Source organism: Acinetobacter sp. YH12211, from assembly GCF_013418015.1.
GTDB lineage: Bacteria > Pseudomonadota > Gammaproteobacteria > Pseudomonadales > Moraxellaceae > Acinetobacter > Acinetobacter towneri.
This window is the reverse complement of sequence record NZ_VPCW01000004.1, coordinates 57,672-115,342: the sequence shown is the minus strand read 5'-3', so window position 1 is coordinate 115,342 and position 57,671 is coordinate 57,672. Positions and strand designations below refer to the sequence as shown.

57 protein-coding genes (2 of these 57 cut by a window edge) are annotated in these 57,671 nt (G+C 41.8%); 25 read left to right on the top strand and 32 right to left on the bottom strand.

Annotated elements, in window-relative coordinates; all coding sequences use genetic code 11:
* Positions 1 to 812, top strand: the 3' portion of a protein-coding gene (locus tag FTU98_RS03595) for a trypsin-like peptidase domain-containing protein (protein WP_179991123.1). The gene continues 367 nt to the left of window position 1, outside the view; 812 of the gene's 1,179 nt are visible here — the last part of the coding sequence; its start codon lies off the left edge, out of view; the stop codon is at positions 810 to 812.
* 350 nt (positions 813 to 1,162) lie between these two features.
* On the opposite strand, the gene FTU98_RS03590 is transcribed toward FTU98_RS03595, so the two are convergent.
* The 3 genes from FTU98_RS03590 to FTU98_RS03580 all read right to left on the bottom strand — a co-directional run bounded on the left by FTU98_RS03590 (position 1,163) and on the right by FTU98_RS03580 (position 5,168).
* Positions 1,163 to 2,149, bottom strand: a complete 987-nt coding sequence (locus tag FTU98_RS03590) for a Tim44 domain-containing protein (protein WP_004971891.1) — start codon at positions 2,147 to 2,149, stop codon at positions 1,163 to 1,165.
* 115 nt (positions 2,150 to 2,264) lie between these two features.
* Positions 2,265 to 3,656, bottom strand: a complete 1,392-nt coding sequence (gene radA / locus FTU98_RS03585) for a DNA repair protein RadA (RefSeq protein ID WP_104853204.1) — start codon at positions 3,654 to 3,656, stop codon at positions 2,265 to 2,267.
* A 156-nt stretch (positions 3,657 to 3,812) separates the two neighbouring features.
* Positions 3,813 to 5,168: a sodium:alanine symporter family protein gene (locus FTU98_RS03580; RefSeq protein WP_180050434.1), complete on the bottom strand. Its 1,356-nt coding sequence runs from the start codon at positions 5,166 to 5,168 to the stop codon at positions 3,813 to 3,815.
* A 359-nt stretch (positions 5,169 to 5,527) separates the two neighbouring features.
* On the opposite strand from FTU98_RS03580, the gene FTU98_RS03575 reads away from it, so the two are divergent.
* The 10 genes from FTU98_RS03575 to FTU98_RS03530 all read left to right on the top strand — a co-directional run bounded on the left by FTU98_RS03575 (position 5,528) and on the right by FTU98_RS03530 (position 16,354).
* Entirely contained in the window at positions 5,528 to 5,767 is a 240-nt protein-coding gene (locus tag FTU98_RS03575; protein ID WP_004971884.1) for a lipoprotein, read from the top strand.
* Positions 5,768 to 5,792: 25 nt separating this feature from the next.
* Positions 5,793 to 7,037, top strand: coding sequence for a diaminopimelate decarboxylase (gene lysA / locus FTU98_RS03570; RefSeq protein ID WP_004971882.1), 1,245 nt, complete (start codon positions 5,793 to 5,795; stop codon positions 7,035 to 7,037).
* 12 nt (positions 7,038 to 7,049) lie between these two features.
* Positions 7,050 to 7,895 (top strand): diaminopimelate epimerase, encoded by an 846-nt coding sequence (gene dapF, locus FTU98_RS03565; protein WP_180050431.1) that lies wholly within the window; start codon positions 7,050 to 7,052, stop codon positions 7,893 to 7,895.
* A gap of 131 nt (positions 7,896 to 8,026) precedes the next feature.
* Complete coding sequence (locus FTU98_RS03560) at positions 8,027 to 8,665, top strand: alpha/beta fold hydrolase (RefSeq protein WP_096900946.1); 639 nt, start codon at positions 8,027 to 8,029, stop codon at positions 8,663 to 8,665.
* A complete protein-coding gene (gene xerA / locus FTU98_RS03555) occupies positions 8,665 to 9,579 on the top strand; it encodes a site-specific tyrosine recombinase/integron integrase (protein WP_004971874.1) in 915 nt (304 codons plus the stop codon). The genes FTU98_RS03560 and xerA overlap by 1 nt, the downstream gene beginning before the upstream one ends.
* 282 nt (positions 9,580 to 9,861) lie before the next feature.
* Positions 9,862 to 10,233, top strand: coding sequence for a hypothetical protein (locus FTU98_RS03550; protein WP_004971871.1), 372 nt, complete (start codon positions 9,862 to 9,864; stop codon positions 10,231 to 10,233).
* Positions 10,234 to 10,780: 547 nt separating this feature from the next.
* Positions 10,781 to 11,530 carry an electron transfer flavoprotein subunit beta/FixA family protein gene (locus FTU98_RS03545; protein ID WP_096901145.1) on the top strand — a complete coding sequence of 250 codons (750 nt, stop codon included), beginning with the start codon at positions 10,781 to 10,783 and terminating at the stop codon, positions 11,528 to 11,530.
* An 18-nt stretch (positions 11,531 to 11,548) separates the two neighbouring features.
* Positions 11,549 to 12,481 (top strand): electron transfer flavoprotein subunit alpha/FixB family protein, encoded by a 933-nt coding sequence (locus FTU98_RS03540; RefSeq protein ID WP_179991119.1) that lies wholly within the window; start codon positions 11,549 to 11,551, stop codon positions 12,479 to 12,481.
* A 403-nt stretch (positions 12,482 to 12,884) separates the two neighbouring features.
* Positions 12,885 to 15,860 (top strand): DNA gyrase subunit A, encoded by a 2,976-nt coding sequence (gyrA, locus tag FTU98_RS03535; protein ID WP_154320915.1) that lies wholly within the window; start codon positions 12,885 to 12,887, stop codon positions 15,858 to 15,860.
* A 68-nt stretch (positions 15,861 to 15,928) separates the two neighbouring features.
* Positions 15,929 to 16,354: a DUF3887 domain-containing protein gene (locus tag FTU98_RS03530; RefSeq protein WP_096901142.1), complete on the top strand. Its 426-nt coding sequence runs from the start codon at positions 15,929 to 15,931 to the stop codon at positions 16,352 to 16,354.
* Positions 16,355 to 16,381: 27 nt separating this feature from the next.
* Here FTU98_RS03530 and FTU98_RS03525 read toward each other — a convergent pair whose 3' ends face one another.
* The 7 genes from FTU98_RS03525 to FTU98_RS03495 all read right to left on the bottom strand — a co-directional run bounded on the left by FTU98_RS03525 (position 16,382) and on the right by FTU98_RS03495 (position 23,433).
* Positions 16,382 to 17,482 (bottom strand): ABC transporter permease, encoded by a 1,101-nt coding sequence (locus FTU98_RS03525; protein WP_096901141.1) that lies wholly within the window; start codon positions 17,480 to 17,482, stop codon positions 16,382 to 16,384.
* Positions 17,479 to 18,609: an ABC transporter permease gene (locus FTU98_RS03520; RefSeq protein WP_179991117.1), complete on the bottom strand. Its 1,131-nt coding sequence runs from the start codon at positions 18,607 to 18,609 to the stop codon at positions 17,479 to 17,481. The genes FTU98_RS03525 and FTU98_RS03520 overlap by 4 nt, the downstream gene beginning before the upstream one ends.
* Positions 18,609 to 19,739, bottom strand: coding sequence for an HlyD family secretion protein (locus FTU98_RS03515; protein WP_005177920.1), 1,131 nt, complete (start codon positions 19,737 to 19,739; stop codon positions 18,609 to 18,611). The genes FTU98_RS03520 and FTU98_RS03515 overlap by 1 nt, the downstream gene beginning before the upstream one ends.
* A gap of 11 nt (positions 19,740 to 19,750) precedes the next feature.
* Positions 19,751 to 21,232, bottom strand: a complete 1,482-nt coding sequence (locus FTU98_RS03510; protein WP_168370507.1) for a TolC family protein — start codon at positions 21,230 to 21,232, stop codon at positions 19,751 to 19,753.
* Between the two features lie 398 nt (positions 21,233 to 21,630).
* A protein-coding gene (locus tag FTU98_RS03505) for an IS5 family transposase (RefSeq protein WP_179991116.1) occupies positions 21,631 to 22,444 on the bottom strand; the annotation gives its coding sequence in 2 pieces (ribosomal slippage) (positions 21,631 to 22,056 and positions 22,058 to 22,444; 813 coding nt in all).
* The gene (locus FTU98_RS03500) at positions 22,434 to 22,748 is read right to left on the bottom strand and encodes a hypothetical protein (RefSeq protein ID WP_035310653.1); all 315 of its coding nucleotides are present in this window, start codon (positions 22,746 to 22,748) and stop codon (positions 22,434 to 22,436) included. The genes FTU98_RS03505 and FTU98_RS03500 overlap by 11 nt, the downstream gene beginning before the upstream one ends.
* A gap of 241 nt (positions 22,749 to 22,989) precedes the next feature.
* Positions 22,990 to 23,433 (bottom strand): hypothetical protein, encoded by a 444-nt coding sequence (locus FTU98_RS03495; RefSeq protein ID WP_004971845.1) that lies wholly within the window; start codon positions 23,431 to 23,433, stop codon positions 22,990 to 22,992.
* A 255-nt stretch (positions 23,434 to 23,688) separates the two neighbouring features.
* Between FTU98_RS03495 and serC the strand changes: the two genes are divergently transcribed.
* Positions 23,689 to 24,768, top strand: a complete 1,080-nt coding sequence (gene serC, locus FTU98_RS03490; RefSeq protein ID WP_004971842.1) for a 3-phosphoserine/phosphohydroxythreonine transaminase — start codon at positions 23,689 to 23,691, stop codon at positions 24,766 to 24,768.
* Between the two features lie 96 nt (positions 24,769 to 24,864).
* On the opposite strand, the gene FTU98_RS03485 is transcribed toward serC, so the two are convergent.
* Complete coding sequence (locus tag FTU98_RS03485; protein WP_004971840.1) at positions 24,865 to 25,005, bottom strand: hypothetical protein; 141 nt, start codon at positions 25,003 to 25,005, stop codon at positions 24,865 to 24,867.
* Positions 25,006 to 25,494: 489 nt separating this feature from the next.
* Entirely contained in the window at positions 25,495 to 26,427 is a 933-nt protein-coding gene (locus FTU98_RS03480) for a hypothetical protein (protein WP_019837949.1), read from the bottom strand.
* Positions 26,428 to 26,666: 239 nt separating this feature from the next.
* Between FTU98_RS03480 and FTU98_RS03475 the strand changes: the two genes are divergently transcribed.
* Entirely contained in the window at positions 26,667 to 27,134 is a 468-nt protein-coding gene (locus FTU98_RS03475; protein WP_004971836.1) for a YaiI/YqxD family protein, read from the top strand.
* A gap of 12 nt (positions 27,135 to 27,146) precedes the next feature.
* Positions 27,147 to 28,058: a DMT family transporter gene (locus tag FTU98_RS03470; protein WP_104853213.1), complete on the top strand. Its 912-nt coding sequence runs from the start codon at positions 27,147 to 27,149 to the stop codon at positions 28,056 to 28,058.
* Between the two features lie 80 nt (positions 28,059 to 28,138).
* Here FTU98_RS03470 and FTU98_RS03465 read toward each other — a convergent pair whose 3' ends face one another.
* Positions 28,139 to 28,426, bottom strand: a complete 288-nt coding sequence (locus tag FTU98_RS03465) for a hypothetical protein (protein ID WP_136144316.1) — start codon at positions 28,424 to 28,426, stop codon at positions 28,139 to 28,141.
* Positions 28,427 to 28,455: 29 nt separating this feature from the next.
* Positions 28,456 to 29,019 carry a PilZ domain-containing protein gene (locus tag FTU98_RS03460; protein ID WP_004971830.1) on the bottom strand — a complete coding sequence of 188 codons (564 nt, stop codon included), beginning with the start codon at positions 29,017 to 29,019 and terminating at the stop codon, positions 28,456 to 28,458.
* A 25-nt stretch (positions 29,020 to 29,044) separates the two neighbouring features.
* Between FTU98_RS03460 and FTU98_RS03455 the strand changes: the two genes are divergently transcribed.
* Positions 29,045 to 30,280 (top strand): lipoprotein-releasing ABC transporter permease subunit, encoded by a 1,236-nt coding sequence (locus FTU98_RS03455; RefSeq protein ID WP_004971828.1) that lies wholly within the window; start codon positions 29,045 to 29,047, stop codon positions 30,278 to 30,280.
* Positions 30,273 to 30,956 (top strand): lipoprotein-releasing ABC transporter ATP-binding protein LolD, encoded by a 684-nt coding sequence (lolD, locus tag FTU98_RS03450; RefSeq protein WP_180050428.1) that lies wholly within the window; start codon positions 30,273 to 30,275, stop codon positions 30,954 to 30,956. Before FTU98_RS03455 ends, lolD begins: the two co-directional genes overlap by 8 nt.
* Here lolD and FTU98_RS03445 read toward each other — a convergent pair.
* Entirely contained in the window at positions 30,953 to 31,180 is a 228-nt protein-coding gene (locus tag FTU98_RS03445; protein WP_154648271.1) for a hypothetical protein, read from the bottom strand. The two genes, lolD and FTU98_RS03445, sit on opposite strands and share 4 nt — an antisense overlap.
* Between FTU98_RS03445 and FTU98_RS03440 the strand changes: the two genes are divergently transcribed.
* Positions 31,089 to 33,524, top strand: a complete 2,436-nt coding sequence (locus FTU98_RS03440; RefSeq protein ID WP_104853215.1) for a DNA internalization-related competence protein ComEC/Rec2 — start codon at positions 31,089 to 31,091, stop codon at positions 33,522 to 33,524. The genes FTU98_RS03445 and FTU98_RS03440 overlap by 92 nt on opposite strands.
* On the opposite strand, the gene FTU98_RS03435 is transcribed toward FTU98_RS03440, so the two are convergent.
* Positions 33,481 to 34,470: a lysophospholipid acyltransferase family protein gene (locus FTU98_RS03435; protein WP_004971822.1), complete on the bottom strand. Its 990-nt coding sequence runs from the start codon at positions 34,468 to 34,470 to the stop codon at positions 33,481 to 33,483. The genes FTU98_RS03440 and FTU98_RS03435 overlap by 44 nt on opposite strands.
* Before the next feature lie 127 nt (positions 34,471 to 34,597).
* Here FTU98_RS03435 and sppA point away from each other — a divergent pair, with 127 nt between their 5' ends.
* Positions 34,598 to 35,620: a signal peptide peptidase SppA gene (gene sppA / locus FTU98_RS03430; protein WP_004971820.1), complete on the top strand. Its 1,023-nt coding sequence runs from the start codon at positions 34,598 to 34,600 to the stop codon at positions 35,618 to 35,620.
* A complete protein-coding gene (locus FTU98_RS03425; protein ID WP_004971819.1) occupies positions 35,617 to 36,435 on the top strand; it encodes an alpha/beta fold hydrolase in 819 nt (272 codons plus the stop codon). The genes sppA and FTU98_RS03425 overlap by 4 nt, the downstream gene beginning before the upstream one ends.
* Before the next feature lie 89 nt (positions 36,436 to 36,524).
* Here the strand turns inward: FTU98_RS03425 and purN are convergent, their stop codons facing one another.
* Positions 36,525 to 37,154: a phosphoribosylglycinamide formyltransferase gene (gene purN / locus FTU98_RS03420; RefSeq protein WP_104853305.1), complete on the bottom strand. Its 630-nt coding sequence runs from the start codon at positions 37,152 to 37,154 to the stop codon at positions 36,525 to 36,527.
* A 10-nt stretch (positions 37,155 to 37,164) separates the two neighbouring features.
* Positions 37,165 to 38,235 carry a phosphoribosylformylglycinamidine cyclo-ligase gene (gene purM / locus FTU98_RS03415; protein WP_004971815.1) on the bottom strand — a complete coding sequence of 357 codons (1,071 nt, stop codon included), beginning with the start codon at positions 38,233 to 38,235 and terminating at the stop codon, positions 37,165 to 37,167.
* 134 nt (positions 38,236 to 38,369) lie between these two features.
* On the opposite strand from purM, the gene cxpE reads away from it, so the two are divergent.
* The 4 genes from cxpE (at position 38,370) to FTU98_RS03395 (ending at position 44,721) form a co-directional block, all read left to right on the top strand.
* Entirely contained in the window at positions 38,370 to 39,590 is a 1,221-nt protein-coding gene (gene cxpE / locus FTU98_RS03410) for a chloramphenicol efflux transporter CxpE (RefSeq protein ID WP_180050426.1), read from the top strand.
* 14 nt (positions 39,591 to 39,604) lie between these two features.
* The gene (gene hda, locus FTU98_RS03405) at positions 39,605 to 40,309 is read left to right on the top strand and encodes a DnaA regulatory inactivator Hda (RefSeq protein WP_004971812.1); all 705 of its coding nucleotides are present in this window, start codon (positions 39,605 to 39,607) and stop codon (positions 40,307 to 40,309) included.
* A 122-nt stretch (positions 40,310 to 40,431) separates the two neighbouring features.
* Positions 40,432 to 42,249 carry a rhombotarget A gene (gene rbtA / locus FTU98_RS03400; RefSeq protein ID WP_179991110.1) on the top strand — a complete coding sequence of 606 codons (1,818 nt, stop codon included), beginning with the start codon at positions 40,432 to 40,434 and terminating at the stop codon, positions 42,247 to 42,249.
* Between the two features lie 57 nt (positions 42,250 to 42,306).
* Positions 42,307 to 44,721 (top strand): CSLREA domain-containing protein, encoded by a 2,415-nt coding sequence (locus tag FTU98_RS03395; protein ID WP_257220005.1) that lies wholly within the window; start codon positions 42,307 to 42,309, stop codon positions 44,719 to 44,721.
* A gap of 100 nt (positions 44,722 to 44,821) precedes the next feature.
* On the opposite strand, the gene FTU98_RS03390 is transcribed toward FTU98_RS03395, so the two are convergent.
* From FTU98_RS03390 to FTU98_RS03370, 5 genes are all read right to left on the bottom strand, one after another.
* Positions 44,822 to 45,223, bottom strand: coding sequence for a DUF3106 domain-containing protein (locus FTU98_RS03390; protein ID WP_004971806.1), 402 nt, complete (start codon positions 45,221 to 45,223; stop codon positions 44,822 to 44,824).
* Positions 45,213 to 45,533 carry a hypothetical protein gene (locus FTU98_RS03385; RefSeq protein WP_004971804.1) on the bottom strand — a complete coding sequence of 107 codons (321 nt, stop codon included), beginning with the start codon at positions 45,531 to 45,533 and terminating at the stop codon, positions 45,213 to 45,215. Before FTU98_RS03385 ends, FTU98_RS03390 begins: the two co-directional genes overlap by 11 nt.
* Entirely contained in the window at positions 45,530 to 46,144 is a 615-nt protein-coding gene (locus FTU98_RS03380; RefSeq protein ID WP_004971803.1) for an RNA polymerase sigma factor, read from the bottom strand. The genes FTU98_RS03385 and FTU98_RS03380 overlap by 4 nt, the downstream gene beginning before the upstream one ends.
* 156 nt (positions 46,145 to 46,300) lie before the next feature.
* Positions 46,301 to 47,077, bottom strand: coding sequence for an RNA methyltransferase (locus tag FTU98_RS03375; protein WP_180050424.1), 777 nt, complete (start codon positions 47,075 to 47,077; stop codon positions 46,301 to 46,303).
* Positions 47,078 to 47,127: 50 nt separating this feature from the next.
* A complete protein-coding gene (locus FTU98_RS03370) occupies positions 47,128 to 48,102 on the bottom strand; it encodes a class 1 fructose-bisphosphatase (protein ID WP_096901127.1) in 975 nt (324 codons plus the stop codon).
* Positions 48,103 to 48,279: 177 nt separating this feature from the next.
* Here FTU98_RS03370 and FTU98_RS03365 point away from each other — a divergent pair, with 177 nt between their 5' ends.
* Positions 48,280 to 48,465: an NF038105 family protein gene (locus FTU98_RS03365; RefSeq protein ID WP_004971800.1), complete on the top strand. Its 186-nt coding sequence runs from the start codon at positions 48,280 to 48,282 to the stop codon at positions 48,463 to 48,465.
* Between the two features lie 156 nt (positions 48,466 to 48,621).
* Here the strand turns inward: FTU98_RS03365 and pal are convergent, their stop codons facing one another.
* The 6 genes from pal to ybgC all read right to left on the bottom strand — a co-directional run bounded on the left by pal (position 48,622) and on the right by ybgC (position 53,513).
* A complete protein-coding gene (gene pal / locus FTU98_RS03360) occupies positions 48,622 to 49,191 on the bottom strand; it encodes a peptidoglycan-associated lipoprotein Pal (RefSeq protein ID WP_004971799.1) in 570 nt (189 codons plus the stop codon).
* Between the two features lie 71 nt (positions 49,192 to 49,262).
* A complete protein-coding gene (gene tolB, locus FTU98_RS03355) occupies positions 49,263 to 50,546 on the bottom strand; it encodes a Tol-Pal system beta propeller repeat protein TolB (RefSeq protein ID WP_026438303.1) in 1,284 nt (427 codons plus the stop codon).
* A 193-nt stretch (positions 50,547 to 50,739) separates the two neighbouring features.
* Entirely contained in the window at positions 50,740 to 51,927 is a 1,188-nt protein-coding gene (gene tolA, locus FTU98_RS03350) for a cell envelope integrity protein TolA (RefSeq protein WP_179991107.1), read from the bottom strand.
* 3 nt (positions 51,928 to 51,930) lie between these two features.
* Positions 51,931 to 52,380: a protein TolR gene (gene tolR, locus FTU98_RS03345; RefSeq protein ID WP_070154130.1), complete on the bottom strand. Its 450-nt coding sequence runs from the start codon at positions 52,378 to 52,380 to the stop codon at positions 51,931 to 51,933.
* Positions 52,380 to 53,078, bottom strand: coding sequence for a protein TolQ (gene tolQ, locus FTU98_RS03340; RefSeq protein WP_096901122.1), 699 nt, complete (start codon positions 53,076 to 53,078; stop codon positions 52,380 to 52,382). Before tolQ ends, tolR begins: the two co-directional genes overlap by 1 nt.
* Positions 53,079 to 53,105: 27 nt before the next feature.
* Positions 53,106 to 53,513 (bottom strand): tol-pal system-associated acyl-CoA thioesterase, encoded by a 408-nt coding sequence (gene ybgC, locus FTU98_RS03335; RefSeq protein WP_179991106.1) that lies wholly within the window; start codon positions 53,511 to 53,513, stop codon positions 53,106 to 53,108.
* A gap of 228 nt (positions 53,514 to 53,741) precedes the next feature.
* Here ybgC and FTU98_RS03330 point away from each other — a divergent pair, with 228 nt between their 5' ends.
* Positions 53,742 to 54,320, top strand: a complete 579-nt coding sequence (locus FTU98_RS03330; RefSeq protein WP_179991105.1) for a hypothetical protein — start codon at positions 53,742 to 53,744, stop codon at positions 54,318 to 54,320.
* An 82-nt stretch (positions 54,321 to 54,402) separates the two neighbouring features.
* On the opposite strand, the gene ruvB is transcribed toward FTU98_RS03330, so the two are convergent.
* From ruvB to FTU98_RS03315, 3 genes are all read right to left on the bottom strand, one after another.
* Positions 54,403 to 55,410, bottom strand: a complete 1,008-nt coding sequence (gene ruvB, locus FTU98_RS03325) for a Holliday junction branch migration DNA helicase RuvB (RefSeq protein ID WP_004971787.1) — start codon at positions 55,408 to 55,410, stop codon at positions 54,403 to 54,405.
* 242 nt (positions 55,411 to 55,652) lie between these two features.
* Positions 55,653 to 56,255: a Holliday junction branch migration protein RuvA gene (ruvA, locus tag FTU98_RS03320; protein ID WP_178865673.1), complete on the bottom strand. Its 603-nt coding sequence runs from the start codon at positions 56,253 to 56,255 to the stop codon at positions 55,653 to 55,655.
* Between the two features lie 129 nt (positions 56,256 to 56,384).
* A protein-coding gene (locus tag FTU98_RS03315) for a deoxyguanosinetriphosphate triphosphohydrolase (protein ID WP_180050421.1) crosses the window boundary here: on the bottom strand, positions 56,385 to 57,671 show its 3' portion. Its footprint extends 54 nt past the window's final position; the window shows 1,287 of its 1,341 coding nt (coding positions 55–1,341); the start codon falls outside the window, past its right edge — the gene reads right to left on this strand; the stop codon is at positions 56,385 to 56,387.

Genomic DNA, 57,671 nt, shown 5'->3' with positions numbered 1-57,671 from the left:
ATGGTTATATTTTAACGAATAATCATGTGATCGCGCAGGCTGAACAAATTGTCGTGGCTTTGCACGATGGACGCCGTGCGGTTGCAAAAGTTGTTGGAACTGACCCAGATACGGACTTGGCGGTAATTAAAATTGAGTTAGAAAAATTGCCAGTCTTGCCATTTAAACTCAGTGGTAATGAAGTTGGCGATGTAGTTCTTGCGATTGGTAACCCATTTGGTGTGGGACAAACCGTGACTCAAGGGATTATTTCTGCGACAGGACGTTCTGACTTGGGTATTAATACCTATGAAGATTTCATTCAAACCGATGCAGCAATTAATCCAGGTAACTCAGGTGGTGCATTGATTGATGTGGCAGGGAATTTGATTGGGGTAAATACGGCAATTTTCTCGCAATCAGGTGGTTCATTGGGCATCGGCTTTGCAATTCCTGCACAAGTCTGTCAGCAGGTTTTAAACTCGATTTTAAAAGATGGACGTGTGGTTCGTGGTTGGTTAGGTATTAGTTTGTTGCCTGTGCAACAAGACAACATTTTAGAACCTGCACAAGGCGGTGTAGTGGTTGCTGATGTACTGCGCGGTGGCCCTGCAGCAGAAGCAGGTTTAAAACGTGGTGACAAAATTTTAAAAGTGAATGATGAAGCGATTACTTCAACCTCGCATTTAATTAATTATGTTGCTGCACAAGCACCGCATACGACGGTGACTGTTTCAGTTGAACGTGGTGAAGAAGCCTTAGATTTGGAAGTCGCAGTCGGTGAGCGCAAAGTTCAAAATACCGATAAGCAATTTATTCCATTGCCTGAATAATAGATTTAACAGTAACAATTTAGCCTTGCCCGTTTGCAGGGCTTTTTTGTTGGCTAAGTAAATGAAGATCGACTGGAAATAACCAAAGTGATACGGATAACGTGATTTGATTTATCTCTGGGTAGATACAAAGAGAAGGTGGGCTAAATAAACTGTATTGATGAATGATGATACTTTTTGATAGATCTAATCAATCGAGGGTTTGGTTTTGTGTGGCAAGTGTGGATGTATTCGGTGTTGATGTCTTAGAAGATTTAAACGTGCTGTTTAAACATGATGGGTCTCAACTTAGATAAAGAAAGGCATAAAAAACAGCAACCGAAGTCGCTGTTTTTCTAGATCCATTGAAATTATTGCTCTTGCTGAATACCTGCCACTAACCAGTCTTGATTAGAGCCTGCAGGTTTTACAAAGTGCCAAATTTCTGTAAATGGTTGCGGTAAACTGTTCAGGTCTTCGCTGACTGTACCTGTAAAGCGTACACTTATGACATATTGACCATTTTCAGTTGCAGAATCGACCACCATGGCATTCAAGTTAGAAAACTCTGCTACATCTTGGTCTTGGTTTGCCATAATGTCCTGATACATCGACTGATATAAATCAGGAGTTAAATAACGCTGAATTTCTGCGATATTACTGGCTGTGTTCATAGACTGAATATGGTTAAAACGCTGACGCGCTACACGTAAAAAGGTTGCAGGCTCTGAACCATCAGGCAATTGATTGCCACTGTTGGTATAAGCTGCACCAAATGGCGCGTTATTATTGGCAGCTTGACCAAAAGGCGCTTGGGTAGAAGCGGCAGACCCCCCAACAGATTGACCAAAAATATTGGTATTGTCGTTACGTGGCGCTGCAGCAGGTGGTGTTTGCGCAAACGGTGCCTGATTGGCACCGCTATTTGGCGCATACGGATTAGGCGTTAGTTTTTTTTTTGCGCCCATCTTACGGAAAATGAAGAAGGCAACAGCAGCAGCGAGTAAAATCCAAATCCAGCTTGGAATACCGCCTTTTTCCTCTTGCGCTTCGGCAGCACTTGCAGCTTGATCATCGGCCAAGGCATTGGCAGCAACCGCACCAATTGCCGCACCTGCAACACCTGCAGCAACCATACCACCTACGCCTGGACCAGATTTTTGCTGTGCTGGTGCAGTTGTTGGTTGTTGTGCTGGCGTTGTTTGACGAGGTTGTTGGTAAGACTGAGTTGGAGCAGCCGAACGACTCATGCCATGGCTTTTACCGCCACCTGCACGTTTTGCTTCTGCTGCTAACGGAGCTACCAATAAAGTCGCTGTGAGCATTGCTGCGATCAAACCACGCTGTCGAACTTCCATCAAATTTTCCTATATTAAAATAAAGTTAAGCTGTGTATTTATGCAGGCATTTGCTGCGAATTTCAATATAAATATGATATTTTTTCTTGAAACTGAAAAAATATCATCCAAGGATTTAACCTAAGTTTTCACTTAAATTCATGGCTTCAGTTAAGGCTTCATGCAAACGCGCCACCGCAATAATTTGCACACCTGCAATGGCTTTTTGTGGGGCATTGCCACGCGGCACAATAATATATTTAAATCCGTGTTTAATAGCTTCTTTTAAGCGTTCCTGACCATTTGGTACTGGGCGGATTTCACCCGATAAACCGACCTCACCAAATACTGCCAATTGTTGTGGCAGGGCTTTGCCACGCAAGCTAGAAGCACAGGCAAGTAGTACAGCAAGGTCTGAACCTGTTTCGGTAATTTTTAAGCCGCCGACCACATTCACATACACATCTTGCCCTGAAGTTTGTACGCCGCCATGCCGATGCATCACCGCCAATAGCATATTCAGACGGTTTTGTTCCAGACCTAAAGCCACACGTCTAGGCTGACCATGTGCATCATCCACCAAAGCTTGTACTTCAACTAAAAGTGGTCGCGTTCCTTCGCGGCTAATCATGACAATAGAACCTGGAATTGCCTCATCATAACGGCTCAAAAATATCGCAGATGGATTGGCAACCTCGCGTAAGCCTTTATCGGTCATGCCAAAAACGCCCAGTTCATTCACTGCACCGAAACGGTTTTTGACTGCTCGAATCATACGGTAGCGTGAGTCTGACTGTCCTTCAAAATACAAGACGCAATCGACCATGTGTTCAAGGACGCGCGGCCCCGCTAAAGCCCCTTCTTTGGTCACATGACCGACAATAAACAGCGCAGTGCCACTATTTTTAGCAAAACGAGTCAGCAAGGCAGCTGATTCACGAATTTGTGAAACACCACCTGGAGCAGACTGCAACGTTTCGGTATATAAAGTTTGAATCGAGTCCAGAATGGCTACCGCAGGGCGTTCATGCGCCAAAACTTCACAAATCCGTTCGACACAGGTTTCTGCCATGACTTTCAGTTGATCGGTGGGTAAGTCTAAGCGTTGAGCGCGTAACGCCACTTGCGAAAGAGATTCCTCACCTGTGATATATAAAGCGGTGTTATTGGCAGCCGCCATGTGAGTCGCAGTTTGTAGCAAAATGGTCGATTTCCCGATACCAGGATCTCCACCAATCAGTACCACAGAGCCCGTAACCAAACCGCCACCCAAAACACGGTCAAATTCCCCAATGCCTGTTGTTAAACGGGTTTCGTGCGATACAGACACTTTATTAAGCGTGGTAATGGCGGCCGCTTGTCCTGCATAGCCACCGCCCATTTTAGGTTGGGCACGATGCGTGACTGCAGGGGCAATACTGACCTCATGAAGTGAGTTCCATTCCCCACATTCTGAACATTGACCTGCCCATTTAGGATGATCTGCACCACATTGTTCACAGCGATAGACACTTTTTACTTTTGCCATAACCCAGTCATTGCATCAATTAAAAACTGACTACAGCATACAGAGGAATGTTCGCGAAATGAATGTTATCTGGATTTTTCATGGAAAATCATACAACCACGTGGGTGATTGTATGGTTTATGATTTGAACGGAATAATTCAATGAATTGGGCTTATTTAATACAACTCGCCAGATTTGCGCTTCGCAATAAAGTCTTTGGATTCTTTGGCAATCACACCAGACAGTAACAACAAGGCAATTAAGTTTGGTACAGCCATTAAACCATTAAAGGTATCGGCAAATAACCAGACTAAATCTAGGGTGGCGATGGTGCCAATGAACACTGAAGCAATATAAATTAAGCGGTAAATCAACACGTATTTTTCGCCGAATAAATAAGTACAGCATTTTTCACCATAATAGCTCCAACCGAGAATGGTGGAATAGGCGAAGAAGATGATCCCGAAAGTGACGACCCAACCACCAAAGCCTGGCAATAACTGGTCAAAAACCTGTGTGGTGAGTACAGCACCTGTTGCACCACCAAAGCTATTACCTGCCATAATGAAGCCCATTACCAAAACAATCCCCGTGATGCTACAGACAATAATGGTATCAATGAAGGTACCTGTCATAGACACTAAACCTTGACGCGCAGGGTGGTCGGTTTTTGCAGCCGCAGCAGCAATTGGGGCAGAACCCATCCCTGCTTCGTTGGAGAATACGCCACGTGCAACCCCGTAACGAATTACTGCACCAATTGCACCGCCCGCAACTGCTTCACCAGTAAAGGCATCACGGAAAATTAGCTCAAATGCAGGCACGACAAGGTGTAAATTTTTCAGGATAATAATTAAACCGCCTGTAACATACAGAATGGCCATAATCGGAACAATCACCGAAGATGCTTTGGAAATCGAGCTAATTCCGCCCAAAATCACCAATGCAGAAAATACGGTAATTACCACGCCAGTAATCCAAGTTTCTACACCTAAGCTATTTTCAACTGCTAAAGCTACGGTGTTGGATTGTACTGAACTACCAATTCCAAACGAGGCGACTGTGCCAAAAAAGGCAAAGATAATCGCCAGCCATTTCCATTTTAGTCCGCGTTCAATGTAGTACATTGGGCCGCCTGACATTTGCCCTTTTTCGTTTTTAATACGGTATTTAACCGCCAAAACACCTTCACCATATTTGGTCGCCATACCAAACAGGGCAGTCATCCACATCCAAAACACTGCACCCGGGCCACCGAGGACGCAAGCCGTTGCAACACCTGCAATATTTCCCGTACCAATGGTGGCAGAGAGTGCAGTCATCAGTGATGCGAAATGTGAAATATCGCCCGGTTCTTTTTGCGCTTTGTCGTGTTTGCAAAAGACTTGTTTAAAAGCCAGTGGCAGCATGCGGAATTGCCAGAACAATAAGCGGAAGGTGAGGAAGACGCCCGTTCCCACAATGAGAACCAGCATGTATGGACCCCAGACCCAACCGCTTAGGGTTTCCATCATCGATTGTAAATTTTGCATAAATTTCTTCTTATAAACGCAGTGTATAAATGCTTAGTTTGTGACTGTAGTTGAACAGTTGTAAAAATTAAGCAAGTGATATGCCAGTCTTTAAAACTTCCTGTTAAAAGAACTTGGTTTTAAGCACGTTATATTTTTTGCATAGTTTTTAGATTTTGACAATTGATGCCTTGAAATAAAATTGACTTTATCTGTGTCAGAAGTCGCAATTTTTCAGACCTGATAAGGTCAATCTATGCCAGCAGAATAGTAAGTAAGCTAGAATTTTTACTAAGCTCAATATAATCTCTCTGCATTAGCACTTTGGTCGCGGCAGTGATCGCGTTATACTTCATCGAAAATATTTTATAGGTGGTCAGATGCGTACCGTCATTTGCTGCATGAGTGTTTTGCTTACAACAGTGGTTTTGGTCGGTTGTGGTCAGTCAGGTACATTACAGTTACCCAATGACCCAAATTACGACAAACGCGCAAAATATTTGTTATATCCAGATGCTGCGCCTAAACGTGCAACGCAATCGGCAACATCGTCAGACACAGCCGTACCTGTGCAACAGCAGTTTGCTGCACCTGCTGCATCTACATCGACTACACCTTAACGCTTTCTAGATAAAGGATACATTCATGAGTTTTACCCGCATTCAAGGGGTTTTGCACGCCGAGCAATGTTCGCTACAACAACTCGCACAGCAATTTGGCACACCACTCTATGTTTATTCAAAAGCGACTTTTGAAAAGCATTATTTAGATATGGATCGTGCTTTCCACTTTATCGATCATCAAATTTGTTTTGCGGTAAAGTCAAACTCGAATCTTGCGGTATTGAATGTATTGGCTAAGTTGGGTGCAGGTTTTGATATTGTGACAGGCGGTGAATTGGCGCGTGTTCTCAAAGCAGGTGGTGATGCATCGAAAATTGTTTTTTCAGGTTTAGGTAAAACTGAAGCCGATATTCAAAAAGCGTTGGAAGTTGGGATTGCCTGCTTTAACGTAGAATCGCATGCAGAATTAGACCGTATTCAAAAAGTTGCGGCAAGCATGAATGTCAAAGCACCAATTTCATTACGGGTTAACCCAGATGTCGATGCCAAAACCCATCCTTATATTTCTACAGGCTTAAAAGAAAACAAGTTCGGGATTCCGTCTGATTCGGTATATAGCACTTATGAATATGCGGCTTCTTTAGCAAACTTAGATATCGTTGGAATTGACTGTCACATCGGTTCACAATTGACCGAAACACAACCGTTTGTCGATGCTTTAGATCGCGTGATTGTGATGATTGATACCTTAAAAGAAATGGGTATTCAGCTCAAACACATTGATATTGGCGGTGGTTTAGGGGTGACTTATAAAGATGAAACTCCACCAACGGTTGAAGAATATGCCAATGCTTTACGTCCCGCTTTAGAAAAGTTAGGTCTTAAAGTGTATATGGAACCGGGTCGTAGTATCTCTGCCAATGCGGGCGTGCTGCTAACAAAAGTTGATTTACTCAAACCGACCAATCATCGTAACTTTGCGATTATTGACGCTGCCATGAATGACTTAATCCGTCCTGCGTTATATGAAGCATGGATGGACATTCAGCCCGTAACCCCACGTACTGATGTTGAAACGCTAGAGTGGGATGTGGTTGGTGCAATTTGTGAAACAGGTGATTTCTTGGGTAAAGAACGTCAGCTTGCGATCAAAGAAAATGATGTTTTAGCTGTAATGGGTGCGGGCGCATACGGTTTTGTGATGAGTTCTAACTACAACAGCCGTGGTCGTGCAGCTGAAGTCATGGTCGATGCAGATCAAGCACATTTAATTCGTGAACGTGAAAGCATTGAATCGCTGTGGGAAAGAGAGCGTTTATTGCCATAAGGGGAATTCGAGATGTTATTAGAATTTACCAAAATGCATGGTCTGGGCAATGACTTCATGGTGGTTGATCTCATCAGCCAGCGTGCGTATTTGGATGCGCTGACTATTCAACGCCTTGCAGACCGCCACTTCGGGATTGGCTTTGACCAACTCCTGATTGTGGAACCGCCCGATTTACCAAATGTCGATTTTAAATATCGCATTTTCAATGCCGATGGTTCTGAAGTGGAGCAGTGCGGCAATGGTGTGCGTTGTTTTGCACGTTTTGTGCATGAACGTCAGCTTACGACCAAAACCAAAATCAAGGTGCAAACCAAGGCAGGCATTGTAGAGCCTGAATTGGGGCAAAACGGTTGGGTGCGGGTGAATATGGGCTATCCAAAATTCTTGCCGCATGCGATTCCATTCATTGCCGATGAGCCTGATAACTTATATGACATTGCGCTGAAAGATGGTGCTGCATTGACCATTGATGTGGTGAACATAGGCAATCCTCATGCTGTGACCATTGTGCCTGATGTATTGACTGCCGATGTTGCAGGTATTGGCCCACAAGTGGAATCACACGAGCGTTTTCCACAGCGCGTCAATGCAGGTTTTATGCAAATCATTGACGAAAAACATGCGCGTTTGCGTGTGTTTGAACGTGGCGTAGGTGAAACCTTGGCTTGTGGTACAGGTGCATGTGCTGCAGCCGTTTCGGGTATGCGCCGTGGCTTATTGTCTAATTCAGTTGAAATTGAACTGGCAGGTGGTAAGTTGCAAATCGAATGGCGTGAAGGCGATGTGGTGTGGATGACAGGGCCAACTGCTAATGTCTATCACGGTCGTTTGGATTTAAATTATTTTCAGGGCTGATGTTTCGTTCTAACATGAACAGCTCTTATCTTACTTAAAAGCACTTTTCAAAACGAATAGTGCTTTTTTGTATCTTGCAGCACGGATCAGGTATGCTGTACTGAATGTCACTCTAAAAACTTCTACTCATTATGCCGCAACTGATTTTTTTACCTGGCGCTTCAGGCAATACCGCATTTTTTCATCCGCTAATCGAAAAAATTGAAAAATTGCCGTGGCAGAATGCTGTAAAAATTGTGGCTTATCCTGAATTTAATCATCAACCTGCACATTCACAGGTACATGATTTTGCAAGTTTGCAGGCTTATGTGTTGGCGAATATCCCAGATGATTGCATTATCATTGCACAGTCGATGGGTGGTATTTTTGCAGTTGCTGCCGCGTTGCAATATCCAGAAAAAGTCAAAGGATTAGTATTGGTTGCAACATCTGGTGGCATGGATTTAAGCAGTTTTCAGGTGCAAGATTGGCGACAAGACTATCAAGCAAGTGATTTAAATTATCCTGACTGGTTTGTAGAGGCAAAGGCCGATTACACGGTAGACTTTGCTAAAATCAACATGCCTATTTTGTTGTTATGGGGTGATCAAGACCCGATAAGTCCACTGGCGGTAGGTGAGTTTTTACAACAACAATTTCCACAAGCCGTATTAAAAATTGTGCATGATGGTGATCATTTGTTTTTAGAAACACATGCAGATCAGGCGGCTGAACACATTGCTGCTTATTTATCTCAGTTTGCCGCAGTTCAGCAATCGGAGCGTGACTAATGTACGATCCGCAGCAACTATTAAAGATGTGGCTCAAAGAACGAGAAATACAACAGCAGTCACCGCATACGTTAAAAGCCTACGCACGCGATTTAAACGATTTTTTTAGCTTTTGTGAGCAACAACAACTTGCCTTATATGATGTAGAGGCTGCAGATTTGCGCCATTATTTAGCGCAAAAAGTAGAACAGCAACAGTTAAATAGCAGCAGTTTACAGCGCATGTTGTCAGCGATTCGTCAGTTTATGAAATGGGCCGAGCAAGGGCAGTATTTACAATTTAATCCAATTGATAATTTTCAGCTAAAACGTCAGCCACGACCTTTGCCGGGTTTGATTGATATTGAAACGATTCATCAAATTTTGGATCAGCCTGAACCTGAAACTGAAGTACAACAACAAATGTGGCGACGCGATAAAGCGATTTTAGAATTGCTCTATTCGAGTGGTTTGCGCCTAGCAGAGGTACAAAGTTTACGTATCCGCGATTTAGATTTTAACCGTCAATTGCTGCGCATTACGGGTAAAGGCAATAAAACCCGTATAGTGCCTTTTGGTCGCAAAGCCAAAGATGCGGTGATGCAATGGCTGCAGATTTACCCTTTATGGCAGGGCGATTTTGTACCCGATGCAGCATTGTTTATTACTCAAAAAGGTGAACCTTTAAAAGCACGCCAAATTGAAAATCGGGTGAAGTTTCAGGCGCAGCGTGCGGGCGTTAATGTCGATTTGCATCCGCACTTATTGCGACATTGTTTTGCAAGTCACATGCTGTCGAATAGTGGGGATATACGTGCAGTCCAAGAAATGCTTGGGCATAGCAATTTAAGCACCACGCAAATTTATACCCATGTCGATTTTGATCAGTTAGCGCGAGTTTATGATCAGGCACATCCACGTGCGAGTAAAAAGTAAAGCTTTACCTAAAGTCGGCATTATTTTTGCAAGTTAAAATATAGCTATTTCATACTGCAAATATTTTTCTCACAGTCAGTTGTAAAGCCTTTGTGCTGTACTTAATACTTTAAGTAAAAGCGCTTTCACCAAGATGTCATTGCAACTATTGTAGAATAATAAAAAAGTGCGTTATGCAGTATAAAGAAGCAGAAAGAGTGGGTCACACGAATAATAGACATGGATGACATTATTTTTTGTTCCACTGCATAACACTTTGGATATCAAATGATAGGCAAAACCATGATTTCGAATCTTCAAGAAAAATATGAACAATTAAGCCCAAGCCAAAAAGAAATTTTTGCAGGTTATGGCTTGCGTCAAGTGAAACATTTTGTCGAAATAAGCTTGCCGATGATCGAGCAAGAACTACCTGCCGATTGTTTAGTGCAGGGTATTAATGCCGAAGGTAAAATGCAGGCGATTCATCCGCAAACGCAACAAAGCTATTTATGGATTTCAGATCAGCAGTGGCAAGCACGCTCATCCGCTGGTAGTAAAATAGATGTAAAAGAAGATTTTATTGCAGTTTGGGAAATTTTTAATTTACAGGCCTATGAGTTGATAGATTTAAGTCATATCCACCGTGACTTTTTAGAAACTCAGCAAGTTTGAGCTGAGTTTTTTTTATGCCCTTTATCAGGGAGGTGGCGTGGTGAAAGCGCATAAATATCCATCAAAATAAAACAGATTGTTTATTTCATACCCAATAAACTGCTGAATACAGTTTTGTGAACCAGCAGTCATATTTTAAAAGAGCATTTATATCTGAAAAAATACTGCAAAAAATAAAGTTTTCTATCTTTAATGACAGTCAGATTATGGGGTTTTATGTAAGGAACTTTGCTTAAATTGTAGGCGGAACTCAATTTGAATTGCATTTCAATCAATCTTGTTGATGAGGGAAATAAATAAAAAACATAATATAAATCAAAGCTTAAAATTGCTTATATAATCGTCGCTTGGTTTGTTAATTTTTAGAAATAAAAAAGTATGAACGCATCGTTCAGTTAATTTTCGGCATTTTTAGCCTTGTTTAGACAATTCTGACTTGACCGAAATGCCGATCACATAGCAAGATAGGACACCTAAAAAATTTAAAGCGAAGAGTTATTATTAACTTTTCTCAATATTTACTTTTGCTAAAACAGCCGAGGATTACATGAAGGCTCTTGTTGCTGTAAAACGTGTGGTAGATGCCAACGTTAAAGTTCGCGTTAAGCCAGATAATAGTGGAGTTGACCTAACTAACGTTAAGATGTCAATTAACCCATTCTGTGAAATCGCAGTGGAAGAAGCGGTTCGTTTAAAAGAAAAAGGAACTGTTTCAGAAATCGTAGTGGTATCCATTGGTCCTAAAGAAGCGCAGGAACAAATTCGTTCTGCAATGGCGCTTGGTGCAGACCGTGGTATTTTGGTTGAAACAGCCGATGAGATTGGTGCACTTGAAGTGGCTAAAATCTTAAAAGGTGTTGTTGAACAAGAACAACCACAACTTATTTTATTGGGTAAGCAAGCTATTGATGACGACTCTAACCAAGTTGGTCAAATGCTAGGCGCTTTACTTGGTGCAGGTCAGGGTACTTTTGCTTCAGAAGTAAAAGTAGATGGCGACAAAGTTCAGGTAACACGTGAAATTGACGGTGGTTTACAAACTGTTGAGCTTGCACTTCCTGCAATCATCACCACTGACTTACGTTTGAATGAGCCACGTTATGCGGCACTTCCAAACATCATGAAGGCACGTAAAAAACCGCTAGACACCAAATCTCCTGCAGATTATGGCGTTGCAACAGGTACTAAGCTGAAAACTGTAAAAGTTGAAGCACCTGCTGAGCGTAAAGCGGGCGTACAAGTGAAATCTGTAGATGAGCTTGTAGAAAAATTGAAAAACGAAGCGAAAGTGATCTAATACAGAAGGATAAAAATCATGAGTATTTTAGTTATCGCTGAGCACGACAATAAAGCACTAAATGGTGCAACATTAAACGTTGTTGCTGCAGCTCAAAAAATCGGTGGTGATATCACTGTATTGGTTGCGGGTTCTGGTGCACAAACAGTTGCAGACCAAGCAGCTAAAGTTGCAGGCGTAAGTAAAGTATTACTTGCTGACGATGCGGCTTATGCAAACCAATTGGCTGAAAACGTAGCAAAACTTGTTGCAGAATTAGGCAAAGGTTATAGCCATATCCTTGCTGCTTCTACAACAACAGGTAAGAACATTTTGCCGCGTGCGGCTGCACTTCTTGATGTTAGCATGATCACAGACATCGTCGCTGTAGATTCTGCAAAGACATTCAAACGTCCAATTTATGCAGGTAACGCAATTGCGACTGTAGAATCTTCAGAAGCGATTGTGGTGGGTACTGTACGTGGTACAGCATTTGACCCTGTTGCTGCAGAAGGTGGTTCAGCAGCAGTTGAAGCTGCTGCTTCACAAGGTGATGCGGGTATTTCTAAGTTCGTATCTGAAGAAATTGTGAAATCAGAGCGTCCAGAGTTAACAGCAGCGCGTATTGTGGTTTCTGGTGGTCGTGGTGTAGGTTCTGGTGAGAACTATCACAAAGTGCTTGATCCATTAGCGGATAAACTTGGTGCAGCACAAGGTGCATCTCGTGCAGCAGTAGATGCAGGCTTCGTACCGAACGACATGCAAGTTGGTCAAACAGGTAAAATCGTTGCACCTGATTTGTATATCGCTGTAGGTATCTCTGGTGCGATTCAGCACTTGGCAGGTATGAAAGACTCTAAAGTGATCGTTGCGATCAACAAAGACGAAGAAGCGCCAATCAACGCAGTAGCTGACTACTGGTTAGTGGGTGACTTGAACACTGTTGTTCCAGAGTTAGTATCTAAAATCTAATTACTGAACACAGTCAAAAACGCCTCTATGTGAATAGCATAGGGGCGTTTTTTATTGTCTTTTTTAATTTAGATGCAGTGATTGGTTTTAAGTACATTATGTGAACTTAGCGTATATGTGGGTACATATCGAGCAAGTATATGTTGAAGATATTTTGACGTGACTCTTAAAAATATGAAGCACTTTTGTTTCTTGGGTGTGAATATTTTTTTGCCTAAAAAATCACCGTTAAATTTAAGTAAATTAACAAGATTAAGATCATCTCTAAAGCACAAAAACACAGGCGTATATGCTATAATTTTTCGCTAGTTTTTATTTTTAGCCTGCATTTCAGGCTAATCATTTGCAAGTTTTACGACATATAAAATGCAAGCAAAATTTGTTTGCAGAATAAGGAGTATGCATGAGCGTATCGGAAATTAGACCGATTGCCATTGAGGATGAACTCAAGCACTCGTATTTAGACTATGCGATGAGCGTGATTGTGTCACGTGCGCTGCCAGATGTACGAGATGGTCTAAAACCTGTGCATCGTCGTGTGCTATTCGCAATGCACGAATTGGGCAATGACTACAACAAAGCTTACAAAAAGTCTGCCCGTGTAGTCGGTGACGTCATCGGTAAATATCACCCTCACGGTGATTTTGCAGTTTACGAAACAATTGTTCGTATGGCGCAAGATTTCAGTTTGCGTTATCAATTGGTCGATGGTCAGGGTAACTTCGGTTCGATTGATGGCGATAGTGCCGCAGCCATGCGTTATACCGAAGTCCGTATGCGCAAACTTACTCATGAACTGTTGGCCGATTTAGAAAAGGACACTGTCGATTGGGAAGATAACTACGACGGCTCTGAGCGTATTCCTCAAGTGATGCCTACTCGTATTCCAAACCTATTGGTCAATGGTGCTGCAGGTATTGCTGTAGGTATGGCGACCAATATGGCACCGCACAACATGACTGAAGTGGTGCATGCATGTTTGGCTTATGCAGACAACCCAAATATTTCAATTGAAGGGTTGATGGAACATATCACAGGTCCAGACTTCCCTACAGGCGGTATTATTTACGGTAAATCAGGCATTGTTGATGCTTACCGTACAGGTAAAGGCCGTTTGCATATTCGTGGTAAGTACCATTTTGAAGAAGATCAAAAATCTGGTCGTACCACCATCGTCTTTACTGAAATCCCTTATCAGGTCAACAAAGCCAAAACCATTGAGCGTATTGCTGAACTGGTGAAAGAGAAGAAACTCGAAGGTATTTCAGAACTACGTGATGAGTCTGATAAAGAAGGGATGCGTATTGCAATTGATCTGAAGCGTGGTGAAAACGCTGAAGTGATTGTGAATAACCTATTCTTGAATACACAATTAGAAAACTCATTCAGCATCAACATGGTCTGCCTAGACAATGGTCAGCCAAAGTTGATGAACTTAAAAGATATTATTGCGGCATTTATTCGTCACCGACAAGAAGTAGTGACTCGCCGTACCATGTTTGAATTGCGTAAAGCACGTGAACGTGGCCATATTTTAGAAGGCTTAACCGTTGCGTTGGCCAATATTGATGCCATCATCGAAACGATTAAATCTTCTGCCAACCCAGCCGAAGCGCGTGAGCGTTTACAGGCAGGCGAGTGGGCAGCAGGTGGTGTAGTTGCGTTATTGGAAAAAGCAGGTTCAGTTTCTGTACGTCCAGATGAAATTGAAGGCGAAGACCCTAACCGCCCGTTTGGTTTAGATGGTCAGGTCTATCGTTTATCACCTGCGCAAGTGACCGCAATTTTAGAATTACGTTTGCATCGTTTAACAGGTCTAGAACAAGACAAGTTACATGCAGAATATTCTGAAATTTTGGCACAAATTGCTGAATTAACTGCAATTTTGAATGACTTTAATTTGTTGATGGGCGTGATTCGTGAAGAGTTGGCGCAAGTTTTACAGCAATATGGCGATGCACGTCGTACTGAAATTGTAGAATCTCGCATTGATTTCTCGCGTGAAGATTTAATCCCAGAAGAACAAGTGGTACTGACAGTATCACAAACAGGTTATGCAAAAACTCAACCATTGTCAGATTACGCAGCGCAGCGTCGTGGTGGTCGTGGTAAATCTGCAACGTCGATGAAAGAAGATGATTATGTGCAGCATTTAATCGTGACATCTAACCATGCAACGGTGCTGTGCTTTACCGATGTGGGTAAAGTTTACCGTCTGAAAGTGTTTGAAGTGCCACAGGCATCGCGTGGTGCGAAAGGTCGTCCAATGGTGAACTTATTGCCATTAGATGCCAATGAAACCATCACCGCGATTTTACCAGTCATTGATGCACCGAAGAAATTTACCGAGCGTTTGGCAGACTTCCGTAGCTATGTAAAAGCCAATGCTACACATATACAAACCAACGCAATCATTGCTGCACATTATGCAGAATTAGAAGCTGCCTTTGCTGAATTAGCAGATGGTGATGATTTATCTGATGCATTGCGTGTGCAATTGAAACAATTGGGTGTAGAGCTTTCTGCAACCGATTTAGACGATGAGATCATTGCAGAATTTGCATCACAAGCAGAAGCCTTGCGTAAAAACTTTTATGTCTTTATGGCAACGGCATCAGGTACAGTGAAACGTGTTGAATTGGAACAATTCAGTAACGTACGTTCGAATGGTTTACGTGCCATTGAATTGAATGAAGAAGACACTTTAATTGGTGTTGCAATTACCGATGGCGAACAGCAAATTATGTTGTTCTCCAATGAAGGTAAAGCGATTCGTTTTGCTGAAACCGATGTACGTTCAATGGGTCGTGCGGCCAAAGGCGTACGTGGTATGCGTGTCAGCTTCGGTTCAGCACAAGTTGAAGATGTCGAAGATGTAGAAGTCGATGGCGATGATGAAGACAGTTCAGATTCAGCACTCATCAGCCGTATCGTATCGCTAGTCGTAGTACCAGAAACAGGCGAAGTTTTGTGTGCTTCGGCGAATGGTTATGGTAAGCGTACACCTGTAGACGACTTCCCAACCAAAAAACGTGGTGGTAAAGGTGTGATTGCCATTAAGACCTCTGAACGTAATGGTGAATTGGTCGGTGCAGTTGCTATTGATGAAAGCAAAGAACTGATGCTGATTTCTGATGGCGGTACATTAGTGCGTACTCGCGCTTCTGAAGTGGCGCAAACAGGTCGTAATGCACAAGGTGTACGTTTAATCCGCTTGGGTGAAAACGAAACACTGGTGGGTGTAGAAGCGATTGAAGCTGTTGAAGAAGACGAGTTTGTTGAAGCGATTGAAGGTGCAGAATCTTTAGTGGCTGAAACGGATGCAGTTGCTGAAACTGAGCAAGTGGAAAAAGACGGTGAAAATTCAGTAGAAGAATAAGTTTTTTACTGATAAAAAGGGCGCTTCGGCGTCCTTTTTTATAAACGTTGACTGCATAAGGGTAAGCGATGAAAACCAAATTAATGTTGTTGGCAGCAGCGGTTGCATTGAGTGGCTGTAATTCAATGGACAATATTCCAGATCCGAGTCCTGAACAGGAAAAGGCGGCACAGCTAGCCTATGAGGATTTGCGTGATGGGAAGTATGACGAGTTTTTGGATCAGTTAGAGCCGCAGTTGCAAACCCAGTTTAAGGACAATGAAAAGCTGATGAAACGCTTTTCACGTTCAATTCCTCAAGGTGAATACAAGTCTAAGACTTTAATGACCAAAGAGATTGAAGAAGCAACCAATCAGCTTGGGCAATATAAGGTCAGCTATGAAATTGCCTATCCGGAAAATCTGGTTCAGTATGATGTTAGTTTTGACAAGCCGAATGGTAGCAACAAGATTCGTAATTTCAATATTCAAGTCTTTGGCGAATCGGGTAAATAAGTGGAATAGGAGCATTGCTATAATGCTCTATCTGCTTTGATGACCAGAAATTAAACGTCGATAAGCCAAAAAAAAGCACAAGCTACCGATCATTCCAAGATAGAGCAATTTAGGCAAGATCAGTGTTGTAGGCACACCCATCTGATTGAGTTGAATAAACATCTGCACAATTTGGGTAGAGGGCAGGATTTCGCCAACGACTTGCATCCAGGTGGGCATGGCAGCATGCGGCCAGGCCGCACCAGATAAAAAGAACAGTGGAATAGAAGTGAATACAATGACATGCCCCGCACGTTCCGGCAGATCCAGAAAACTAGCAAATAAGCAGGTCATGCCAATTATCGTGTAGATAAAAACCGCAACAGCCAGCAGCATCCCGAGCAGGTTGCCACCGCGCGGATAATCAAATAGCCAGAAGCTAAAGCCGAATAAATAGAAACATCCCAGACAACCAATGGTGAAGACCGCTAAACACATCCCAATCAATGCATTTGTGTTTAATTCTATTTTTCTTTCCCGATATACCAAAATCAGCATACTCAAACCCAAAAGAATGGTTTGGTGGATAATTAAAGGTGCAACCGCAGGAAAGACATAGCTGCCATAGCCGGACAGCGGATTAAATAAAGGAATTTGATGCACAGAAAGGGCAGGTGAAAAATCCGAGACCTTGCCAAAGCGTTCAGTATAATCTGCCAAAGTTTGCTCAACTGATGTGGCTAAGCCCAGACCAATTTGTTTGGTTACTAAAAAGTTGGCTGTACTTAAATACAGGCCAATGCCACCTGTTTCACCATGCCTTAAGCTTTGCGATAAATTGTCCGGCAGAAGTAAAATACCATCGGCTTTTTGTGATTCCACCCATTGTTTGGCCTCGGAAAAATTGCCGGTAATCGCCTCAATCTCCACATTGGGGCTTTGTGCCACTTGACCAATAATACGGGTGCTTAAGTTACTTTGTTCTTCATCGACAATAATAATCGGTAAGGCTTCAGCCTGCTGTGCCTGATAAGCGGTTGGATAAAAAAAGCTGTAAAACAAGACGGATAGAATAAGCGTGGTAAAGATCGTGCCGTGACTGACAATATCCTTAAAGCTTTGCAGATAGTAAAACCAGAGGGATTTCATTGGACTGCTCCTTTAACTATTTTTTTAAGAAACAGATAAGCCAGCAGAGCGTAAACTAGGGCATAGATCAGCAGCATGAATCCAGCTTGCAGTGAAATATGCAATGGACTACCAATCACCCATTGTTCAGTTTGTAATTTGGCATAGGGCGTAAACGGAATAATATTGGACCAGAGCTGGGTGAATAGGGGCGCATTATTTAAAGGTAAAGTCACACCGGCAAAACTTAAAGATGAACCACCATAGACCGCAATGATGCCAAAAGATTTACTTAAATCTTTGGTTGCCAGAACCACTGCACTGCTTAAAAATGCATAAGCGCTATATAGCAGAAATTGTGCCGATAGAATCAGAGCGAGCGAGCCGGCAACAAACCAGCCGCGAATTTCAATCAGCCAGAACATCCAGATCCAGGTCCATAGACTAAAAATAGCCACATAGATCAGGTTCTTAGACAGCAATGCCATCCAGATGGATGAGTTGCTAATCCAGCTTGTTAAGGTCTGCCGCTTCAGTTCCTGACCGACGGAAAATGCCACACAACAACACAGCAGTAAATGCAGAATTGCCGGAATGACATAGGGTTCCAGATAGAATTCATAATTCAGCTGCGGATTATACAGCGGAGATATTTTAATATGCGGTGACGGTGCTTCGAGAGAAGGCAGCCGGTTGCCCAGATATTGCTGTCCGCTAAATTCAGCGAGTGCTTGTAGGGTACTGACCAGCATGGCAGAGGAAATGGTATTTCCGATGCTGAAATAACTCTGGTTAAAGGCAATACTGATGTCAGCATCCCGGGCACGAACCAGACGTTGCTCGGCACCGCTGGGAATATGGATATAACCCCAAATTTTATTTTGATTTAACAGGCGCTCAATTTCAGCTGTTTGTTCCGACACTGTAGCAATTTTAAGAGTATGATTCAGCGCCACATGCTGATAAATGCTTTGACTCAGCGCACTCTGGTCTTGATCAATAATCGCAATCGGTAAATGATCCGGTTTCCCTTGAGCAAACATGCTGCTGAATAAAATAATCACCAGTGCAGGTGCGAGCGTGACCAGACACAGATCCCATTTTTCGCGGAGCAGATAGCGCAGTTCGCGCCATATACCCGTCCACATTATCGGGTCTCTTTCAGTTTAAATAACACGCTCATTCCAACTTTCAGTTCAGGAATCGCTGGTGTGGGCACAAGATGCAGCTTAAAACTTCGCACATCATAACCGCCGGTTTGGCGTGTGGTCTTAATGGTGGCAAATTCACCTTCAGCACTGATCTGCTTGATTTTAAAAGTGGCGGTTTTATCTAGGGCGGGAATATAACCTTCAATACTGCTCATTTTCTGAAACGGGGCATATTGGTCTTCACGAATATTCAGGCTCACCCACATTTGATCTTCAATCAGGCTGACCACAGGGACTGCGGTGGCTACCAGCTCCGAGACTTTGCCATAGGTTTTAGACACCGTTCCGTTTACTGGTGCTACTAATTGGGTTTCTGCCTCTAATGCATTGGCTTCATCCAGCGCAGCCTGGGCAATATCTACTTGTGCATCGGCAGAACTCTTTTGCTGCGAGGTGCTGCCACGTTTGGCACGTGCGTATTGCTGATACGCTGCTTCTGTCATTTGTGCCGCTGATTGACTGGCTGCATACAATTCATCACGGCGCTGGCGTGAAATCACACCTTCCTTAAATAAATTTGCACCACGCTCATAAGAAACTTTGGCTAAATTTTGCTGTGCTTTCAGCGATTGCCAGTTGGCATACAGGCTGGCGATATTTTCTTCTTGCGAGCCACGTTCAGCAGTCGATTGTAAGGCCAGCGCAGATTGTAAAGCCGCTGCGGCTTGCTGTTTTTTGGCCTGAATTTCCGGGCTGTTTAAGCGCACCAGCACATCGCCTTTTTTGACTCGCTGACCTTCTTCTACATAAATTTCTTCAATACGGCTTGGCACTTTGGTCGCCACCTGAACTGTTTCAGCTTCTACACGACCCTGCAATTCAAGCGGAGCCGGTTGGTAGCTTTTCCATAATCCAAATGCGATGACTGCCAGCAGAACTGGAATCAGGGCCAGCAATAAATATTTTTTCTTTTTAGCGATTTCAGGAGCTTGTTGTTGCTCGGTCGAAGTCGTCGCGTTGTTTTCTATTTCAGTTTTTGTTTCTACCTGTTGCGCAGGCGATTTTTCTGTATCGCTGGATGAAGCCGCTTCATTCACAGGATCATTGGGTTTTTGATCTTCGTTCATGTTCGGCTCCATTAGCGAATATAGTGAGTGTTGGTATGTTGGATGTAGTTCGGAAATTCTGCAATCGAGCCATGGCTTTGTAATAGTGTGGCCAGTGACATCACATATTTGTAAGCATTCAAGGCAGTTTCGGCTCGTAGTCCGCTCAGCATATTTTGTGCATCGATGACCTGTATGGCGGTGCCCATATCTTCTTTAAAGGACAATTCTTGGATGCGTAAATTTTCCTGTGCGGCTTTCAAATTTTGTGCCAGAAGTGCATCACTTTGCTGTGCGCTGAGTGCTTCGCTATAAGATTTATAAATCAGATTTTCAATTTCCTGCTGGGTGCGTGCAGTGAGCAGTTCTGTGGCAGAGCGTTTGAGTTCGGCAGCCTGAATATTTTTGTTTTTATCGATCCCAGAAAACAGGTTATAGCGTGCGGCAACTCCGACAATCCAGTTTTCATTTTGATCCAGACTATATTCGCCAAAAGCAAAAACATTCGGTTTTTTAGCTGCTTGCTGGGCTTTTACATTGGCTTGGGCCAATTGGGTATCCAGCTGCATTTTTTGAATCAGCGCAGAGTTCTGACTAAAAGTTTTTAGCAGATGATTTAAGGCCTGTGGCTCGGTTTTATTGACAAATAAAGGCGTCGAAAGCTCAGTGATGCTACTTTCCTGAAGCAGATTATTCAGCTGGAACAGCGCAGCATTCAAATTGGCCTGCGTATTTTGCTGGCTGCGCTCGGCATTATTACGTGCCACTTCAAATTGCATACGCTGGCCTTTACTGATAAAACCTTGCTGTTCCATTTTTAAGGCATTGCGATAATGCTGCTGCATGGCATTCAGATTAAACAGCGCAGCTGCATGCAATTGCTTTTGGAGCTGCACATTAAAATAACTTTGAATCAGTTCAAAACGCTGCGTATCTTGCTGCTGTTTGTTGCTGAGCTGACTACGACCGACCTGAATATTGGCAATTTCTTTGGCACTACGGGTGAGGCCTCCAGTATATATTGGCATAATCACGGAAACAGTGGGGCGAATCACCTGATCTTCAAGGATGACATTAGACGTATCCGGAATCAGACCAACTCCGCTATGAATAGTATTGTTAAGTCCATCACGCAGTGGATCGGTAATACCTGCAGGTAGATCCACGCCATTACTGGCCTCCCACTCATTAAGCCGGCCATTCACGCCTTGAGAGAGTGAATTCTCCAGATTATTTTTAAATTGCTTTAATGGAATATCGACTTCACTGTGAAAGGCATAGGCACGAACATTCAGGTCGACACGTGGCAGACCTACGCCTTTTACTGCTTCAGCTTCAAGTTTTGAAGCCTGTTCCAGACTTTGATAGGCTTGGCTGCTATAAGAATTTTGCAACAACTGACGTTCAGCATCCTGAAAGCTGATGCTCTGTGCATGAGCAAAGCTGCCATACATCATAGATGCAAGCAGATTTAAACCCCAGACAAGCTGTCTTTTATTTTTCTTTAAGTTCATAAAGTCGCTAAACTGATTTAAAGCCGGTAATGTTATCCCGCTAGTATAAATCAAAGGTTCGCAGATAGAACTAGTGTAAAGTTATAGTATTGTTTCTTGTACATTTGTCTATAAAAAGCACGCTTATGCGTCCTCTAATCTTCTTTTTTTACCTTTTCTTTTTAAATAGCGTTTTTTAGCTACTTTTTCTCTATATTCTTTTAAAAGTCTTGGATTTTTTTGCGATTAATTCATCCATATTGCTTTTTCCCCCCTCGAAATTCAGGATGTTGCTCTCGCATTTTTTTACATTCACTCTTTTCTCGCCAGATTTTAAAGAATAAATAAAGCTTGCTGAAGCATCTCTACGTAAAACTTCTTCTTTAAATAAAGGGGTGGCAATAGATCTCTTACGAAAGTTAATTTAAGAGCATCCAATTCACCATTCCAGCAATTAAATTCATTCTTAGACCAAATCGTTTCCGTCTATTTCTATAGCGTTCTGTTAATATCCGAAAATGTTTAAGTTTGCCGTTGATATGTTCAATTGTGATCCTACGCCGACTGATTTCTTGGTTGATCTGTTTTGCTATTTGGGGTAATGATAAATTGTTAGGTTTCTTGATTGGAATGAGTAACTTACTCTTAATCTGATGAAATCCTTTATAGGCTAAATCTGCCATGATATAAGGATAAATAATCATCTCCTTCAAATGCTTACGCGCAATGTTCAGATCGTGTTTTCTGCCATCTTCAATCTGTATACTTACAATTTGCTTTAATTGGGGGTTAAAAATGACCTGTGTTTTTAGCGTATGTTTCTTCTTTTTACCACTATAGAATTTTCTTTGTTTTTTTGGGACGCTCAATCTGTGACTCAGTAACATCAACGATTACATAATCCCCCTCATTAAACTTTTGATTCCTTTTCGGCAATGCGAAAATCCGTGATTGAATCAGAGCATTTTCAACTTTCTGAATCGTACGATTCACATTACTTTCAGCTAGGTTATAGTCGGCGGATAACTCAATTTGAGTTCTATAACAGCGTAAGTAATTTAAAGTTAACAACAATTGATCCTCTAAAAACAACGAATGAGGTCTTCCAGATTTTTTCTTGGCAAGTTCAGCATGTTGTAACACTGATACCATTTTTAAGAATAATGGACGAGGAACTCCAACAAGTCGTTTAAATTCTTCATCATTAAATCTTGTTAAATTTTCATATTTCATGAGATGAGTATAAACAATTTTTTACTTTCGCAAGAGGTCTAATATTAGTGAAAAAATAATTAGTTTTATAGCTAATCATAGATTCCAAGATATTTTGAGGTAACAAAATTACAGGTCCAACAACTTTATTAGGCCCCCAAGGAGCGTGAGGAAGTGAAAATTTTGATTTTTTCCATTCGTTATCGATTGCACAAAAGAAATGAATAGCCTCTTTTGTTTCAGTCGTTTCTATACCTAATTTTTCACATTGTTCTAATGTATATTCTGCAAAATGTTTAAAGCAAATATTAGGGTTTGTTGACAATTCGTCTATGTTTGCGGCAACGCATATTTTTTAGCTGCTATAAGGCATGGGACAGGAAATTTAGTCATTTTAAATGACTGGCACATAACGCAATAGCAGCAAAAAATATGCTCGCCCTGAAAGGCTGTGGCTAAAACTTTCTCAGATTGTGTTATGAAACTTAGCAATAATCTCGCTATTCCTTGCGTTTCATGCCTGATCTGCTCAGTTTTAGCCTACAGCGCAAGCCATTTATGAAATGTCAACAGACCCTAGTCGTTATATCTGAAATAGTGTCCGGACCTATACCATCTGCAACTAATATTAATTCTTCAAGATCTTCTAATAAGCCTGTCTGAGCTGCCTGAGAAGACTTTAAGCATGTGAGTATATATTCAACTTTAATATCGTGTGATCCTTTGCCATTTACTCCTTCTTTAGTTGCACCAATGCCAGTATATTTGGGCTCAGGAAAATGGGAGCATAATTTTCTTGCTTTAATTTCATCTTTTTCTTTAAGAGCTTCCATTAAACATTTCATAAAATTTTGCTGAGTAGTCAGAGCAGACTTGGAATGTATGTTCTCACAACGAGTTAAATAATAACTATCAATGTATAAGCGAGTATCTGTTTCCAGATTAGGGTCAAAGAAGTCAACTTCAAGTAAATTTTTATCTACCTTAAAGTGATTGAGGAATGTTGTCATTGTTTATTTCTCCTTTAATATTTATTTAAAATATCATTTAATTAGGAGTAGTGGGTGGTTTTTTTGATCAATTTGCGACAGATATTGTCGCATACATTTCAACCTCTTTTTTTGATTTAGTAAATTTATCCCTCGAATCTACATTGATTTTTTGACTCTATCTTGGCTCATAGATTGAAATAATTTTGTGCAAGACCCTGCCAGATATGGTTAAATGCCATCATTTTATTGTGTTTCACTCTGAAAGGAAAAATCATGCGCGCGTACAACTTCTGTGCTGGTCCTGCAGCATTACCGACTGCCGTACTTGAAAAAGCTCAAGCTGAAATGCTTGACTGGCATGGCAAAGGTCTTTCGATCATGGAAATGAGCCACCGTAGTGCCGACTATGTTGCCATGGCTGAAAAAGCGGAAGCAGACCTGCGCAAACTCATGAATATTCCTGAGAACTACAAAGTATTGTTCTTGCAGGGTGGTGCATCGCTACAATTCTCTGCGATTCCATTGAATTTGTTGGGTAAAAACAACAAGGCAGATTATATCCACACGGGTATTTGGTCTGAAAAAGCCTTAAAAGAAGCGCAGCGCTATGGCGATATTCATGTCGTTGAAGCGGGTATTCAGATTGAAGGTAAGCATGCCATTAGCGAACAAAGCCAATGGAACTTATCTGCCGATGCTGCCTATGTGCATTATGCAGATAACGAAACAATTGGTGGTTTGCAGTTTGCCAATATTCCAGAAACAGACAAACCGTTGGTATGTGATTTCTCATCAAGCATTTTATCTGCACCTTTAGATGTATCTAAATTTGGTCTGATTTATGCAGGTGCGCAAAAAAATATTGGCCCAGCAGGCTTAACCATTGTGATTGTACGTGAAGATTTGCTTGATCAAGCCAAGCCTGAAATTCCAAGCATTTTGAAATATTCAGCACAGGCAAAAAATGATTCCATGGTGAATACACCTGCAACTTATGCATGGTATTTGTCTGGTTTAGTGTTTGAGTGGTTATTGCAAAACGGTGGTGTAGATGCGATTCATCAAGCTAACCTAGAAAAAGCGAAATTATTATACGGTTATATCGATTCAAGCGATTTCTACGCGAATCCAATTTATAGCGCAAACCGTTCAATTATGAACGTTCCGTTTACTTTGGCTGATGCCGCACTGGAAAAACAATTCTTGCAAGAAGCTGAAGAAAACCGTTTGTTGAACTTGGCAGGTCACCGTTCTGTAGGTGGTATGCGCGCAAGTATTTATAATGCAGTGCCATTAGATGGCGTACAAGCTTTGGTTAACTTTATGGATGACTTTGCAAAACGTCACGGTTAATTGATAGTAGTAAAAAGCAAAAACCCAGCTGAATTAGCTGGGTTTTTTTTTATAGAAATAGGTGAAAAGTCATAGAGGCTTGTTGATGAGTGAAACTCAGAACACAAAATAGTGTAAGCCGTAGGCGGAGAGCAGCATGCCTAATGCAAAAAATAGGCAAGACATCGGGTCGAGCTGATAGCGTTGCTCAAGTTGATGTTCTACATGCTGTAAGTTTTCTTCTTGCACGATTTTCATAGATATTATTTTCCGATGATCTATTTATCGTTAAATATTTAAATACGGCTATATTTTTAGCATAAAAAATTGATTAAATAAAGTACTAATTTTATTTTAAATATAATATCTGCCAATAATGAATTAATTCTGTGTTGATTTTTAAAATCCGCACCACTCAAGGCTTTCAGATTATCTACGGTGCTTGGTGCAGATGTTTGGGTTTTAAAATAACTTATCCACATATTCGATTTAAAATATGGCTTATTTTGAATTTATAATAAATTTAAAGCTGTGGATAACTGCGTTTTTTTGAATTTAAAATGCTTAAATAAGCATCAATATATTCATACTATCAATAGCACGCTTTTAACAATCAAAAATTGATTATAAGCCATCAGTGAAATAAGTATTGAAAGTTCCTTCTCCCTGAGGAGAAGGCGAGGATGGGGGGATGATGAATATGAATTTATTATTTAGACAGCTACTTTGAGGTTTATTTTTAATAAACTACTGTTTTATATTGTGAATATTGGCTTGAATCCAAATATTGCCACGAATGTATTGTCCAATTTCAAAGTTTTGGTGCGCAGGATTTTTAGTTGCAAGACGAATTAAAATCGCAGGCTGATTTTCATCATGAATTAGAGTGACATCATAAACAGTATAGGCTTGATTCATGAATTCAAAACTGGTTTTACCAACAACATTGCCCTGAAACCAAGCTTCATCTTCCTGACCGATATTTTCGCCATATAAATATGCGACCATTTTAGAAAAATCCACCGTTACAGGTGCTTTGTCATCTTCGGACTTAGGTTGCCATGCGTCAATTTGTTCTTGCAGATTGGCAGGTGCAACACCATCATTGGCTGCTAAAATATCATTCAGCGCACGATGGTGTTTAATTGACGCAGGATCATCGACCACCAATTGTTCGCCTTCAGCAACAGCTTCAAGTTCATACGCCCATGCGTTTAAATGCACCCAGTAGGTTTGATCTTTTTGGTATTGTTGATGGTTGACGCTGTATAAACTGTCAAAAGCATAGACAATACTGTTGTTGCCTAAATTGAGTCGAAGCACCGCTTGAGTGTTAGATTTGCAGCTAATGATACGTTCAATTTTAGCTTCAACTTTGTAAGGACTTTCAAAGCAAGGGAAAGCCGTTTTTACAGCTTGTGGTTTGTTATTTTCAACCGCAATCACTTGTGTCAATTGAATTGCCTCTTTGCTTGGGCCTTGAATCAGCCATGTGCTTTGATCCATTTCTGCTTCTTGGCGGCATAAACCCATTGGCATAATTGGTGCATCTAGAGCCAGTCCTAACCATTTTGGAACTTCGGTGCAGGGTTCATCCGTGAGTAAATTCCAATGTTCAACATGGCTGCCGAAGTTCTGATCTTCAATGCGGATGATTTCTGGTCTATTTTGATTGTTCATAAGCACTTTGAGATGTTGGGTTCTTTTCTTTACTCTTAGATCGAGGGTTATTTCGATTTTTCAAGTCTTTGGCTGAAATTTCATGTAATGCCACTGCATTTGTACAGATTGTGGACAGCGATGCAGCAGAAACAAAATCACATCCATCTACACTTTAGCATGCAATTCTGAGCATTTTAAACATACTGCAATGTAATGAGTTTGATACACTAGTCGCATATTATTATCAGGGTTGCACAGTGCTGCCATTTAAACTTTGGGTTGATGCAGATGCATTACCTAAAATTCTAAGAGAAGTCATTTTACGTGCTTCAGATCGTTACCAACTTGAAGTCACTTTTGTTGCCAATCAATCGGTCGGGATTACGCCTTCGGTACGGATTAACTCTATTCAAGTGATGCATGGTGCCGATGCCGCCGATCAGGAAATTGTAGATCGCATGAAGGAACACGACATTGTGATCACGCAGGATATTCCACTAGCGGCACAAGTGATTGAAAAGGGCGGAATAGCGATTCATCCACGTGGTGAAATTTATACTGTTGCCAATGTGAAAGCGCGTCTGCATTTGCGTGATTTTATGGATACTTTGCGTGGTGCAGGCGTACAAACAGGTGGGCCAGCACCTATTTCAGAACGTGATAAACGTGAGTTTTCAAGTAGTCTAGATCAAACCATCCAAAAGCAAAAACGTAAAACTGCTTAATACGAGTCACGCATGCCTTCTAAAACCAATATTATGATGACCTATGCCTTATTGGTTTTCATTTGGGCAACAACGCCTTTGGCAATTGTCTGGAGTGTGTCAGATTTACACATGCTTTGGGCTTTGGTGCTACGTTTTTTCATTGCTTTGCCCTTAGCTATTATTTTATTGCTGCTGTTAAAAGTGAAATTTCCACATCATCTACAAGCGTGGCATAGTTATTTGGCAGGTTCGTTTAGTCTGATCGGTTCACAAATTTTCACCTACATTGCCACCGCTTATTTAAGCTCAGGCATTATCGCCCTGATGTTTGGTCTGACCCCCATCATAGCAGGTTTGATTGGTCGTTTTGTGTTTCAGTTGCATTTGGCACGTATTCAATGGATCGGAATGACAGTGTCCATTTTAGGGCTTGGCATCATCTGCTTTGGCGGCGAAACACAGCATGTGCATCCTCTGGGTATTGTTTTAATGCTGTTTAGTGTATTGACCTACACCATGTCTATTTTCTGGGTGAAAAAAGTTAATGCGCAAGTTGAACCTGTAGCACAGGCAACTGGCTCGATTTTGGTATCAACCATTGCGGCTTTATGTATTGTGCCGTTTATTTGGCAATATGTACCGACTAGTTTGCCGAGTCTTAAATCTATCGCAGCTTTACTTTATACCGTGATCATGGCTTCTTTGATTGCAATGTTCTGTTATTTTAAATTGGTGCAGAATATTCAGGCGACCACCTTATCTTTAACCACCGTCATGACGCCAATGATTGCTTTGTTGATTGGTGCTTTACTCAATCAAGAAGCTTTATCGGTCATGGTATTTGTGGGCGCTTTGGTTTTATTGTCAGGCTTAGTGCTGTATTTTTATCGTGATCTTAAAGCAAGTCGGGCATTGGCTCAGAAAATCAAAACACCATCCTAACGATATGCAAAGATGGCGTTATCCACGTGATTTTATATACGCGAACATGCAGAAATGATTTATTTTATATGGGTTTAGAGTTAATGTTTTTTAAATTTTAATCTAACTAACTTTATAGTGAATAGTATTAAAGATAGAGCTAAGGAAGTTGATATGCTAAAAACTCCAATCCATTTCCATGGAATAGGAAATCCTTTTATTAGATATACAATTCCTGTAAAAGTGACAGATATCGTATAAACAATAGAAAAAGAAATTAGATAAATCAAAAGGGTTGGCAGTTCAACCCTTTTATCATTTTTAGCAACATAATTTGCTAATTCTCCACCAAGCATACCACTTAGAAAAGCAAAGATTAAATTATCCATATGATATTTCTGGTATTTTATTTCTTAGATTATGCTTGTTTTAAAGCAACGGCTTCTGCAAGTTTGACGCGATCTTGAGGGTGTAGAGTAATAAAATACGCCCCAGTACGATATTGTCCATTTTCTTCTTCACGGCTGTAAACCACTTGCGCGGTTGCGGCTATATGGAAAAAGTTTTCAGGATGGCTGAGCGTGACATGAATATAACTGCCCGTGTTTAATTCACGTTCACTATAAAAACTGAAACCACTTTCTGAAAAATTGACCTGTTCAGGGATAGGTAACATGCTTTGTACAATTGCATCGTATAAAGACCCTGTAATAAGGTTTAATTTTTGGTTGAATAAGGATAAGATTCGAGCAATTTGTTGATCTTTTTCAGTTAATTGTTCTAATTCGTAGTTTAATGCATGATCAAATTGATCTAATTCTGCGAGTAGTAGAAAATAACGCGGTAAAACAAAATTAGCATCGTAAGGGTCGTTCAGCGCAACATCGTCAGAAATGATCTGGTAATTGATTCTCAGGGCAGCATCAATTCGTGACATGACACGACGTTCAGACGCGACGCTTTGATGCTGTAAATTTTCCATAATGTATTACCTCGGACTTGATGGTATGTTTAAACCAATCTCGCTATATATAGGGTTGAGATATACGCGCGCTCGGCGCAGTAACCACTTTATTTCTTTTATTGCCTTAGTTTCGATGATCGGTCTAACTTTGGGTGTTGCCGTCCTCATTACCGTACTTTCGGTGATGAATGGTTTTGATCGTGAATTAAAAAATCGTGTCTTGGGCATGATACCTCAAGCCACTGTTTCATCAACACAAATTTTAACAAATTGGCCAGAACTTGCAACGAAAGTTGAGCAACATAAGCATGTTGTTGGTGCTGCACCATTTACGCAATTGCAAGGCATGTTGACTGCACAAGGGCAAGTGTCGGGCATTATGGTCACGGGAATTGAACCCGAATACGAAAAGAAAGTATCCATCATTCAAAACCACATGGTTGCAGGCAGTATCGATAATCTGCAAAAGGGTGAGTTCGGTATTGTTTTGGGCAAACAAATGACCGATGCCTTGGGTTTGGGTTTAAACGACAGCATCACCTTGGTTTTACCTGAAGCAACGCCATCCCCTGCAGGGGTTGTACCGCGTTTTAAACGCTTCAAAGTGGTTGGTATTTTTAGTATTGGTGCAGAAGTCGATTCGATGATGGGATATATCGCCCTGAATGATGCTTCGACTTTGCTGCGTTTACCCGATGGTGCGCAAGGCGTACGTTTAAAACTGGATGATATTTTTGCTGCACCACAAGTATCTCGAGATATTGTGCAAGAGCTACCTGCCAACTTTTACGCTTCGGACTGGACTTATACTCACGGTAACTTGTTTAGCGCCATTCAAATGGAAAAGGCGATGGTGAGCCTATTGTTATTCCTAATTGTTTTGGTGGCTGCATTTAATATCGTGTCTTCTTTGGTGATGGTTGTGACCGATAAAAAATCAGATATTGCGATTTTAAGAACTTTGGGTGCATCACCAAGCACGATTACCAAAATTTTTATGGTGCAAGGTACGGTCATTGGGGTTATTGGTACGGTTTCAGGTGCAATCTTGGGGATTATTTTCGCGTCTAGTATCAGTGGTTTTATTGCATGGTTGAATAATGTATTAGGGCTAAATTTATTTGATGCTTACTTTATCAACTACTTACCTTCATATTTAAGATGGCAAGATGTGGTGGTGATTGTGAGCTTGTCGTTAATTTTAAGTTTCTTGGCGACGATTTACCCTGCGTTACGTGCCGCGAAAATTCAACCAGCAGAGGCATTGCGTTATGAGTAAGATTGTTCTGGAAGCCAAGCAAGTTTCTAAACACTTTACCGATGGCAAAACCACTGTTGAAGTGATTCGTGGTCTAGATTTACAAGTTCAGCAAGGGCAGTTTGTGTCGATTGTCGGAGCGAGTGGTTCGGGCAAAAGTACCTTATTGCATGTGTTGGGTGGTTTAGACCGTCCAAGCACAGGCGAAGTATTTTTACATGGGAAGCGTTTTGACAATTTAGGCGAAGCTGAACGCGGCTATTTGCGTAATCGATACCTCGGTTTTGTTTATCAGTTTCACCATTTATTGCCTGAGTTTAGTGCGCTTGAAAATGTGGCAATGCCGTTAATGTTACGTGCAGGCACAAATTACAAAGAGGTGAAGGCACAGGCAGAGTATCTGCTTGAGCGAGTCGGTTTATCGCATCGTTTAACCCACAAACCGGGTGAGCTTTCTGGAGGGGAACGTCAGCGTGTTGCATTGGCACGTGCGTTGGTGGCGAAACCCGCACTCATGCTTGCCGATGAGCCTACTGGAAACTTAGACCGCAAAACTGCAGTTAAAATTTTTGAATTGCTGCGTGAATTACGCAGTGAATTTAACATGGCGATGCTGATTGTGACCCATGATGAAGAACTGGCAAAATCTGCCGATACCATTCTGCACATGCAAGATGGTGTTTGGGTAGATGCTTAGGGGCATAGCTCGTAAAGCCGCTCAAAAGCGATTGCGTTTAAAATAGCAATTGCTGGAATAAGATTGTTTTGTTGAAGCCCACTTCGGTGGGCTTTATGATGCATGCCAATAAAAATAATAAGTTTAATATTCATGCTGCAATTGATTGGTCTGGCTTGGGTGATTGGGATCGCCTGTGTCGGAATACGTTCTTCTTCTTTTCCAATACATTCATTGACTTCCATGCCCAGCGCAATGGTTTTACTGATTTTATGCAGTATCGTTGTGCAATACTTGTTGCAAGCTCGCTTATCTTCAATCTATTGGAAATGTTTGAATGTAGGAGTGGCAGGTGTTTTGAGTCTTGTTTTCGGTTTGATCTATGCGGATACGCAGATGCAGCAGCGTTTGCAATGGCGTGAACTACAACCTGAATTTGCTGAAGTCGTGGTTTATGTCAGACAGTTAAATCAGCTAAATGACAACAGCATTTCACAAAGGGTTGAGGTGTTAAACCGACATCCTCAAACAGTGACATGGTTAGCAACTTTAGCACAAACTCAGGTAGATCAAGAGCAAAATTTAGAACTTGGACACTATTACAAATTAAGTGGAAAAATTCGCCCTGCGCATAGTTATGCCACAGCAGGTGCATTTGATGTAGAGCGGTGGTATTTACAGCAAAATATTATGAGTGGTTTTCGGGTTGAGCAGATTCAGCCTATCTCGGCTGAACAAATTTATGCCATGGGGTTTACACAACATTGGCGTGCCCAACAGACGCTATGGGCAAAATTTCGATTATGGATTGAACAGCAGCGTTATCAAATTCGACTGTTTATTCAGCAGCAACCTTTGCATCATCAAGGTTTAATTCTTGCATTACTCACAGGAGATAAAAGCCTATTAGATGCAGAAACTGAAGCACAGTTTCAGCGTTTTGGAATTAGCCACTTATTGGCTATTTCAGGGCCACATGTGCTGATTTTTGCAGGCATGCTATGTTGGGCATTACGTCAGCTGATTAGGTATTACCGTCCGCATTGGTATTTGTGGATGCCTAAACAATACTTGCTCATGTTGCCATTTTTAAGTTGTGTATTGCTGTACACCGCCTTTGTCGGTTTTGAAATTCCTGCATTAAGAACCTTGCTGATGTGCAGTCTAGTGACAGTAATGTTAGTGCTGAAGCAGAAGCTTCAAGGCTTTGCCTTGCTGATTTATAGTGCTGCCTTATTATTATGGTTTGATCCTTTAAGTGTACTGTCTGCTGCTTTTTGGCTGTCTTACGGGGCCTGTTTTATTCTACTGCGTATTTATCAGAGCTTGAGTGCGCAACCACGTATAGAGCTGAATCGTTGGCAGCAACTGAAACATGCCAGCAAAATTCTAATCGAGTCGCAATGGAAAATTTTTATTGCCTTATTTCCTTTGGTGATTGTGTTTTTTAAACAAGTGGCGTGGATTGCACCGCTTATTAATATCATCGCAATTCCATTGATTGGTATGCTGATCGTGCCTTTAGATGTTTTGGCAGGAATTTGCTTTTTTATTTTTGAACCCTTGGCGTCAATACTGTTTCAATTGAATGATCTAGCTATGGCTTTGTTGCGCTTGATTTTTCGGGGGATGGAAACCGTTTTTGTACCACGGTTACATACTTTGTCGATGTCTGCAGCGGTGTATGTCTGTCTATGTTTAGGCTTATTTCTGCTATTTTTACCACAATCGGTATTGCCTAAAACTTGGGCAATCTTATGTTTTGTTCCACTGATTATAGTCGATAGCCAACGACAACCATTTGAATTAACAGTACTCGATGTGGGGCAGGGACAAGCTTTATTTTTACGTTCAGGTCATTACAACATGATGATTGATGTGGGCGGTTCTTATGATGAAAGTAAGTTTAGTATTGGACAGCAAATTTTACGTCCATTTTTAGCGGTGCATGGTATTAAACAACTGGACTTGGTGGTTTTAAGTCATTTAGACCAAGACCATAGTGGTGCATTTCCTCATTTGCAAAATGAAGTCAATATTCAGCATGTCTTTGCCAATCAGACCGTAGATGTGGCAGTAAATAGCAAGTTTAATTTGTGTCAGCAAGGGCAACAGTGGTCTTTACCACATCAGGTACAGATACAAGTTTTATCTCCTAAACCGAGTCAATTACCCTATGCCGCACAGCAACAAAATGAGTTGTCATGTGTGTTGTATATTTCAGTGCCATCCGCACAGCCATATCAGCATTTTTTAGTGATGGGCGATGCAGGTTGGGCAACTGAATATCAATTGTTGCAGGAATATCCTGATTTAAAAGTAGATGTGTTAATTTTGGGTCATCATGGGAGTAAGCACAGTTCTGCCTATGATTTTTTAGCACATTTTAAACCCAAATTGGCCGTGGCATCTGCAGGTTTTGATAATCGTTATGGACATCCTAGTTCTTTAGTTCAGCAACGCTTGGCTGCGCTCAATATTCCGTTCATGAACACCATACAACAGGGCAGCGTACGTTTTTCTGTAGATGCACAACAGCGTATGCTTATACAGCCGTATCGGCAGCAGAAATTGTGGTTGCAGCGTTAGTTTGGTTCTGTGTCTGGGCACGTACAGCCTGCACATCTGCCAAGGCTTCTTGCACAGGTTTATGATAGACCCCGCGTAAATCTGGATGGGCTTTATAGCGTTTATAACTCCAGTGATAATGTGTAGGATAACGACGGATCAAATCTTCAATTGCACGGTGAATAATAGCTGTCCCTGCATTGGCATCACACTGATAAATGTGCTCATCTATCGCTTCGATATACATATCAAAGCCTTGATCTGCATTTCTTAACGCATATAAGAACAAAGCTTTTGCTTTAGTTTTCTGAATCAATTTGGCGCTTAAATTACTCGATTCCAACGGAATACCAAAAAAAGGAATCATCTCACCACCTATATTTGGGGTATGGTCTGGCAAAATGACAGTGGTTCCGCCTTGTTTGAGTGCTTTAAAAATTTGACGTACCCCAGATTCATCTGTTGGGACTAAATGTGCCTGTTCACGGCTACGTGCTTGGCGCACAAAATCATCTGCCGCAGGGTTTTTGACAGGTTTATACATGATGGTCATTTGCGTATATTGAGCGATCCACGCATTCATAATTTCCCAAGTGCCAAAATGCGGCACAATTAAGACCAAACCCTTTTGTGCAGCCAGTGCATCTTGTAATAGTTCTAAACCATGTACCTGATGGATTCTTTGAATATTTTTTTGATTGCTTGATCCCCAAATATGAAAAAACTCAAAATAAGAGGTCAGTTCGTTACGAATTGCTTGCTGGGTAATCTGTTCGCGTTGTTGTGAGTTCAGCTCAGGAAGCGCAATTTGTAGATTGAGTTGAATGGTTTGAGAGGTTTTACTCAAACGCAGTGTATTGACCAAAAAAGCCAAAGATTTTGCAAAAAAACGCGCAACTGTTAAAGGTTGTCGACTGACAAAATCAAGCAGGCGCGATAAAGCCGTTGTCGGTGCAGGTTCGGTCATAACGACAGCATCAATTGATAGAAAGGATAAAGATGTAAAATATTATAGGAGAAAATACAGGCTTTAGACAGTTTTTGCCAATTCCGTGTATATAATGGAGCAAATTTACTATTTTTTGGATTGTTTCATGTCCGATTGGCCACCAAAACCACAAAATGAATCACAACAAATATCTCCACAAGCACAGCAGCCCACAGGCAATGAGTGGAAACTATTAGAAAAAGCTGTTTTAGCTTCAGTTGAAGAACAACGTCGTGCACGTCGTTGGGGGATTTTCTTTAAGTTTTTAACTTTTGCTTATATATTTTTACTGTTGGTGATAATGGGCAAAGGGTGCAGTACCACGACCACGAATCCATCGGCAGCGAGTCCACATATCGCGGTGGTGGATATTGTTGGCACAATTGCATCTGATAAGCAAAGTGTGAACAGCAATGACACCATCAAGTCACTGAAAAAAGCCTATGAAAACAGCAACAGTCAGGCGGTGGTGCTAAATATTAATTCTCCGGGTGGTTCACCTGTGCAGTCAGATGAAATCTGGCAAGAAATTCAATATCTGAAAAAACAGCATCAAGGGAAAAAACTCTATGCCGTGATTGGCGATACTGGCGCTTCAGGTGCGTATTACATTGCTTCCGCTGCAGATGAAATTATTGTCAATCCATCAAGTTTGGTGGGTTCAATTGGCGTGATTATGCCAAATTATGGGCTGAGCGGTTTAATGCAGAAGATGGGTGTAGAAGATCGCACCATGACCTCAGGTGAAAATAAAGCCTTATTGTCGATGACACAACCTGTTGATCCTGAACAGAAAAAACATGTGCAAGCCGTATTAGATAATGTGCATGGCCACTTTATTCAAGCAGTGAAAGATGGACGCGGCGCGAAACTGAAATCACAAGATCCTGCGATTTTCTCAGGTCTGTTCTGGACAGGTGAGCAAGCCGTGACTTTAGGCATTGCCGATAAGATTGGCAGTTTAAATAGCCTGAAGCGTGATTTAAACCTAGATAAAACAGTGAACTATACCATTGAACACAGTCCTTTAGACTCTGTGTTGGGTCGTATGGGTGCAGCAGTGGGAGAGGGCTTTGCCACTTCTTTATCTCAACATATTCAGACTGAGCAAAACGCGAAATTACAATGAAACCACTGATTCATTTTGCGCATGCCAATGGCGTGCCATCGAAGGTTTATCAAAAACTGTTTGATTTACTTAAAGATGATTACGATGTGATTTACGTCCCTTTGTTGGGGCCAGATAAGCGTTATCCGATTGATAATCATTGGCAAAGCTTAACCCAACAAGTGATTGACAGTGTTGTACGTCAAGCTCAGGGACGTAAAGTGATTGCGTTGGGGCATTCTTTAGGTGCAGTGTTGTCGTTTCAAGCCTCTTTACAACGCCCTGAATTATTTGAACAAGTGATCATGCTTGATCCACCTTTAATTATGGGTAAAGCATCGGTGTTTTTACATTTTGCCAAAATGTTTAAGCTTAAAGCAGTAGATCAACTGTCGCCTGCATCTTTGTCTTTGCGCCGTCGTGATCATTGGGAAAGTCGTGAGCAAGCAGCAGACTTATTGCGTCCGAAAGGTTTTTATCAAGATTTCGATGCCGATTGTTTTCAGGCTTATATCGAGCATGCTTTGACTGATGACCATGTGCGAGGCGGAGTACAATTGACCATTCCAAAAATGGACGAAGTCAATATTTTTAGAACCAATCCCTCACTGTGGTGGTTGCCGCAAGCAAAACTGCAAGTGCCGACAGAATTGGTGATTGCAAAAAAAGGTCCGTTCTTAAAAGCAGGTTTCCCACAAATTACCGCCAAGAAATTCAACATTGCTTATCAGGTGGTTGAAGGTGGACATATGTTCCCTTTAGAAAAACCTGAAGCGACGGTGCAGTTGATTAAAGATTTGATTCAAGCACAGCAGAGTAAAGCTGCTTCTGTTTAATTCAGTCTGAACCAAATACGAACCATAAAAAACGCCTGATCAACAGGCGTTTTTTCGTATATATCAAAAGCTACATACTTAAAGAATATTTAAAAATTGCAAAACTGCACAGGTTGTTGTATCAGTTGTTGGCGATACATCACACCTTGCGCAGTGTGCTGAATGGTTCCGTTACAAATCCATTCAACCACTTGCGGATAAATCAAATGCTCCAACACATGCACACGGTTCGCCAAGCTTTCGGCATCATCGTGGATGTTTACTTGCAACACACCTTGTGCCAGTGCTTGACCTGCATCTAATTCAGCAGTGACATAATGCACGGTACAACCATGTAAAGTATCGCCTGTATTGAGTACACGTTGATGGGTGTGCATGCCTTTATAATGCGGCAAGAGTGAAGGATGAATGTTGAGCATTTTACCTTCCCAAGCGTGCACAAATTTGGCACTTAAAATACGCATAAAGCCCGCAAGCACCACCAAATCAACATCCCATGCAAGTAATTGTTGATGCATGACATCATCAAATAATTCACGACTCGGATATTGTTTGTGCTCAATCACTGCAGTTTGAATCCCTGCTTGTTGAGCGCGTTGTAAAGCATAGGCATCAGGCTTATTGGAAATAACCCCAACAATTTGCCCTGAAAGATTGGCATCTATCAGGGCTTGTAAGTTACTTCCGCTGCCTGAAACGAGGACAGCTATTTTGATCATCTGAGTCAAATCACGCAAAAATTACGCGAATTTTTTCATCTGCGCCTTCAACGGATTCGGCGTTGTCTTGAATACGACCCATCACCCAAGCTTTTTCGCCAAGGCTGTTGAGAAGCTCAACTGTTTTGTCTGCATCGTTGGCATCTACAACAACAACCATACCTACACCACAGTTAAAGGTGCGATACATTTCAAACTGTTCTACACCGCCTTCACGTTGTAACAATTTGAACAGTTCTGGCCATTCCCAAGATGATTCGTCAATCACTGCTTGCGCACCATTTGGCAATACACGTGGTAAGTTACCTGGTAAACCGCCACCCGTAATGTGCGCCATAGCATGCACATCAACTTGTTTGCACAGTTCAAGCATTGATTTGACATAAATGCGTGTTGGTTCCATGGCAACGTCAGCCAGTGGACGACCATCAACCAGTTGAGTTAAATCAACATTTTTTACGTCTAAGATTTTACGAAGTAAAGAGTAACCGTTTGAGTGTGCACCTGAAGAAGCGACACCAATCAGAACGTCACCAGCTTTTACTTTAGAGCCATCAATAATTTTGCTTTGCTCAACCACGCCCACACAGAAGCCTGCAAGATCGTAATCTTCACCTTCATACATGCCTGGCATTTCAGCAGTTTCACCACCTACAAGCGCACAGCCTGCAAGCTCACAGCCTTTACCAATTCCTGTAACAACATTGGCTGCAACGTCTACATTTAAGTGACCTGTTGCATAGTAGTCTAAGAAGAATAAAGGTTCAGCACCGCACACCAGTAAGTCATTTACACACATTGCCACCAAATCTTGACCAATTGTGTCATGGCGGTTTAGGTTCAACGCTAAACGTAATTTAGTTCCTACACCATCTGTGCCAGATACGAGCACAGGTTCTTCATAACCTTTCGGAATTTTACAAAGTGCGCCAAAGCCGCCTAATCCACCCATCACTTCAGGACGAGTCGTGCGCTTAGCGACAGATTTGATACGATCGACTAACGCGTCGCCCGCTTCAATATCGACACCAGCATCTTTATAGCTTAAACCAGTGGTTGGGTTAGAAGTTGAGTTGCTCATAATGAAGTCTCCGCATTCGCGGGGCGATTATACCTGAATATACGAAACTCTTATGTTATTTATGCGCTAAAATGCTATCTTTATTCAAATATTTTAACTTCTATAACGAATAAACTGAAAAAAGGCGAATTTCTATGGTCGATCGTACCTTGCGTCGCATTTTTATCCTGTCTGGGATAGTTCTGCTCCTTTGGGTGCTGTACTTATTAAAACCGGTTGTCATTCCTTTTGTTGTTGCATTTTTCATGGCTTATTTATTTAGCCCATTGGTTGAACAATTTTGCAAAGTCGGTTTGCCACGTTGGCTATCTATCAGTTTGGTTTTTATTGGGATTGGCATCGCGCTGACTTTGGCAGTTTGGTACATCATTCCTTTGGTTTGGAAGCAGTTGATGATTGCGCGTGACAGTATTCCTGTCGGTATTAACTGGATCAATTCGACCTTCTTGCCGTGGGTGTCTTCGACTTTTCATATTGAAGAAATGGAAATTGATACCTCGCACATGAGCAGCATCGTCATGGATTATGTGCAAACCAATTATACTGCCGATAGTATTCAGGCCATGTTATTGAGTGTTGCACAGTCTGGTCTGAATTTTATTCAAATTGGTGGTACCGTAGTGCTGATTCCAATTATTGCTTTCTATTTTCTACTCGACTGGCAGCGTATGCTCGACAGCCTGCGTCGCTTAATTCCGCGTCCTTATGAGCAAAGCACTTTAGCTGTGGTGCAAGAATGTCACAGTGTATTAGGTGCTTTCGTTAAAGGTCAGTTTTTGGTGATGATCTTGTTGGGCGTCGTTTATGCGACTGGATTGCAACTGATTGGTTTAGAAGTCGGTTTGATTATTGGGATGGTTGCGGGACTTGCTAGTATTATTCCGTATTTAGGTTTCGCTGTAGGGATTGTTGCAGCCATTATTGCCACTTTCCTACAATTTGGCATTGACTGGATGCAATTGGTTTTAGTCCTTGTGGTCTTTATGATTGGACAGGCGGTGGAAGGCTATATTCTACAACCGTTTTTATTGGGTGATAAAATCGGGCTTTCGCCAGTCGCGGTGGTGTTTGCTGTTTTAGCAGGTGCACAACTGGCTGGATTCATGGGGATGTTGATTGCTTTACCAGTAGCAGCAGTGATTGTGGTTTTACTGCGTCATTTACGTGATTTTTACGAAAAAAGTTATTTGTATGGGCAACCTGTGGTGGTGTCGGAAGATGGTGCATCGGGTGATATCAGCATTGATACAGCACAAGTTCATATTGATATTGAGCTTGATCCTCAGTCAGCAAATTCACTGCAACAGACTGAAAAATCAAGTAAGATAAAGCCCTCAGATCAGCAAAACTCCTAGGTGATTACAATTCTATGCGTCAACTGCAGTTAGATATCGAGCCTCAATTAGATGCACGGATCAGTGATTTTTCTGGTCCAGGTTGGGGGCATGTGATTGATGCAGTTCGACAGCTTCATGCAGGATTGGTCAATCGCTTTTATGTCTATGGTGGTGCGGGCACAGGCAAAAGTCATTTATTGTCTGCAATTTGCGATTCCTATTTAGAAATTGGCAAATCAGCTATTAAAGTATCCTTACTTGAATTATTGGATGCCCCAACAGAAGCAATTACCTCTTTAGACCGTTATGATTTGGTTGCTTTAGACGATATTGAAGCGATTAGTGGTGTACCACATTGGCAACGTGCGGTGTTTCACTTAATCAATTACAGCAATGAGGTTGGTGGTCAGTTGGTGTTTTCATCACGTTTTGCACCGATTGAATTAAAGCTTGAATTGCCCGATTTGCAATCACGTTTGACGCAGGCAGTGAGTGTTAAAGTGCCTTCAGGCAGTTTGTATGCAGACCGACAAGCTTTAGTGAGTTCTGTGTTAGAGCGTCGCGGGATTATCATCGACCCACAAATTATTGATTATTTGTTGTTACATGGCCCACAGCAGACCTCGATTTTGCTGCAAAGCCTTGAACAGTTGGTGCAATTACTTAAAGGAGAGAAAACGAAATTAAGTGGCGCAAACCTGCGTCAGATTTATGCTTTAATTGACGAATATCGGTAAAAATTAAAATTACTTGAGAATTTGCGCAAGCTATGCCAAATTATTCGGAAAATAATTCGAAGTTGCAGGGAATTTGCAACTAAAGAAGAAAAAAAACAAAGAAAATTACAAGGAGTACGCTTATGCTCAAGCAGAGCATCGGCATTGGTATGCTGTTTATCGCAGGTCATGCATATAGTAGTAATATCATTGTCACCACCACTGCTGACACCAAAGCAGATGATCAACAATGTTCTTTGCGTGAAGCCATTGAGTATATTAATTTAGGCATGCCTGAAGAAGGCTATTTGGGCTGTGGCGGCAAAAATGCCTCAAGTGTGATTTTATTAGAAAAGAAAGCCGTCTATCAAATTGATACTCAACTTAAAATTACAGAAAACCTTGAAATTAAAACCACCTATGACAGTAGTCTGAATGATAAAACTGCCCCAGGTTTGAATAATGCCACGATTCAGATGCGCGGCAATGAGCGAATTTTCCACATTGAAGATAGCAAGGATCGTTTCTTAAAAGTTTCTTTAAAAGAATTAACTTTACAGGGCTGCGGTGAGGAACGCTGTCGTCAGCAACAAGGTGGTCTGATTTATAATAATGAACATTTAATTTTAGACTATGTGAAACTGAGTCAGGGTGTAGCCAATCAAGGTGGGGCAATTTATAACCTCGCACAAATGACTGACGAGAAGATCCCTGCAGGTTTTATTGAGATCAAAAATAGCTTGCTTGAAGCTAACCAAGCGCAGGAAGGTGGCGTCATTTATACGCAATTCCCACGCTTTGTGATTACAACTTCAGTATTTAAAGGCAACAAAACCATATCAGTTGCTTCAGCCAATCTCTATTCTGCAGCAAGTTTGGCAGATGAAGAAATCAAAGCCTTTCCTAGTATGGGGAATATGATCGTGAGCAGTACTTTTACTGCAAATGAAGGCTATGTCATGAATGTGCTGGATGATATTGGTGTCAATAACATTAGCTTGATTGGTAACAGCCGTGGTGTGTATCTCAACGCACCTTTGGGTAAAGCCTATATTGCCAATAGTGTGATTTTGGGTAATCCACATCCTGTGAGTGTGAATACTGCAGCAAACTGTGTGCAAGCAGGTTCAGATGCAACAAGATTGCAAAATAATTTAGTCGGCGCAGGCTGTGGAGCAGGCGATAGCAACTATCCAAATACGCTATGGACTGCAAATTCGGTGCTTGCAGGTAATCTGCTTGAAGGTGCATGCCAAACCCTCAGTCAAGATAAAACGGCACTCTTTTGTCCATATCAAGTTCCTGAAAACTCATTCTTGGGCTTTATGCGCCCACGCGTATTGCTCAGTTATAACAGCCTGAAAGATTCTGTGGTGTTGAATCAGGGGCAATTACAACTGGGGGATAATACGGTAGTCGGTTGTGCTGCTTCAGATCAGCGCGGTAAAAACCGTCAGTCAGATATTACCTTATGTGACCGTGGTGCAATAGAGGTGATGGTTCCTGAAACTATGGGGCTTATAGGTCAAGATATTTTGGCGGGTCAAATTGCTAAAATGTCGGTGAGTGATTTGTTGGGTGATAGTGATTTGGTACCTAAAGAGTTTTGTGATCAGGTCTTTCCAAACAATCCGACAGGCCAAGCATGGCAAGCAGGTTGTGTGCAAATCGAGCAACTTGATACACGCTCTAAAGGAAAATTGACTGTAGATGAGTTAGGGAATTTGATATATACCCCAGATTCTGCTTGGCATGGTGCAGATGTTTTTAAAATTAAATTAGTCACCAGTACCACACGTTTTAACAGCACAACACCTTATATGGAAGTGAAAGTCCAAGTTATTCAAGAACATGAAAATCGTATGGAAAGCGATAAAATAAAAGTTTCTGGCGGTGCATGGAGCGCTTACGGATTAATGGCTTTATTGGGCTTGTTGGGTTTAAGCCGTAGAAAAGCATAAAGGATGAATATGAAAAATAATAAAAAAACACTATTAGGGATAATGGTGCTGTCTGCTATGTCGCTTATGGCAGCAGATAATCGTGTGATTCAGGTCACGACCTTTGAAGATCAAAATGGTGAAGACTTAAGCAAATGTTCATTACGTGAAGCGTTAGTTGCGGCCAAGCAGAATATTGCGTTCGGTGGATGTAGCGCAGGCAATACCAACCGTGGTGCAACCGATATGATTCAGTTGCAGGCTGGGGAATATATCTTAAACTCAGAATTACGCCCGCAATCTATGGTGCGTATTTATGGGGCGACAGCGGTCGACTATAACCAAGTAGATCCAATTACACATCGTTATCCTTCAATTGCACCGTTAAAAACCACTATTAATGCACATGGCAATAGCCGCATTATCAATACTTCAGATACCCAAGCCAGCGTGGCGCTATACGATGTCATTCTAAAAAATGGGAATGCCCATGGTGGTGGTAATGCAAACCCTGCAGATGCAGGCAAGGGTGGTGCATTATTTGTGGCAGGCCCATTAGCTGCGAACAATGTCGAAATTCAAAATTCGCATGCAGAACAAGGTGGTGCAATTTACGTTGTTGCTCATCAAGCGGAGCGTCAAGTCAATTTAGAGAATGCTTATATCCATGCGAACCAAGCCAAAGTAGGTAGTGTGTTGGCAATGGATTGTAGTGCCAACTTGGTCAATACACGCTCTATGGTGAAAATTGACCGCAGCAGTATTGTGAAAAATGGTGCTGCAAATAGTCTTAGTACTTTTGATCTTTGCGGCCAACCAGATCTTGCGTTGACTGCCAGTACGATTGCACAAAACCAAGCTGATACCAGCAAAGGTCATATCTTTAACTTAAGTAATGCAGAAAATCATCCGCTTAGCACTTTGTCACAGGTGTATTTGCAAAGTAATACCATTGTTGAAAATAAAGCATTGAGTACTTTGTTTTATGACAATTATCCACGTATTGTCCTCTCTTTTAATATGTTGGCCTTTAACCAAGGTAAATCTTGTCGTTATGCATTCCCTGCGAGCTTAGAGCAGGCGCGCAACATCAACACAATTCGCAATGCCTTATTCGCAATGGGATCAGCGACAGAGCAAGGCGAGTGTGATTTGCCTGAAACAGCAAATAGTTCTTATGATGGTGCTAAAAATTTGGATTTGACAGGGCTTAGCTTTGATCAAGTATTGCAGCCCTTGCAAGAACCATCTGCTTATAATTTATTCCTGCCGTTGTATTATCCAAAACTTGGTTCAGACCCTGCGAAAGATTTGATTGATGTAAACAGCATGGGGTGTAGTGATTATGAACAACGTGGTTTAGCGCGGGTGAGTAATGCAACTTTAACTTTAAATCCTGATGCAAAAAATACCTGTGAAATTGGCTCTGTAGAAGTGATGCGCTTAAATGCAGCCGATATTCAAAGCTTGCGTAATGTCTCTTATGAAAGTTTATTTGCCAATTATCAGCAACAAATTGACCGTATTCAGTCTGCGATAGATCAAAGTAAAGATGCTGCATCTTCGGTCGTTTCTCAATCGCGTACTGATTTGAAAACGATGCAGGATTTGTTGGCGAATACCAAAGCTAAGCAGCAATATCGTGCCATTTATGTTGATCCATTTGCGATGGCATTAAAGCAAGATGAACCAACTGCAGATGGGAAATTTGTTCAGTTAAGACAGCTTAATTCTGACAACTTTAGCATTAGCACTGAAGTATTGGGGATTGGTGCAATTTCGGGTTCAGGTACCACATTTAGTACCGATAAATTGACCCAAGATCCACTATTCAAATGTGAATGGGATGCACAGTTGCAACGGATTGTGATGTATCGACTGAATGATAAAGTCACAGAAGCAACCGATTCAGCGTATTGTAAATACACCATTACCTCAAAATTGGACAGTAATTTGCATTCTTCGGGCTTACTTGAAGGTAAATTTAGCAATATTGCCCCAATTGCAAAAGATGATCGTGTACGACTTGAATATGGTACAGACCTCAAAGTGAGTTTTAATCCATTGCTGAATGATAGCGATGCAGGCGATGGTTCTATCAGCACTTTGAAAGAAAATACCAATAAGCCTGCATTCTATAAAGATAGTACAGGACAAGAACTGGCAATTCGTTTTACACAAGTACCTTCAGGTGTGGTACTTACGGCAGATCGTGAAGCACATTGTCCTGGGGATTATGCACGTGAAATTTGTTATGGTGGCAATATTCAGGTTCAAGTACGAAATAGCTTTAGCCCATTTGATTATGAGCTGAAATACAGGATTTTCGATCATGAACTGGAATTATCGCCTGAAGCGACTATTACTTTAGAAAATACAGCGAAAAATACCAATTATGAAGCCAGTGGTGGCGGTGGGGGAAGCTTAGGTTTCTGGGGTATGTTTGGTTTAATCGGATTGGCGTTCTATCGTCAACGTCCAAGAAAATCGTAATCTACAGACTCTTTATTGCAAAAGCCTCATCTGTTTTACACGATGAGGCTTTTGTTATTGGTGACTTCAAGTACTTTCTATTATCCATGAACAGATAAAATTAGTGACTCATTGCAGGCTGCTGATATTTAAGAATGTATTCCTGACGAATTAAAGGTCGTTGTTCAGGTGTTGCTTGTTGCAAGCGTTGTCCTAATTCACGACGTTCTTGCGTGCTCATTTTTTGCCAAGTTTCACGCATTTTTTGTTTTTCGCTATCAGGCAGTTGAGTAAACCAATCCATCCGCTGCTGTAAAGCTACGCTTTTTTCTGCAGGAATTTCTTTTAAGTTTTGATAGCGCTTAATTAAGGCCAATTGTTCTTCTTCAGAAAGAGTTTCCCAGGTTTCTGAAATTTGCGTATCTGCATCTTTGGAAAAAATCCAAAAACGCTCAAACCCTGCAAAACTGGTTTGTAAAAAACTGAGCGCACAACACGCAATCACAATTCGTTTAGCTGCCATGTGGAACTTTGTCCTCACCCAACACCATTAACATTTCTAAATCTTCCACCATTTGTGGAGAAAGTTTAGGAACAGATACAGCTTGATTCTGCGGCTGTGTGGTCATTTCCATTGAATTTGGCAAGACCACAAAACCTGCAATTGCCGCAGCCAATGCAAAACCTGACATTTTCCAAAGCCCATAGCGCGATGTTTTCTTGTCTTGAATATTGTCCAAGACATGATTCATGACCGCGGCTTTGTCTTGATGGTGGCGAGCCAATCCATCAAGTTTAGATGTCACTTGTTTTAAGAAATCATCTTGTTTCATTCTGATGATCCTCCCAGATACGGATTCATATGTGCCAAACTGTTGCGTAAAGCTTGAATAGCACGGTGATAATGCGTTTTTACACTGCCTTCAGTGCAGTTCATAATTTGTGCGGTGGTTTGCGTATCAAAACCTTCCCAAGCACGTAACATAAAAGCTTGTTGTTGCCGCACAGGAAGCCCCGCAATTGCTGCCTGAATTTCTTCTACAGTCACAGCTTGATCTAAAAACTCTGCAGGATTGAGTGCTTGCTCATCGACAATATCAAGTTGTTCAACATCGTCATCATCTAAACTGATTTTTTTGAACCATGAAAACGGTTGAGCGCGGCGAGCTTCTTTACGACGCCAATCTTGTAATTTGTTATTTAAAATGGTGTAAAACAGGGGATACCATTCCTCTGTGGCTTTGTCAGCATAAGATTTATGCAAGGAAATAAAGGCTTCTTGCACCAAATCCATAGCAATGCCGTGCTGTCCTTGCGTTGCACTTTCCATCATCACTAAGGCACGCCCCGTTACGTCTTGCATGAAATTCTTCAGACGTTGCTCAGCCGTACTCTTAAGAGCACTCAAATTTTCCGAGTGTGACGACTTCGGGTTTAAATCCATAGAGATGGAAAATCCTGTCATTGGATACCCACCATTATTTTTAACATCATATTTTTATAACGCTAAAAACAATGGTTTGGTTGACATTGCAAGTTATTATTTTCAGTCTAATCTATTTTTTTTGCAGGGCTAGTCTTTTTAAAATAAATTAACCATTTACAGACGTTGGCGTACCATTTCAAAGAAACAGATTGAGCCTGCAATTGCCACATTCAAAGATTCCTGTCCACCTGGTTGTGGAATACTTACCGCTTCTGCATGCTGTAAGGCATAATCGGACACACCTTGACCTTCATTGCCTAGAATCCAGACGCAAGCCTTACGCAGATTTTTGGAATAGAGACTTTCTGCATGGTGTGAACTGGTCACATATACAGGAATCTGAAATTGTGCTAAGAGATCTTCGAGTTCAATATTTTCAAAGGTATGCAAGCTAAAGTGTGCGCCCATGCCTGCACGTAACACCCGTGGCGACCAAAGTGAGGCAGAACCTTTGGTACAAATAATTTGTTCAATACCTGCTGCTGCTGCAGAGCGCAATAAGGTGCCGACATTACCCGGATCTTGCACATTTTCTAAAATCAGTGTGTCTGCTTTAAAGTCTAAAGCTTGGCTTGAACTTGGCACGTCGACAATGGCTAAACAGGCAAGGGAAGTGCCTAAAGTGCTTAAATCTTTATATAAAGATTCGCCAATGACAAAGACCACGCCTGTGTATTTAGCCAAAATACGCTCATAGTCAGGATGGCTTAGTGCATGTTCGGTGGTAAAAATCGAATTGATTTTTTTATTTTCATGTAACCACGCCAGACACAAATGTGTACCTTCAAGTACCGTTTGTCCCTGTTTTTTGCGATAGTTATTTTGTTCAATTAAACCACGTAAGTGCTTAATTTTCGGGTTATCTTTTGATTCTAAAAAAATCGTAGGCATGCGATAAAATCCACAGCAGTCAGCGAATGGCCGACTGCTGTTGTTAAAAATTATTGATGGTAGCTGCTGACCAAATCGACTTCATTTTTTGAGCCAATGATGACAGGCACACGTTGATGTAGGTCTGTGGGTTGGATGTCTAAAATACGCACACGACCTGTGGTTGCCGCACCGCCTGCTTGTTCCATGAGCATACTCATTGGATTGGCTTCATACATTAAACGTAAACGACCTGCTTTTTTCGGGTCTTTTAAGTCGTATGGATACATGAAAACCCCGCTACGGCAAAGGATACGGTGAATATCGCCTACCATACATGCAACCCAACGCATGTTAAAGTCTTTTTCGCGTGGCCCAGTTTTACCAGCCAAAAGCTCATCAATATAGCGTTTTACAGGTGCTTCCCAATGGCGTTGGTTTGAAGCATTGATCGCGTATTCTTTTGTATCGGCAGCAACTTGAATGTTGTCGGCAGTCACCAAGAACTCTTGGCTTTCTGGGTCAAAGGTAAAGAATACCACGCCTGCACCAACAGTGAGCGCCATCATGGTAGATGGGCCATACAGGACATAACCTGCAGCAACTTGTTGTGTACCTGCTTGCATAAAGTCTGCAGCTTGGGTCACGGCATGTTTTGCAGGTAAAATTGAGAAAATAGTACCCACACACATATTGATGTCGATGTTGCTTGAACCATCCAGTGGGTCAAATAACACTAAATATTGACCATTTTCCTGAGCAGGAGTGAATTCGTCTAATTCTTCCGACGCCAAACCACCCACATTAGGATGTTTTTGTAACGCATCAATTAAATAATCATTTGAAATAACATCTAATTTCTTTTGTTCTTCGCCTTGTACGTTTTCATTTTGCGCACTGCCTAATACGCCCGCCAACGCACCTTTTTGTAATGTTTGGTCAATTGTTTTGCAAGTATTGGCTATAGTTTCAATTACTTGAGCAAGTTCGGGTGTTAAATTTCCAGTTTGTTGTTGTAGAAATTGGGAAAGGGTGCGGTATGACATGACTGGAAAACTCCGAATGACTGCAAAAATGAGGATAACAATATGCTGCAATAGTTTAGATGAGAACGCGTTAAAAGAAAAATTAAACTCGACTATTTGCTGTGATTTTACCCTTGCAAGTCCTGCAGAAAGTGCTATGTTGATGTGAAGGATTTAATTTGAGATAGGAGCACAGATATGACAACGTTAAAGTTTGATGCGACTCCAACGCCAAGCGAAGGGATTAGTTTAGACGATATTTCTGAGGACAAGATGAAAGCCGCTTGGAAAGATTACGAGTCTAAACCTGAATATAAAAAGTTTAACAAGCATGATTTGATTGAATCTATGCAAACTGCAAAAGCTGATGCCGAGTCGGAATAACTGAAGCAAAGCTGTATTTCTGCACTTATCTGTTAGTTTTTAAAATATTCGTTTGCCCAGTTTTTTATGTCATAAAAAAGCGCCCTTGTAATAAAGAGCGCTTTTTTCGTATTGGGGAAACACGTTCTAAACGAGTTTTTGCCAAACAGCAAATTATTATTTCAATAATGGTGGAACAGCTTCGTAGTTAATTTCTACGCGACGGTTTTCTTTCCATGCATTTTCATCATGTCCAGGGTTGACTGGCATTTCTTTACCATAGCTCACTGCTTCAAGCTGACCTGCGTTAACGCCGCTAGTGATTAAGAAGCTCTCAACCGCTTTGGCACGACGCTCGCCTAAAGCCATGTTGTATTCGCGTGTACCGCGTTCATCGGTATGACCTGTAAGCGCTACTTTAGAGTTGGCATTCGCCATTAGAAACTGTGCATGTGCTTGTAGGGTCTGGTAATCATCATTAGATAATTCGCTGCTGTCGTAGTCAAAATGCACCACGCGCTTTGCCAAGAAAGCTTTGTTGGCTTCGGTTACACCTTTGGCAGATGCACCTGCAAGGTTTTGTGCATTTAAAGCTGCATCTTCACTCAAACCTTGGGTGTTGACTGTAGTTGCACCACTTGGTGTTTGACCTGCTTGTGAGTCAGTCGTTGGTTTGCGGTTTGCACAACCTGTCATCACTAAAGCCGATGCCAAAACAGGGAGTACCAATAATTTAACTGCGTTCATCCTCATCTCCATGAAGCTTGATTTTTGGTTTTAAAACAGAACTGAAAACGTATTTACTTTGCGGGTACTCATTATTTTGGTGCCCACGCAGGTTCACGCACTTCACCTTGTTCACTAGGTAAGTTCATGCGGAAGCGACCATCTAAAGACATAATCGATAATAAGCCACGAGCACCTTCGCGTGTCGCGTACACTACCATTTGCCCATTTGGTGAGAAGCTTGGCGACTCATCCAAACTGGTTGGGGTTAAAATATTGGTGATATTGGTGTTGATGTCTTGAATTGCGACTTTGTAGTTACTGCCACTTGGACGATGTACCAATGCCAGTTTACGACCGTCGGCACTGAGCGTACCACGTGCGTTAAATGCACCGCGGAAGGTTAGGCGTTTGCTGCTGCCTGTGGCAAAGTCATAACGATAAATTTGTGCGGAACCACCACGATCTGAAGTGTAAATAAATGATTTACCATCTGGTGCATAACGTGCTTCGGTATCAATCGCACTGTCATTGGTCATGCGTCGCAGTTCACGGGTGCTTAAATTCATTTGATAAATTTCTGGATTGCCATGCATGGATGCGGTAAACAACATACTTTGACCATCTGGTGAGAAGCTTGGAGCACCATTTAAACCACGGAAACTGGCTAATTTTTCACGCTGACCTGTCGCCAAATCTTGCACATAAATAGCAGGGCGTTTGGTTTCAAACGACACATAGGCAATTTTTTTGGCATCTGGTGTCCACGCAGGCGACAAAATAGGATCACGCGAAGTCAAAATGGTTTTAGGCTGTTCACCATCAGTATCGGCAATTTGCAGGGTATAGCGTTGTTCAGGTGTTGCAGGGTTGCGCAGTACATAAGCAATGCGTCCGCTAAAGTCACCTTTAATGCCCGTGAGTGCTTCATAAATGGCATCACTGATCATGTGTGCAGCAGAACGTACGCGTGACGCAGGCACGCTTAATAATTCATTCAATAAGTATTGCTGTTTTTGCACATCATAAAGTTGGTAATGAACTTCATAACCGCCTTCTGCAGTGGCTTTGACATTTCCCGTCACCACATAAGGTACACCTGCGGCTTGCCATGCAGCTGCATTTGGATTGTTCATGCTTGCAGTTGCAGCAAGGTTTTTAGATGAACTGGTGAATTTGCCTGAACGGTTTAAATCGTTTTCTACAATAGGATAAATACTTTGATCATTGCCAAACGGCACAATCGCAATTTTAGGTGCTTCTTCTGGTGCTTTGGCAATTTCTAAATGCAGTTGTGCAAAAGATTGTGTGCTTAAAACTGGGCTAAGCGCAGTTAAAATAGCAAGACAAAGTAGGTGTTTACGCGTTGTTTCCATCATTCGCTATTTTCTCAAATCAACATAACTTTTTTGGATGTAATTGTGGTACATAATGGCATGCTTTGGTAGGAATGAAAGCATGAATTTATAATAAAACTGTTATAACACTGTGAAAATTTAAATTTATTTATACTCGTAAATATTTTGAGAAGGAGTTAGCCAAATAGATGTTATTCGGCTAACTGGTAACTTATTGCGCTGTAAAGGTAGAGGTGAAGCTACGTGCTTCGCGTCGTGCATCTGGGTCTGATGGCATCGGATAAGGTGCGGCAGCACGAACAGCAGCTTCTACACTGGCTTTCATGTCAGGGTCGCTAGAATTAACCACGACAGACTGAACTGCGCCACTGTCACTTAAAGTCACGCGGGCAGTTGCACGTTGACCCGAAGAACCAGCTGGGGTATCCCACGCTCGTCTGATTTTATTTTCGAAATCGCGTTTAGCAGTGGATGCAATGCGTCGTACTTCAGCCTTTTTCTGAGCAGCTTCTTCTGCAGCTTGTTTGGCAGCTGAAGCTTTGGCTTCAGTATCGGCACGTGCCTTCGCTTCGGCATCAGCTTTGGCTTTTGCATCTGCGTCAGCCTTACGTTTTGCTTCGGCATCAGCTTTGGCTTTTGCATCTGCAGCAGCTTTACGTTTTGCGTCGGCATCAGCTTTGGCTTTTGCATCTGCTGCAGCTTTACGTTTTGCATCGGCATCTGCTTTGGTTTTTGCATCTGCGTCAGCTTTACGTTTTGCCTCAGCATCTGCCTTGGCTTTTGCATCTGCTTCAGCTTTGCGTTTTGCTGCTGCATTGGCTTCGAGTTGACGTCTTTCTGCCGCTTCTGCTTTTTTCAGGGCTTCGGCTTCTTTACGACGTACAGCATCTGCTTCAGCACGTGCTTTGGCATCGGCTTGAGCTTTTGCTTTGGCGTCAGCTTCTCGTTGAGCACGTTCTTCGGCGCGTGCTTGTTGAGCTTTTAAGCGTTCAGCTTCTAGTTTTTGTCGCTCTGCAATTTGTTTGGCTTCAGCAGCTTGTCGTTCTGCACGTGCTTGAGCCTCTGCTGCTTGTGCAGTTTTTTGTGTATCAACTTGAGGAGCGGGTGGCGTAGGAGCCGCTGCAGGTGTTGGAATGACAGGGGCAGGTTCAAGAGCAGGCTCGGCTGTTTGAGTAATTTGCTCTGCTACATTTTCATGTGTGGTTTCAGCAGATTTAGTTTCTAATAAGGGTTTTAAATCTTCTGGTTTTATTAATACCGTTTTAATGGGTTTAGGCGGCTCAGGTGCTTTACTCATGCCCAAATAAAGCAAGCCAACCACTGCGACAAGGTGGACACCTACAGTGAACCCAATCGCGATGGCTTTTTGTTGAAAAGGTGGCTTTTTAAAATCTTTCATAAATTACTTTAAAGGCTCGGTCAGCAATCCAACTTGGGTTAAACCCGCATCTTGTAAGTCAGACATTAACGCAATCACATCACCATAAGGGCGTGTATTATGACCGCGAATAACAACCTGAAACTCTTTGTTTTCAGCTTTGGCTTGAATTTGAGCATCGGTCAAAATTTGTTTCAGTTGGGCTAATTCCAAAGGTTCGGCTTTGTGTTCTTTGTATTCTAAAAAATATTGCCCATCTTTATTTAAAGTCACCAAAGCAGGGGCATCTTTCGATTCAATTGGATTACCATTGGCTTGAGGTAAATCGACTTGAATCCCACTGGTAATCATTGGTGCAGTGACCATAAAAATCACCAATAACACCAACATGACATCAATATAAGGCACTACATTCATGTCACTTTTGAGTGGTTTTTTTATGCGCTCGAAGCGTCCTGAGCGTTGAATGGCCATTAGTCGTGATCCTGAGTATTGCCTAAAGATTGACGTTGTAATAAAGCCACCATTTCTTCGGCAAATAAAGCACGATCAGAATAAATCGCTTCGCCTTTGGCGGTGTAATGGTTAAAGGCAAGTACCGCAGGAATGGCGGCAAATAAACCAATGGCTGTGGCAATGAGGGCTTCGGCAATCCCTGGTGCGACTGTTGCTAATGTGACTTGATCGACATCTGCCAGTCCAATAAAGGCATTCATAATACCCCAGACGGTACCAAATAAACCCACGTATGGCGCAACCGAACCAATGCTGGCCAATGCACCTAAGCCTTGTTCAAGTTGGGCTTGGTCGCGACTTAAACCGACACGTAAGATACGCTCTGTGCCTTCAATGGTTTGTGAAGCATGCGCTTGGCGCTTTTTGAGTTTTAAAAACTCACCTAAGCCTTGATAAAAAATATCTTCCAAACCGACACGTTTTGAATTGAGCTGTGCATTGTTGTAAAGCGTATTTAATTCTGCACCAGACCAGAAGATTTTCTGGAAATGCTGATCATCTGCCTGTGCCTTTTTATAGCTCATGTGTAACTTGGCAATCAGATACCAACTGTATAATGATGCTAAAAGCAGCGAGAGCATTACCAGCTGAACAACAGGACTTGCTTGTAAAATAAGATCTGATACTTGAAGAGATGATTCGAGTTGTGTTGCCATAGTTACTACATGTGCCAATTCATTTTTTTAATCTTGTCCTAATTCTTTCAGAATAAGGCTACGAATTTCATCTGGCAGACGACGTGGTTTCATATCTGAACCCAGACAGGCCAATTCAACCTCGCCAGATGCAAGCATGATTTCACCACGATAAATATTTTGTTGCAATACAAATGATGACGCTTTACACGAAACTACACTTGCTGTAACAGTAATTAGGTCATCCATAAAGATTGGACGTGAATATTTCACGTTAATTTTATGTACGACAAAGTTATAGTCTTGTTGATGCCAATAATGATCAACACCCGACGCACGAAGCCACTCGGTACGGGTACGTTCCATAAAGCGAATATGGTTGGCGTGGTAAACAATGCCGCCTGCATCAGTATCTTCCATATAGATACGAATTTTAAATTCAAATTTATTCGCCATGATGATGTTCCGCTTCAATGTTGCAAAGTTGTTTGATAAGCAATACTTATAGCTTACGCCGTGTCTGTGAAATTGACGTGAATCGGTGCTATAAGTCAAGCTGTGTATAGCGTGGCAGTTTATCATTCTCAACGCTTCGTCCAATGGCACAAGATTTCAAACATGCTTTTAAGTTAAAATTAGCTGCCTGCCTGATACATGCAGATGATCCACCCCAATGAGCAGCACATGAGCCGTTTAGTTAAATTTTTTATGGTAATTGCCATATTGTATTTGTTGTGGATGACGCTGTTCCAGCCAGATGGAGGAATTGCGGATAGCACAACCTATCAGTCATCGCAGCAAGTGCATCAATTTAAAGACTATATCATTCAAGCTTTGGAAACCTATGAAGGTGAGTTTCGGGTATTGTCACGTGAAAATTATAATTTTGGACGTGAAGCCGAACTTAGCCCTGTCGATTTTGCTTTGGGATGGGGCGAAATGGCCAAGCCTGAAGTGTATAAACAGTTGTCTATTCGTCAAAGCAACCGTTGGTATCATTGGCGTTATGAACAAGCACCCCCGATTCCTGTGCAAGAGATTGCAAGTTTGAGCGCTAATACGCATTTAATTCCTGCCACACCCGCGATTGCGACACAGTTAAAACAGATTGATGAAGATGATTTGATTTATTTGAAAGGTAAATTGGTTGAAGTTACTGCCGCAGATGGGTGGCAGTGGCGCAGTTCTTTAAGCCGTCATGATACAGGGGCGGGCGCGTGTGAATTAATGCTTGTTGAAGATGTGCGTATTATTGAAAATTAGGGTCTATCTACAGACCCAATTGACCTAAATATTTAATAGCTTAAAGGGAGATAGCTCCCTTCAAGCTATTTTTTCCTTTGAGCTATTTTTCTTTTGGCTCTGGCGGTGTCATCCCAAATTGTAAATACGCCATATTGGTCGCAATACGCCCGCGAGCGGTTCGCATTACATAACCTTGTTGAATTAGGTATGGTTCAATTACATCTTCCAAAGTGCCAGAGTCTTCAGCCATAGCAGCGGCCAAAGCTTCCACACCTGCAGGCCCACCATCAAAACGCTCTAATAACATTGATAAATAACGACGGTCTAAGGTATCTAAACCATCTTTATCGACATTCAGCATATCTAGCGCACGTTGTGCCATCTCTTGCGTGACTTCACCTGTGCCTTTGACCTGCGCATAGTCACGAACGCGACGCAATAATCGGTTGGCAATACGTGGTGTACCGCGCGAACGACGAGCGACTTCATTGGCTCCTGCATCGGTCATTGGCACATCCATTAGACTTGCCGAACGTTTGACAATATGGGTCAAATCTTCAACCGAGTAAAATTCCAAACGCTGCACAATACCAAAACGGTCACGCAACGGTGAGGTGAGTAAACCTGCGCGTGTGGTGGCGGCGACAAGGGTAAATGGTGGCAAGTCCAGTTTAATGGAGCGTGCTGCAGGCCCTTCACCAATCATGATGTCCAGTTGATAATCTTCCATCGCTGGATACAAAATTTCTTCAATCACAGGTGAAAGACGGTGAATTTCATCAATAAATAACACATCGCCTTCTTCAAGATTGGTCAGCATGGCGGCTAAATCGCCTGCGCGCTCTAAGACAGGCCCTGAAGTAGATTTAAGATTGCCGCCCATTTCACGGGCAATAATATTGGCGAGTGTGGTTTTACCTAAACCTGGTGGTCCAAAAATCAGGGTGTGGTCCAATGCTTCTGCGCGTCCACGGGCTGCACCAATGAAAATTTCCATTTGTTCACGCACTACAGGTTGCCCAATATAGTCATCGAGTGAGGTGGGGCGAATGGCGCGATCAATTTGATCTTCGGGTTTTTCAGAACCACTGATTAGACGGTCTTGCATATCGTGTTAACTAATCTCTTGAGCTGGGCATTTTGATGCTGCATGCACAGCCTCAAAGTATGAGTTGCGTTTAAATGCCTTTGCGAAGGCATGATTTTACTTTTGAAAGATCAAAAGTAACAAAAATCTTATGTTGAGTTGAGGGTATATCCCTATACCCCAACTCAACGGGCGACATCCATGTCGCCAGTCATGTATCCAATATTGGAAAGATGAACTTACGCTAGGTTTGTTGGCATCTTTTATTTATTCATCGACTTTAATGCTGCACGGATAATATCACTGGCTTCGGTAAAATCGGCCTTGACTGCATTAATCAGTTTTTGTGCTTCGGCAGGTTTATAACCTAAAGATTGTAAAGCGGCTTCGGCTTCGGCAACAGCAGAATTGCCTGTAAACTGAATTTGGGTCACAGTGGAATTGCTGCTGCTCACTTCGTTGGACATGGCTTTAAAGCGATCACGTAATTCAATCATCAGGCGTTCAGCGGTTTTTTTGCCCACACCTGGTACTTTAATCAGGGTGTTAATGTCTTCATGTTCTACGGTGTGAATCAGTAATTCGACACTCAAGGTTGATAAAATACCTAGCGCCATTTTCGGGCCGACACCATTGACTTTGAGTAAAGTACGGAAAATGGTTTTTTCTTGGGCTTCTAAAAAGCCATATAACAATTGAGCATCTTCACGCACAGCTAAATGCGTCCACAGGGTAATTTTCTGCCCCTTTTGTAACTGGCAAAATGTGGTGAGCGGCGTGTCAATTTCATAGCCCACACCATTTACATTCAGCAACACGGTTGGTGCTTCTAAAGCCAATACTTCGCCAATAAGACATCCGATCATATTTGTGATTCACTGATTGATTTAAAATAAGTTGCTGTTCGCATAGTAGAGCGCATTTTCACAAAAGGCAAAATCTGCGCTTAAATCCTACTTCTATTTATATACAAGTATTGATATGCAAATTATTCATTACAGCAAGCCGACCTTATTGCCTTGTAATTCTTGCGACAAGTTATAGGCTTGGTGATCTGAAAACTTAGAGATAATGTCCAAGACTTGCATGATATTGTCATAATGATTATGCGCAAAATCTGCCCCTGAGCGTTGCAAGATGGACATTAAACACTGCTCTTTAAAACTTAGGGTTTTATGGGGTGTGGTGAGCGGAATAAACGCATCCAAAATATTTTGTAAACTTTGATGCGCAATAATTTCCAATCCAGCTTTTTGCGGATGCTCGAAAATTTTCTCACGCGCTAAGTCTTTGGCGCGATTAATACCAATTTCAATATCTGCTGAGCAATACTGTAAAAGGCTGCCTTTAAGTTGTCCCATTAGGATTTCAAAATGGTGTTTGGCAAACGCTGTGGTGACTTCATCGACTAAACGCTTCATGACCCGACCACGCAAAGCGGCAATTTTTTGTTGCCATGTGGTACGTGCCATCGCTAGTTCTGCAGGAATACCGTAGTCACCAATCAAGTTTAAAAAGATCGGTTCAACTTCTTCATAGCTGAGCATGTTTAAAATAATGCCATCTTCCAAATCAATTAAGGCATAGCAAATATCATCCGCTGCCTCCAATAAATATGTCAGTGGATGACGACAATAGTGATAATCGCCCAATTGAATCAGTCCAAGTTGTTCTGCAATTTGTTTGAGAATTTCTTTTTCGGCTTGGTAACAACCAAATTTATCACGTTGATTGGCAGGGCGGTTGCCTTGTTCGGCAATGGTTTTGGAGAGCCACGGATATTTTAAATAAGCGCCTAAAGTGGCATAGGTTAAACGCATGCCGCCATCATTTGGATGATAGTCAATTTTGGTGAGTAGACGTAAACCTTGCGCATTGCCTTCAAATTGACGTACGTCGGCTTCTTCCTCATCACTAAGTTTGGCGAGAAAATTGCCGTGTGAAGCATCGTCAAACCATTCACGAATGGCATATTCGCCTGCATGTCCGAAAGGTGGATTACCAATATCATGTGCCAAGCAAGCGGCTTGAATAATCGCACCGACATCGGCAGGGGAAATCCACATAGGCAAGTGGTCTTTAATTTTTTCTGCAGCCAACATCCCTAATGAACGTCCAATACAAGACACTTCTAAAGAATGGGTTAGGCGAGTGTGAATACCATCGTGTTGAGTCAATGGATGGACTTGGGTTTTACGGTTTAACTGTCTAAAACTTTGCGAAAAAATAATACGGTCATAATCTTTATGAAAAGGGCTGCGCGCCTGTTCTGTACTTTGTTT

Bases quoted from the DNA above. Each gene is read 5' to 3' on its own strand.
- FTU98_RS03590 (WP_004971891.1), bottom strand. From the start codon at position 2,149: ATGGAAGTTCGACAGCGTGGTTTGATCGCAGCAATGCTCACAGCGACT.
- radA (WP_104853204.1), bottom strand. From the start codon at position 3,656: ATGGCAAAAGTAAAAAGTGTCTATCGCTGTGAACAATGTGGTGCAGAT.
- FTU98_RS03580 (WP_180050434.1), bottom strand. From the start codon at position 5,168: ATGCAAAATTTACAATCGATGATGGAAACCCTAAGCGGTTGGGTCTGG.
- FTU98_RS03575 (WP_004971884.1), top strand. From the start codon at position 5,528: ATGCGTACCGTCATTTGCTGCATGAGTGTTTTGCTTACAACAGTGGTT.
- lysA (WP_004971882.1), top strand. From the start codon at position 5,793: ATGAGTTTTACCCGCATTCAAGGGGTTTTGCACGCCGAGCAATGTTCG.
- dapF (WP_180050431.1), top strand. From the start codon at position 7,050: ATGTTATTAGAATTTACCAAAATGCATGGTCTGGGCAATGACTTCATG.
- FTU98_RS03560 (WP_096900946.1), top strand. From the start codon at position 8,027: ATGCCGCAACTGATTTTTTTACCTGGCGCTTCAGGCAATACCGCATTT.
- xerA (WP_004971874.1), top strand. From the start codon at position 8,665: ATGTACGATCCGCAGCAACTATTAAAGATGTGGCTCAAAGAACGAGAA.
- FTU98_RS03550 (WP_004971871.1), top strand. From the start codon at position 9,862: ATGATTTCGAATCTTCAAGAAAAATATGAACAATTAAGCCCAAGCCAA.
- FTU98_RS03545 (WP_096901145.1), top strand. From the start codon at position 10,781: ATGAAGGCTCTTGTTGCTGTAAAACGTGTGGTAGATGCCAACGTTAAA.
- FTU98_RS03540 (WP_179991119.1), top strand. From the start codon at position 11,549: ATGAGTATTTTAGTTATCGCTGAGCACGACAATAAAGCACTAAATGGT.
- gyrA (WP_154320915.1), top strand. From the start codon at position 12,885: ATGAGCGTATCGGAAATTAGACCGATTGCCATTGAGGATGAACTCAAG.
- FTU98_RS03530 (WP_096901142.1), top strand. From the start codon at position 15,929: ATGAAAACCAAATTAATGTTGTTGGCAGCAGCGGTTGCATTGAGTGGC.
- FTU98_RS03525 (WP_096901141.1), bottom strand. From the start codon at position 17,482: ATGAAATCCCTCTGGTTTTACTATCTGCAAAGCTTTAAGGATATTGTC.
- FTU98_RS03520 (WP_179991117.1), bottom strand. From the start codon at position 18,609: ATGTGGACGGGTATATGGCGCGAACTGCGCTATCTGCTCCGCGAAAAA.
- FTU98_RS03515 (WP_005177920.1), bottom strand. From the start codon at position 19,739: ATGAACGAAGATCAAAAACCCAATGATCCTGTGAATGAAGCGGCTTCA.
- FTU98_RS03510 (WP_168370507.1), bottom strand. From the start codon at position 21,232: ATGAACTTAAAGAAAAATAAAAGACAGCTTGTCTGGGGTTTAAATCTG.
- FTU98_RS03495 (WP_004971845.1), bottom strand. From the start codon at position 23,433: ATGACAACATTCCTCAATCACTTTAAGGTAGATAAAAATTTACTTGAA.
- serC (WP_004971842.1), top strand. From the start codon at position 23,689: ATGCGCGCGTACAACTTCTGTGCTGGTCCTGCAGCATTACCGACTGCC.
- FTU98_RS03485 (WP_004971840.1), bottom strand. From the start codon at position 25,005: ATGAAAATCGTGCAAGAAGAAAACTTACAGCATGTAGAACATCAACTT.
- FTU98_RS03480 (WP_019837949.1), bottom strand. From the start codon at position 26,427: ATGAACAATCAAAATAGACCAGAAATCATCCGCATTGAAGATCAGAAC.
- FTU98_RS03470 (WP_104853213.1), top strand. From the start codon at position 27,147: ATGCCTTCTAAAACCAATATTATGATGACCTATGCCTTATTGGTTTTC.
- FTU98_RS03465 (WP_136144316.1), bottom strand. From the start codon at position 28,426: ATGGATAATTTAATCTTTGCTTTTCTAAGTGGTATGCTTGGTGGAGAA.
- FTU98_RS03460 (WP_004971830.1), bottom strand. From the start codon at position 29,019: ATGGAAAATTTACAGCATCAAAGCGTCGCGTCTGAACGTCGTGTCATG.
- FTU98_RS03455 (WP_004971828.1), top strand. From the start codon at position 29,045: ATGTTTAAACCAATCTCGCTATATATAGGGTTGAGATATACGCGCGCT.
- lolD (WP_180050428.1), top strand. From the start codon at position 30,273: ATGAGTAAGATTGTTCTGGAAGCCAAGCAAGTTTCTAAACACTTTACC.
- FTU98_RS03440 (WP_104853215.1), top strand. From the start codon at position 31,089: ATGCTGCAATTGATTGGTCTGGCTTGGGTGATTGGGATCGCCTGTGTC.
- FTU98_RS03445 (WP_154648271.1), bottom strand. From the start codon at position 31,180: ATGGAAGTCAATGAATGTATTGGAAAAGAAGAAGAACGTATTCCGACA.
- FTU98_RS03435 (WP_004971822.1), bottom strand. From the start codon at position 34,470: ATGACCGAACCTGCACCGACAACGGCTTTATCGCGCCTGCTTGATTTT.
- sppA (WP_004971820.1), top strand. From the start codon at position 34,598: ATGTCCGATTGGCCACCAAAACCACAAAATGAATCACAACAAATATCT.
- FTU98_RS03425 (WP_004971819.1), top strand. From the start codon at position 35,617: ATGAAACCACTGATTCATTTTGCGCATGCCAATGGCGTGCCATCGAAG.
- purN (WP_104853305.1), bottom strand. From the start codon at position 37,154: ATGATCAAAATAGCTGTCCTCGTTTCAGGCAGCGGAAGTAACTTACAA.
- purM (WP_004971815.1), bottom strand. From the start codon at position 38,235: ATGAGCAACTCAACTTCTAACCCAACCACTGGTTTAAGCTATAAAGAT.
- cxpE (WP_180050426.1), top strand. From the start codon at position 38,370: ATGGTCGATCGTACCTTGCGTCGCATTTTTATCCTGTCTGGGATAGTT.
- hda (WP_004971812.1), top strand. From the start codon at position 39,605: ATGCGTCAACTGCAGTTAGATATCGAGCCTCAATTAGATGCACGGATC.
- rbtA (WP_179991110.1), top strand. From the start codon at position 40,432: ATGCTCAAGCAGAGCATCGGCATTGGTATGCTGTTTATCGCAGGTCAT.
- FTU98_RS03395 (WP_257220005.1), top strand. From the start codon at position 42,307: ATGTCGCTTATGGCAGCAGATAATCGTGTGATTCAGGTCACGACCTTT.
- FTU98_RS03390 (WP_004971806.1), bottom strand. From the start codon at position 45,223: ATGGCAGCTAAACGAATTGTGATTGCGTGTTGTGCGCTCAGTTTTTTA.
- FTU98_RS03385 (WP_004971804.1), bottom strand. From the start codon at position 45,533: ATGAAACAAGATGATTTCTTAAAACAAGTGACATCTAAACTTGATGGA.
- FTU98_RS03380 (WP_004971803.1), bottom strand. From the start codon at position 46,144: ATGGATTTAAACCCGAAGTCGTCACACTCGGAAAATTTGAGTGCTCTT.
- FTU98_RS03375 (WP_180050424.1), bottom strand. From the start codon at position 47,077: ATGCCTACGATTTTTTTAGAATCAAAAGATAACCCGAAAATTAAGCAC.
- FTU98_RS03370 (WP_096901127.1), bottom strand. From the start codon at position 48,102: ATGTCATACCGCACCCTTTCCCAATTTCTACAACAACAAACTGGAAAT.
- FTU98_RS03365 (WP_004971800.1), top strand. From the start codon at position 48,280: ATGACAACGTTAAAGTTTGATGCGACTCCAACGCCAAGCGAAGGGATT.
- pal (WP_004971799.1), bottom strand. From the start codon at position 49,191: ATGAACGCAGTTAAATTATTGGTACTCCCTGTTTTGGCATCGGCTTTA.
- tolB (WP_026438303.1), bottom strand. From the start codon at position 50,546: ATGGAAACAACGCGTAAACACCTACTTTGTCTTGCTATTTTAACTGCG.
- tolA (WP_179991107.1), bottom strand. From the start codon at position 51,927: ATGAAAGATTTTAAAAAGCCACCTTTTCAACAAAAAGCCATCGCGATT.
- tolR (WP_070154130.1), bottom strand. From the start codon at position 52,380: ATGGCCATTCAACGCTCAGGACGCTTCGAGCGCATAAAAAAACCACTC.
- tolQ (WP_096901122.1), bottom strand. From the start codon at position 53,078: ATGGCAACACAACTCGAATCATCTCTTCAAGTATCAGATCTTATTTTA.
- ybgC (WP_179991106.1), bottom strand. From the start codon at position 53,513: ATGGCGAATAAATTTGAATTTAAAATTCGTATCTATATGGAAGATACT.
- FTU98_RS03330 (WP_179991105.1), top strand. From the start codon at position 53,742: ATGAGCCGTTTAGTTAAATTTTTTATGGTAATTGCCATATTGTATTTG.
- ruvB (WP_004971787.1), bottom strand. From the start codon at position 55,410: ATGCAAGACCGTCTAATCAGTGGTTCTGAAAAACCCGAAGATCAAATT.
- ruvA (WP_178865673.1), bottom strand. From the start codon at position 56,255: ATGATCGGATGTCTTATTGGCGAAGTATTGGCTTTAGAAGCACCAACC.